Annotated in this window: 51 protein-coding genes and 1 pseudogene (1 of these 52 only partly in view); 30 read left to right on the top strand and 22 right to left on the bottom strand. The window is 66.5% G+C overall.

Features of this window, described 5'->3' with window-relative positions; translation table 11 throughout:
* The first annotated feature begins 378 nt into the window (after positions 1-378).
* From I5731_RS11265 to I5731_RS11250, 4 genes are all read left to right on the top strand, one after another.
* A complete protein-coding gene (locus I5731_RS11265) occupies positions 379-1032 on the top strand; it encodes a hydrolase (RefSeq protein ID WP_197311481.1) in 654 nt (217 codons plus the stop codon).
* Between the two features lie 83 nt (positions 1033-1115).
* The gene (locus tag I5731_RS11260; protein WP_197311480.1) at positions 1116-1478 is read left to right on the top strand and encodes a nuclear transport factor 2 family protein; all 363 of its coding nucleotides are present in this window, start codon (positions 1116-1118) and stop codon (positions 1476-1478) included.
* Positions 1479-1556: 78 nt separating this feature from the next.
* Positions 1557-2300 carry a nuclear transport factor 2 family protein gene (locus I5731_RS11255; protein ID WP_197311479.1) on the top strand — a complete coding sequence of 248 codons (744 nt, stop codon included), beginning with the start codon at positions 1557-1559 and terminating at the stop codon, positions 2298-2300.
* 60 nt (positions 2301-2360) lie between these two features.
* Entirely contained in the window at positions 2361-3437 is a 1077-nt protein-coding gene (locus tag I5731_RS11250; protein ID WP_197311478.1) for an LLM class flavin-dependent oxidoreductase, read from the top strand.
* A 95-nt stretch (positions 3438-3532) separates the two neighbouring features.
* On the opposite strand, the gene I5731_RS11245 is transcribed toward I5731_RS11250, so the two are convergent.
* Positions 3533-5092, bottom strand: a complete 1560-nt coding sequence (locus tag I5731_RS11245; RefSeq protein ID WP_197311477.1) for a VOC family protein — start codon at positions 5090-5092, stop codon at positions 3533-3535.
* Between the two features lie 173 nt (positions 5093-5265).
* A complete protein-coding gene (locus I5731_RS11240; protein ID WP_197311476.1) occupies positions 5266-5877 on the bottom strand; it encodes a TetR-like C-terminal domain-containing protein in 612 nt (203 codons plus the stop codon).
* Positions 5878-6114: 237 nt separating this feature from the next.
* On the opposite strand from I5731_RS11240, the gene I5731_RS11235 reads away from it, so the two are divergent.
* Positions 6115-7017, top strand: coding sequence for a helix-turn-helix domain-containing protein (locus I5731_RS11235; protein ID WP_197311475.1), 903 nt, complete (start codon positions 6115-6117; stop codon positions 7015-7017).
* A gap of 60 nt (positions 7018-7077) precedes the next feature.
* Here I5731_RS11235 and I5731_RS11230 read toward each other — a convergent pair whose 3' ends face one another.
* The 7 genes and pseudogenes from I5731_RS11230 to I5731_RS11205 form a co-directional block, all read right to left on the bottom strand.
* Positions 7078-7782 carry a glutamine amidotransferase gene (locus I5731_RS11230; RefSeq protein ID WP_197311474.1) on the bottom strand — a complete coding sequence of 235 codons (705 nt, stop codon included), beginning with the start codon at positions 7780-7782 and terminating at the stop codon, positions 7078-7080.
* A 17-nt stretch (positions 7783-7799) separates the two neighbouring features.
* Entirely contained in the window at positions 7800-8816 is a 1017-nt protein-coding gene (locus I5731_RS11225; protein ID WP_235981715.1) for a homoserine dehydrogenase, read from the bottom strand.
* 178 nt (positions 8817-8994) lie between these two features.
* Complete coding sequence (locus tag I5731_RS11220) at positions 8995-9825, bottom strand: alpha/beta fold hydrolase (protein ID WP_197311473.1); 831 nt, start codon at positions 9823-9825, stop codon at positions 8995-8997.
* Positions 9826-10179: 354 nt separating this feature from the next.
* Positions 10180-10380, bottom strand: a pseudogene (locus I5731_RS20080) (transposase); the annotation flags it as partial.
* A 41-nt stretch (positions 10381-10421) separates the two neighbouring features.
* Positions 10422-11450, bottom strand: a complete 1029-nt coding sequence (locus tag I5731_RS11215) for a LacI family DNA-binding transcriptional regulator (RefSeq protein ID WP_235981714.1) — start codon at positions 11448-11450, stop codon at positions 10422-10424.
* A 19-nt stretch (positions 11451-11469) separates the two neighbouring features.
* Complete coding sequence (locus I5731_RS11210) at positions 11470-12459, bottom strand: ABC transporter permease (protein ID WP_197311472.1); 990 nt, start codon at positions 12457-12459, stop codon at positions 11470-11472.
* A gap of 12 nt (positions 12460-12471) precedes the next feature.
* Positions 12472-13212, bottom strand: a complete 741-nt coding sequence (locus I5731_RS11205; RefSeq protein WP_328838644.1) for an ATP-binding cassette domain-containing protein — start codon at positions 13210-13212, stop codon at positions 12472-12474.
* A 152-nt stretch (positions 13213-13364) separates the two neighbouring features.
* Here I5731_RS11205 and I5731_RS11200 point away from each other — a divergent pair, with 152 nt between their 5' ends.
* From I5731_RS11200 to I5731_RS11180, 5 genes are all read left to right on the top strand, one after another.
* Entirely contained in the window at positions 13365-14348 is a 984-nt protein-coding gene (locus I5731_RS11200; protein ID WP_197311470.1) for an NAD-dependent epimerase/dehydratase family protein, read from the top strand.
* Positions 14349-14392: 44 nt separating this feature from the next.
* Positions 14393-15385 carry a sugar-binding protein gene (locus I5731_RS11195; RefSeq protein WP_210336293.1) on the top strand — a complete coding sequence of 331 codons (993 nt, stop codon included), beginning with the start codon at positions 14393-14395 and terminating at the stop codon, positions 15383-15385.
* Between the two features lie 145 nt (positions 15386-15530).
* Positions 15531-16478, top strand: coding sequence for a sugar-binding protein (locus tag I5731_RS11190; RefSeq protein WP_197311469.1), 948 nt, complete (start codon positions 15531-15533; stop codon positions 16476-16478).
* A 71-nt stretch (positions 16479-16549) separates the two neighbouring features.
* The gene (locus I5731_RS11185) at positions 16550-18052 is read left to right on the top strand and encodes a sugar ABC transporter ATP-binding protein (protein ID WP_197311468.1); all 1503 of its coding nucleotides are present in this window, start codon (positions 16550-16552) and stop codon (positions 18050-18052) included.
* 12 nt (positions 18053-18064) lie between these two features.
* On the top strand, positions 18065-19087 hold the full coding sequence (locus I5731_RS11180; protein WP_197311467.1) for an ABC transporter permease: 1023 nt from the start codon (positions 18065-18067) through the stop codon (positions 19085-19087).
* A 153-nt stretch (positions 19088-19240) separates the two neighbouring features.
* Here I5731_RS11180 and I5731_RS11175 read toward each other — a convergent pair whose 3' ends face one another.
* Both I5731_RS11175 and I5731_RS11170 read right to left on the bottom strand, forming a co-directional pair.
* Positions 19241-19912: a GntR family transcriptional regulator gene (locus I5731_RS11175; RefSeq protein WP_235981713.1), complete on the bottom strand. Its 672-nt coding sequence runs from the start codon at positions 19910-19912 to the stop codon at positions 19241-19243.
* Positions 19913-19995: 83 nt separating this feature from the next.
* A complete protein-coding gene (locus tag I5731_RS11170; protein WP_328838640.1) occupies positions 19996-20667 on the bottom strand; it encodes a GntR family transcriptional regulator in 672 nt (223 codons plus the stop codon).
* A gap of 217 nt (positions 20668-20884) precedes the next feature.
* Here I5731_RS11170 and I5731_RS11165 point away from each other — a divergent pair, with 217 nt between their 5' ends.
* The 5 genes from I5731_RS11165 (at position 20885) to I5731_RS11145 (ending at position 24951) form a co-directional block, all read left to right on the top strand.
* Positions 20885-21874, top strand: a complete 990-nt coding sequence (locus tag I5731_RS11165; protein WP_197311466.1) for a sialic acid TRAP transporter substrate-binding protein SiaP — start codon at positions 20885-20887, stop codon at positions 21872-21874.
* A 69-nt stretch (positions 21875-21943) separates the two neighbouring features.
* Positions 21944-22456 (top strand): TRAP transporter small permease, encoded by a 513-nt coding sequence (locus I5731_RS11160; RefSeq protein ID WP_197311465.1) that lies wholly within the window; start codon positions 21944-21946, stop codon positions 22454-22456.
* Positions 22453-23754 (top strand): TRAP transporter large permease, encoded by a 1302-nt coding sequence (locus I5731_RS11155; RefSeq protein ID WP_197311464.1) that lies wholly within the window; start codon positions 22453-22455, stop codon positions 23752-23754. The genes I5731_RS11160 and I5731_RS11155 overlap by 4 nt, the downstream gene beginning before the upstream one ends.
* 17 nt (positions 23755-23771) lie before the next feature.
* Entirely contained in the window at positions 23772-24221 is a 450-nt protein-coding gene (locus I5731_RS11150; protein ID WP_197311463.1) for a type II 3-dehydroquinate dehydratase, read from the top strand.
* A gap of 25 nt (positions 24222-24246) precedes the next feature.
* Positions 24247-24951: a hypothetical protein gene (locus I5731_RS11145; RefSeq protein WP_197311462.1), complete on the top strand. Its 705-nt coding sequence runs from the start codon at positions 24247-24249 to the stop codon at positions 24949-24951.
* Between the two features lie 82 nt (positions 24952-25033).
* Here the strand turns inward: I5731_RS11145 and I5731_RS11140 are convergent, their stop codons facing one another.
* Positions 25034-26362 (bottom strand): HAMP domain-containing sensor histidine kinase, encoded by a 1329-nt coding sequence (locus I5731_RS11140; protein ID WP_197311461.1) that lies wholly within the window; start codon positions 26360-26362, stop codon positions 25034-25036.
* On the bottom strand, positions 26359-27051 hold the full coding sequence (locus I5731_RS11135; RefSeq protein ID WP_197311460.1) for a response regulator transcription factor: 693 nt from the start codon (positions 27049-27051) through the stop codon (positions 26359-26361). Before I5731_RS11135 ends, I5731_RS11140 begins: the two co-directional genes overlap by 4 nt.
* A 148-nt stretch (positions 27052-27199) precedes the next feature.
* Here I5731_RS11135 and I5731_RS11130 point away from each other — a divergent pair, with 148 nt between their 5' ends.
* The 3 genes from I5731_RS11130 to I5731_RS11120 are packed head-to-tail and all read left to right on the top strand — an operon-like array spanning position 27200 to position 32801.
* Positions 27200-28642, top strand: a complete 1443-nt coding sequence (locus I5731_RS11130) for an efflux transporter outer membrane subunit (protein WP_197311459.1) — start codon at positions 27200-27202, stop codon at positions 28640-28642.
* Complete coding sequence (locus I5731_RS11125; RefSeq protein WP_197311458.1) at positions 28642-29718, top strand: efflux RND transporter periplasmic adaptor subunit; 1077 nt, start codon at positions 28642-28644, stop codon at positions 29716-29718. Before I5731_RS11130 ends, I5731_RS11125 begins: the two co-directional genes overlap by 1 nt.
* Positions 29715-32801, top strand: a complete 3087-nt coding sequence (locus I5731_RS11120; protein WP_197311457.1) for an efflux RND transporter permease subunit — start codon at positions 29715-29717, stop codon at positions 32799-32801. Before I5731_RS11125 ends, I5731_RS11120 begins: the two co-directional genes overlap by 4 nt.
* Before the next feature lie 109 nt (positions 32802-32910).
* Here I5731_RS11120 and I5731_RS11115 read toward each other — a convergent pair whose 3' ends face one another.
* Positions 32911-34035, bottom strand: a complete 1125-nt coding sequence (locus tag I5731_RS11115) for a YihY/virulence factor BrkB family protein (protein WP_197311456.1) — start codon at positions 34033-34035, stop codon at positions 32911-32913.
* A 348-nt stretch (positions 34036-34383) separates the two neighbouring features.
* Between I5731_RS11115 and I5731_RS11110 the strand changes: the two genes are divergently transcribed.
* Both I5731_RS11110 and ku (I5731_RS11105) read left to right on the top strand, forming a co-directional pair.
* Positions 34384-34626, top strand: coding sequence for a hypothetical protein (locus I5731_RS11110; protein ID WP_197311455.1), 243 nt, complete (start codon positions 34384-34386; stop codon positions 34624-34626).
* Positions 34626-35432, top strand: coding sequence for a non-homologous end joining protein Ku (gene ku / locus I5731_RS11105; protein WP_197311454.1), 807 nt, complete (start codon positions 34626-34628; stop codon positions 35430-35432). Before I5731_RS11110 ends, ku (I5731_RS11105) begins: the two co-directional genes overlap by 1 nt.
* 278 nt (positions 35433-35710) lie before the next feature.
* Here ku (I5731_RS11105) and ligD read toward each other — a convergent pair whose 3' ends face one another.
* Together ligD and ku (I5731_RS11095) are read right to left on the bottom strand one after the other, a co-directional pair.
* The gene (ligD, locus tag I5731_RS11100; protein WP_197311453.1) at positions 35711-38290 is read right to left on the bottom strand and encodes a DNA ligase D; all 2580 of its coding nucleotides are present in this window, start codon (positions 38288-38290) and stop codon (positions 35711-35713) included.
* 3 nt (positions 38291-38293) lie between these two features.
* On the bottom strand, positions 38294-39178 hold the full coding sequence (ku, locus tag I5731_RS11095; RefSeq protein ID WP_197311452.1) for a non-homologous end joining protein Ku: 885 nt from the start codon (positions 39176-39178) through the stop codon (positions 38294-38296).
* 292 nt (positions 39179-39470) lie between these two features.
* Here ku (I5731_RS11095) and I5731_RS11090 point away from each other — a divergent pair, with 292 nt between their 5' ends.
* The 6 genes from I5731_RS11090 to I5731_RS11065 are packed head-to-tail and all read left to right on the top strand — an operon-like array spanning position 39471 to position 44988.
* Positions 39471-40133 carry a gluconate 2-dehydrogenase subunit 3 family protein gene (locus tag I5731_RS11090; protein ID WP_197311451.1) on the top strand — a complete coding sequence of 221 codons (663 nt, stop codon included), beginning with the start codon at positions 39471-39473 and terminating at the stop codon, positions 40131-40133.
* A gap of 40 nt (positions 40134-40173) precedes the next feature.
* Complete coding sequence (locus I5731_RS11085) at positions 40174-41934, top strand: GMC family oxidoreductase (protein WP_197311450.1); 1761 nt, start codon at positions 40174-40176, stop codon at positions 41932-41934.
* A complete protein-coding gene (locus I5731_RS11080) occupies positions 41931-43166 on the top strand; it encodes a cytochrome c (RefSeq protein WP_197311449.1) in 1236 nt (411 codons plus the stop codon). Before I5731_RS11085 ends, I5731_RS11080 begins: the two co-directional genes overlap by 4 nt.
* Positions 43167-43195: 29 nt before the next feature.
* Positions 43196-43720, top strand: a complete 525-nt coding sequence (locus I5731_RS11075; protein ID WP_197311448.1) for a superoxide dismutase family protein — start codon at positions 43196-43198, stop codon at positions 43718-43720.
* A gap of 33 nt (positions 43721-43753) precedes the next feature.
* The gene (locus tag I5731_RS11070; protein ID WP_197311447.1) at positions 43754-44491 is read left to right on the top strand and encodes a cytochrome c oxidase assembly protein; all 738 of its coding nucleotides are present in this window, start codon (positions 43754-43756) and stop codon (positions 44489-44491) included.
* Positions 44479-44988, top strand: coding sequence for a CopD family protein (locus tag I5731_RS11065; protein WP_328838631.1), 510 nt, complete (start codon positions 44479-44481; stop codon positions 44986-44988). Before I5731_RS11070 ends, I5731_RS11065 begins: the two co-directional genes overlap by 13 nt.
* Here the strand turns inward: I5731_RS11065 and I5731_RS11060 are convergent.
* Positions 44966-45463, bottom strand: coding sequence for a DUF2231 domain-containing protein (locus I5731_RS11060; protein ID WP_197311446.1), 498 nt, complete (start codon positions 45461-45463; stop codon positions 44966-44968). The two genes, I5731_RS11065 and I5731_RS11060, sit on opposite strands and share 23 nt — an antisense overlap.
* A 12-nt stretch (positions 45464-45475) precedes the next feature.
* Between I5731_RS11060 and coxB the strand changes: the two genes are divergently transcribed.
* The 4 genes from coxB (at position 45476) to I5731_RS11040 (ending at position 50060) form a co-directional block, all read left to right on the top strand.
* Positions 45476-46192 carry a cytochrome c oxidase subunit II gene (coxB, locus tag I5731_RS11055; protein WP_197311445.1) on the top strand — a complete coding sequence of 239 codons (717 nt, stop codon included), beginning with the start codon at positions 45476-45478 and terminating at the stop codon, positions 46190-46192.
* Positions 46189-48705, top strand: coding sequence for a cytochrome c oxidase subunit I (gene ctaD, locus I5731_RS11050; protein ID WP_197311444.1), 2517 nt, complete (start codon positions 46189-46191; stop codon positions 48703-48705). Before coxB ends, ctaD begins: the two co-directional genes overlap by 4 nt.
* Positions 48705-49064 (top strand): hypothetical protein, encoded by a 360-nt coding sequence (locus I5731_RS11045; RefSeq protein ID WP_197311443.1) that lies wholly within the window; start codon positions 48705-48707, stop codon positions 49062-49064. The genes ctaD and I5731_RS11045 overlap by 1 nt, the downstream gene beginning before the upstream one ends.
* A gap of 102 nt (positions 49065-49166) precedes the next feature.
* The gene (locus I5731_RS11040) at positions 49167-50060 is read left to right on the top strand and encodes an SDR family oxidoreductase (RefSeq protein ID WP_197311442.1); all 894 of its coding nucleotides are present in this window, start codon (positions 49167-49169) and stop codon (positions 50058-50060) included.
* Positions 50061-50063: 3 nt separating this feature from the next.
* On the opposite strand, the gene I5731_RS11035 is transcribed toward I5731_RS11040, so the two are convergent.
* From I5731_RS11035 to I5731_RS11015, 5 genes are all read right to left on the bottom strand, one after another.
* Positions 50064-51371, bottom strand: coding sequence for an amidase (locus tag I5731_RS11035; protein ID WP_197311441.1), 1308 nt, complete (start codon positions 51369-51371; stop codon positions 50064-50066).
* Positions 51368-53020, bottom strand: coding sequence for an ATP-binding cassette domain-containing protein (locus I5731_RS11030; RefSeq protein ID WP_197311440.1), 1653 nt, complete (start codon positions 53018-53020; stop codon positions 51368-51370). The genes I5731_RS11035 and I5731_RS11030 overlap by 4 nt, the downstream gene beginning before the upstream one ends.
* A complete protein-coding gene (locus I5731_RS11025; RefSeq protein ID WP_197311439.1) occupies positions 53017-53865 on the bottom strand; it encodes an ABC transporter permease in 849 nt (282 codons plus the stop codon). Before I5731_RS11025 ends, I5731_RS11030 begins: the two co-directional genes overlap by 4 nt.
* Positions 53866-53870: 5 nt before the next feature.
* The gene (locus tag I5731_RS11020) at positions 53871-54911 is read right to left on the bottom strand and encodes an ABC transporter permease (RefSeq protein WP_197311438.1); all 1041 of its coding nucleotides are present in this window, start codon (positions 54909-54911) and stop codon (positions 53871-53873) included.
* Between the two features lie 113 nt (positions 54912-55024).
* On the bottom strand, positions 55025-56055 hold the 3' portion of the coding sequence (locus I5731_RS11015) for an ABC transporter substrate-binding protein (RefSeq protein ID WP_235981712.1). The gene runs 532 nt beyond the window's last position; 1031 of the gene's 1563 nt are visible here — the last part of the coding sequence; its start codon lies beyond the right edge, outside the window; the stop codon is at positions 55025-55027.

Below are 56055 nucleotides of genomic sequence, written 5' to 3'. Positions count from 1 at the left end.
GAGTGCTCGTCGGAGCCGGCGTCCGAAACGACCCGGCACCGGCCGTTTCCGCGAACATCAGCTCGTCTGCCCGTTCCACGCGGCGGCCCGCGTTTCGCCCGACGACGCGTCAGGAGCGGGACCTGCCGTAACGCCCTCGGAGACGTCGATTGGTGCGCTCGCCGCAGGGTCTGGCCGTCGCGCATCCTGCCGGGAGCACCATCCAAACTCGGCTGAACCCTTCCCGAAAAAGCGAGCGATCTCAAGGCTCCACGTCGCAGCGGGCCGGAAAGGGAGCAAGAAAGGCACCAGAGCGGCATGTCCTGCACCGCGCTGCGCCGGAGCGTTCGGTAGCTTCCAGCAGCCAATGAGTGCTCCCCCAAGACGCAGGAGACTTGAATGACTTTCCGCAACGGCCTTGCTTCGCTGCTTCGCCCCGAGGATTCCGTACTGGTCCTGATCGATCATCAGCCGTATCAGCTCGCGAACCTGAACAGCCACGATCCGCACATGGTGGTCAACAATTCGGCCGCGCTCGCAAAGGTTGCAAAGGTCTTCGGCGTGCCCACCATCCTGACCAGCGTCGTCGCGGATCGTGGCGGCCACATCTTCCCGCAGATCACCGACGTGTTTCCCGGCCAGGAGATCATCGACCGGACGCTGATCAACACCTGGGAGGATCCCAAGGTGGTCGACGTGGTCAAGGCGACCGGTCGCAAGCAGCTGGTGCTGGCCGGCCTGTGGACCGAGGTCTGCGTCGCGATGCCCGCGATCCAGGCGGCCGGCGAAGGCTGGGACGTCACCGTCGTCACCGATGCGTCCGGAGCCGTTTCGACGGAAGCGCACGAAGTCGCCATCCAGCGCATGATCGCGGCCGGCGTCAACATGATCACCTGGATGGCGCTGGCGGCGGAATGGCAGCGCGACTGGGCGCGGGCAAAGACCGCCATGCCGCTCAACGAGGTGGTGATCCAGCATGGCGCCGGCAGCGGCATCGCCTTCCTGTGGGAACAGCAGCTGCTCAACACGCCGGTGCCGGGCTCGGCGGGCTGAACTGAAGCAGGATGGCGAGGCATGCCTGCAATGGGCCCTCGTCATCCGTCGCGATGCTCAAACCTGCCGCGAAGGAGGCACGGATGGAATTCGAGAAACTCCTGCAGGCCAATCTCGATCGGGTGTTCGGCGAACGCGACCCCACGCGGCGCATCGCGGCGATCCGGACCATCTACCATGAGGACGCGGTGCTTCATGAACCTGAGCAGTCGGTGCGTGGGTACGAAGCGATCTCGGAGGCCGTGACGAACCTCCTGCGGCATCTGCCTCCGGACTTCGTATTCACCGCGTTGCGGCCGGCAACGGGCCACAACGGTGTCGGCCGCCTGCAGTGGGGGGCCGGTCCGGCGCAAGGTCCGTTTGCGGTCACGGGTACGGACGTCGCGCATGTCGAAGGCGGGCTCATCCGAACCCTGCACGTCTTCCTCGATCAAACCGAAGTTTGAACTGCGACGACGAACCGAGCGGCGCGCGCGCTGGCGACGTCCCCGAGGGTCTTCGTCCGTTTGAAGGAGTTGCTGTACATGACCGAACCCGGTTTTCCTGTGGGACTGGAGATGGACGTCTCCTATCCGAATTTCCAAGTCAGCCTGACGCTCCTGTCGACCGAGCAATTGCAGTTCGAGATCAAGGAAGGCCCGTTTGCCCGCACCGAGATCGTCGATATCGCAGTCATTCCGCTCGGAAACGCCACGTTCGCCGTGAGCTGGCAGGAGAAGGACGGCGCGACGGTCACCAACGTCCAGGATTACGACCGTGGCCTCGTCTTTTCGTTCGCGACGCTGCCAGGCGGGCAGTTCCTGCGAATGACCGGGCAAATGACCGTCACCCGGGCCGCTCATCGCAGCTTCGACGATCTGCCGCGGCGCAACAAGGAACTCGTCATCGAGGCGATGACCTCGCTTTTCCAGCGTCATGACGTGTCGGCCGTGGAAAGGCTCTACGCCCGGGACTACATCCAGCACAACCCGAACATTCCCCAGGGGCGCGACGCCTTGCAGGCGATCGTCGCCGGCCTGCCGGAGCATGTCTTCTACGAGCCCGGACTGATCGTCGCCGAAGACGATCTCGTCGCCATCCACGGACGCATCCGCGGCTGGGCCGACGAGCCGCAGATCGCGATCGACATCTTCCGGGTGGAGGACGGCAAGCTGGCCGAGCATTGGGACGTGTTGCAGAATGAGGTGACCGCGACTGCCGCCCATGGTGGCATCTCGATGTTCGACCCTCTGGAAGGCGCACGCCGTGCGCGCCCGGGACCGGCATAGCCGCGAGCCACCGACCCGGCACGTTCCATCAGCATCGGCAACAAACTGCGAGAACGCGTCATGGAAATCGGCATCGACAGTTTCGCAGCCATCCTTCCCGACCCGGCGACAGGGCGGCCTCCCTCGGCAACCGATCGCATGGCGGACCTTCTGGGGGAGATCGAGGCAGCTGACCGTGTCGGGCTCGATGTCTTCGGCATCGGTGAGCACCATCGCGCCGAATTTCTCGATTCCGCGCCCGCCGTCATTCTTGCCGCCGCTGCGGCCCGGACCAGCCGGATCCGGTTGACAAGCGCGGTCACGGTGCTGAGCGCCGCCGATCCCGTGCGGATCTTTCAGGAGTTCGCGACGCTCGATCTGATCTCCAGAGGACGCGCCGAGATCGTCGTCGGCAGAGGCTCTTTCGTCGAGGCCTTTCCGCTGTTCGGCCTCGACACCCGGGCCTATGACGACCTTTTCGCCGAGAAGCTCGACCTGTTTCTGAAACTCGGCGAGACGACCAACATCTCCTGGTCCGGGCGCTTTCGTCCGGCGCTCCACGGAGAGGGCGTCTTCCCGCGTCCTCACCAGCAACGGCTCCCGCTGTGGGTGGGCGTCGGCGGCACCCCGCGATCCTTCGAGCGCGCCGGCGAACTCGGCCTTCCGCTGATGATCGCCATCATCGGCGGCACGTTCGAGCGCTTCGCTCCGCTCGTCGATCTCTATCGCGAGGCCGGCCGGCGCGCCGGTCACGGTCCCGAGAAGCTTGTGGTGGGCGTGCACGCGATGGGCTTCGTCGGCGATACGGACGCCGAGGCGAAGGACAGGTTCTTTCCCGGTTGGGCGCATCTGACCGGCACCATCGGACGCGAGCGCGGGTGGCCTGCGCCGACGCGCCGGCAGTTCGAAGCGATGGCCAGTCCCGAAGGCGCTTTCCTGATCGGCGAGCCGGCGACGGTCGCGGCCAAGATGCTCAGGGCAAGCGCGGCGCTCGGCGGCATCTCGCGCATGACCTTCCAGATGAGCACCGCCTCGCTCGAAACCGCCGCGATGAAGCGTTCGATCGAACTGCTCGGCACGGAAGTCGCGCCGATTGTCCGGGCGGCCCGCGAGGCGGCGCGGACGGCGTCCGTTCCTCAAGCCGCGGATCTCGGCTGACGACCGCGATGGTCTTGAGCCGACGGTTCTGCCCTGCTCGGCCGCCGATGCGATACGATCGACGCTGAAGGGGTTCCCCCCACCGCGGTCGCAGTCTACCGCTCTCGCGATCTCGACGGGGCGATCGCCGACGCCGACGAGAGTTGTCGCTGAATCCACTCGGTTGACGCCGTGACGTCAGCCGCGGCGAGGTCATGACCGGCTGAGAGCTCCAGACTGTCGACATGCGCGCCTTGAGCCAGAAGGGCGCTCGTTGGCGCCGGCGCGTCGCGCGCAAAGGCATCATCACGTCCAGCAAGGACCAGAACGTTCGTGTCCGAGAGATCGAGGGCCGGTGGTTTCTCGAGGGGCTGGATACCGCGAAGCAGGACGGCGCGGCGCACGACGCCAGGCTGGAGCTGGATGACCGCCGCCAGCATGCTGGCGCCGTTGGAATAGCCGAGGAAGACGAGTTTGTCCGGGTCGAGGCCATAGCCGCTGACGGCGCCGTCGACGAACGCCGCGAAGGCCTCGGATTCGCCCCGGATATCCTGCTGATCGAACGTCGTTGCACCCGCGCGGCGGAACCAACGATTGGTGCCTTCCTCGGTCGCACGGCCACGGACGCCGAGCAGCGTCGCATGCGGGGCGATGCGCCGTGCGATCGGCATGAGATCGGCTTCGTTGCCGCCGGTGCCGTGCAGCAGCACCAGGGTCGTGCCGTCCGGATCCCGCGGCCGGTTGAACCGATGAATGAAAGGGAGGTCACGGGCCGGAAACCGCTCTTCGCCGGGCAGGGCAAACTGTGGCAGCATGGCCCTCAGGTCCTCGGCACGATCGGCATCGTGCGGCGGCAGAAACAGTGTCCGGCCAAGCTCGGCAGGCGCTTCGTCGATGGTCATGCCCGGCCCGTCGGTCGCGTATTCCATGAGGATGCCGGCGGGATCGCGAACGTAGAGCGACACGAAGTACTTCCGGTCATGCACCTCGGTGGGCCCGTGATCGATCAGCGAAAGCCGCATGGCGCGGAGGTCATCGATGTCGCGCGCGCGAAAGGCGACATGGTCGGGCACCCCGCCGCCGGACACGGTCGGCAAGAAACCGGACACTTCCCGGACATCGACGATGTCGGTGTCGGAGCTCATGCGCTGCGTAACGCCTGAGCGCCGTTCTTCGGCGTAGCCAAAACGGGTGAGAAAGCGTGCCGTCTCTGCCGCCTTGTCTGTCAGCAGCGTGACGCCCCGCAGCCGGATGGGTGCGTTCGGAAGTGGCGCCGGCGTTGCCATCTCCTTTCCGACCAGCTTCACGATGAGCCCGTCCGGATCCTTCAGCCGGAGCACCGGTTCCCCGAACTCGCGAGATGGGCCCTCGAGAGGAATGTTGGCGGCGAGCGCCTTGGCAATCCAGTCACCGAGCGAAACCGGCGACACCGCCAGCGCCACTTCCGAGACCTGGCCGATGCCCGTACGGCCGCGACCCGCCGCCTCCCAGACAAGGAACGTCAGCAACGAGCCGGGACTGCCGAGGCCGTCTCCATAGACGAGATGCAACTGCTCGGCGTCCGCGTAGCCTCCGGTGCGCTTCACGAGCCTCAGCCCGAGAAAGCCGATATAGAAGTCGACGTTGGCCTGCACATTGGAGGTGATGCCGGTGACGTGGTGGATGCCGCTGGTCATTCCCGTGATGTCTTCCGCACCTGGTTCCCCCTTCCGCCCGGCAGCGAAGGCCCCGGGCAGCGCAGAGGTGAGAACCCTGGAGAGAAACGGCTGGCGCCGCGTCGCGGCCCATGCGGTGAAGTTGCCGATCTTGCGCTTCGATCGCGAACATTCAATCCGCAGAAGGAAGCCCGTCAACAGGCCTTGATTGCGGCTTCGATCGCAATCGCCAGCCGGTGGATCTCAGCCATTGTCGTGTTTTTCGAATGAACGATCATCCGTATGTAGAGTGCAGAAATGAGCAGATCGAGCGCAAGTTCCTTGTCGAGCGCAGGTTGCAACTCATTGCGGCCAATGGCCCGCTCGAGCATGCGCTTTCCAAGCTGTCGACGTGCCGCGGTAAGGCTGTCCAGCATCTCCGCGACTTCCGGCGTTCTGATGCGCTCAGCGACAACATCTGGAATGATCTTGCGAATCAACGGATGTCGGAACGCCACCCGCGTTGTACGCAGATAGGCGCTGATGTCTGCTCCGAGCGAGCCGTGGTCACTGAAGTCAGACAGCGTGATGCCGACGCCCTGTATCGCTTGGCATACGAACTCGAGTTTCGACGGCCATCGCCGGTAGATGGCCGCCTTGCCGGCGCCCGCGCGCGCCGCCACACGCTCCAGGCTCAGCGCTGCATAGCCCGACTCTGCCCACTCTTCGAACAGCGCCCTGAACAGCGCGGTGGTCAGTTCAGGCCGGATGACCGCCGCCCCGCTCGGTTTCCGTCTTGCATTGCGGTCGGCACTCTTGCGTTCCATCCAAACACTCTCCACCATGGTCGAAACGGTAGCGTTTCGACCATTCCCTGAAAAGGAGTTGAATCGTCGTTCAACCGGTATTCCTGGAGCGTACCGGCTGGCGGGGCGCGGATCGCCTCACTGCACTCAGTGCATCCAAACTGCTTGCTTCGACCAATCGAGTGCGCCGATCGATCGGTGCGGATCGGCGTACGGCCGGCTCGGATTGGGGGGCGCTAAAAGCATGGGAGACACAGAATGACCGTGCCTGCCTATTCCTCCTTTGTTCAGTGGCACCGCCATGGCCGACATGCGTCCTACCTGCGCTCGCTGAAATCCCCCGGCGGAATTCTCAACCTTCTGAAAGTTCAGCGACCAGCCGGAGACATGTCCCGCCCGGCCCTGCCGGATATCGTCCTGGTGCAGGACATGTTCGGCTGCCGCCGTGTCAGGGGAGATCTCGGAGGAGGTCGCTTCGATGTGGCGACCGGGAAAGGCGCCCTTGCCCTCGCGGCGCCGAACTTCGCGACGACGGTGATCAATGAAGAAAGCCATTCGCTTCGCACCTTGGCGTTCCCTCTGGCGCAGTGGCAGGGCGTGCTCGACGAGGCCGCTGACGGCCGGTTCTCGTTCGAAACCTCCTGCATCTACGGCCGCGTGTTCGACTCTCCGGCGATCCAGTCGGCGTTCCGCAGCCTGTTGGCCATCTGTGAGGACGAGGGGGCGCCGTCGCTTCTGCTGGCGCGGGCCGCAGGCTGCGAAATCCTGGCCGAACTCTGCCGGTTGGGCGGGGCGCCGTTTGGGCCAGCCAAGGGGGGCCTCGCCCCGTGGGCGGAGAAGCGCTGCCTGGAGCTCATGCGGGAGCGGCTTTCGGAGGACATCAGCCTTGACGAACTGGCTGCCGAAGCGCGGCTTTCCACGTTCCACTTCGCGCGCATGTTCAAGCAGAGCATTGGCGTTCCGCCTCGGGTCCATCTGACCCGGCTGAGAGTGGAAAAAGCCAGCGAACTCCTCGAGACGACCGACCTTCCGGTGACTGAAATCGCGCAAGAGGTGGGATACTCGTCGAACCAAGTCCTGGCCCGGGTGTTCAGCAAGCATCGCCACATGAGCCCGTCCAGCTATCGTCGGGCGGTGCGCGACCCTCAGCACAAGACTTGAGCCCGACCGAATATCGCCGGGCGATGCGCGATCCGCTTCGTGTCATTGCGTTGCAGGGATCTACCGCGTCAGGCCTGTCAGCCAATCAGTGAAGAGGGCCGCGCCGGCTTGTTCAAGCCGGCGGGCATGCCGCCCGGCATCGCGGCGCAGCGTGACGGGGTCGATGCCTGCCGTGGCCAGTTCATTTGCGTGCCCCAGAAGCCAGTGCTCGAACCGTGCGCCAAGGACCTCCGGATGGAATTGCAGGCCGAGCACATTGGGTCCGCGAGAGAAGGCCTGGTTGGCGCAGTGCGGCGTCGATGCGAGCAGAGTGCTGCCTTCCGGCAGGTCGAACGTATCGCCATGCCAGTGAAGCACCGGCACGTCTTGCAGCATGGCGAGAGGATTGGGCGTCGCCGTATCCGACAGATCGAGGGCCGACCAGCCAATCTCCTTGGTTGGTCCCGGATAGACACGAGCACCGAGGGCTGCCGCCATCAGTTGCGCGCCGAGGCATATGCCGAGCGTCGGCCGATCGGCCGTCAGCCGCGCCCGCAGCAGGCTTATCTCGTGGGTGACGACCGGATAGGCATCGTGATCGTAGACGCCAATCGGACCGCCGAGGACCACGAGGAGATCGGCGCCGAGGGGGTCAAGCGTCGACGGATCGCGCTCGGCCACGTCGACGTATTCGATGTCGTAGCCGGCTTTTCTCAAGGGCTCCGTGAAGCTGCCGAGGTCCTCGAAGCCTATGTGGCGAATGGCCTGCACGATCCTGCCCATCATCCCGCTCCTCCTGAACATCAAGTGGCCCGTGCAGCTCTTGCCGTCAGGATATGTTCGAGATCCTTCAGCGCGGCGGCCGCCGTGGCGAGAGGCTCCGTGCCGGATCCGATCGCGATCGTCTCGCCCATCGCGTCCGTCGTGATCCGGATCGCCTTGTTCTTTCCCGACACATGCGCGAGCGGATCGCTCAGTGGGTAGGTCCGGACGCCGACGGCCGCCCGGGTCACGCCGTCTCTCCGGGAAAGGCTCCCGACGAGCTTGGGAACGAGACGGTGCTTTTGCCATGTCTCGAGATCGTGCGCCGCGATCGACCCAATGCCCTCGACGACCAGATCGTCCATCGTCAGGTCGGCATCCAGGCCGAAATTGGCGATGAGGATGAGCTTGCTGGCGGTATCCCAGCCCTCGGTATCGTTGCGCGGGTCGGCTTCTGCAAAACCGCCTGCCTGGGCACGCGCCAGCGCCTCGTCGAAGCCGAGGTTCTGATTCATCATCGCGTCGAGCAGATAGTTGGTGGTGGCGTTCAGAATACCTTCGATTTCGAGCACCTCGCAGCCTCTCAGGCTATGATCGAGGAGGTCGATCGTCGGCAGCGCGGCGGCGGCGGCGCCGCTGAGTTTCAGCATCGCGCCCGTGGAACGCGCAAGGGCCCGCAGATCCGGGCCGCTGTGGACCAGCGCGCCCTTGGAGATGACGATGGCGTCCCGCCCCGCCGAAAGGGTGGACCGGATATAGGCAAGGCCAGGACCGCCGGTGCGAAAATCGCTGGGACCCGCCTCGATGAGAATGTCGGCGCCGCTTGCATCGATGAATGCGGGGCCTGACATGCCCGGTTCGAGCGCGTCGAGGTGCCCCGCTTCGAGACCGTCCGGTTCGGCCAGGCCTGATCGCGAGCCGCAGACGGCGACAAGGCGGATTTCGGCTCCATGGACCTCTCGATATCGCTGGCGGCGGGACAGGAGGAGATGGGCCGTGGCGCGCCCCACGCTCCCGAAGCCGGCGATTGCGATTCTGACGACACTCATGGTTCCCATGCCTAGTCTTTGCGCCTCGAGCACCGATTGCCAACACGTCCGACGGCGCCGAACAAACTCCCGCTGAAAGCCACGTCTTGCCGGCAATGTCGCCCCGGCGACGGTGCGAAGAGACGCCCGGAGACGCTTTCGACGGTCGCGAGCGGCGCGACCGTCGTTCATCCACTGCGAAGACATGTCAGGCGCGGACGAAGGCCAGCATATCCGGGTTCACCACATCCGGATGCGTGGCGAACAGGCCGTGCGAGAGCCCGGGATAGGTTTTCAGCGTGCCGTCCCTGACGAGCTTGATCGCCTTTTGGGCCGAGTTCCCGATCGGCACGATCTGATCGTCTTCGCCGTGGATGATCAGCACAGGCATGGTGAGTGCCTTCAGATCCTCCGTGAAGTCTGTCTCCGAGAACACTTCGATGCAGTCGTGATGCGCCTTGGCGCCGCCGCTCATGCCCTGGCGCCACCAGTTGTCGATCAGGCCCTGGCTGACCTTCGCACCCTCGCGGTTGAAGCCGTAGAAGGGTCCGCTCGGCAGATCGCGGTAGAACTGCGCGCGGTTCGCTTCCAGGGCAGAGCGCAACCCGTCGAAGACCGCCATCGGAACGCCGTCCGGGTTGGCGTCCGACTGAGCCATCACCGGCGGGATCGCTGCGATCAGAATGGCCTTGGCCACACGGCCGCGCTCGGCGCGCGCGGCATAACGCGTGACTTCGCCGCCGCCGGTCGAATGGCCGATATGGACCGCGTCGCGCAGATCGAGCGCCCTGGCGATCGCATCGACGTCCGCGGCATAGGTGTCCATGTCGTTGCCGGTGTCGGTCTGGTCGGACCGGCCATGGCCACGGCGATCGTGCGCGATCACGCGGTAACCTTCGGCCAGGAAGAACAGCATCTGGTTGTCCCAGTCGTCGGCGCTGAGCGGCCAGCCATGGTGAAACACGATAGGCTGCGCGTCTTTCGGCCCCCAATCCTTGTAGAACAGGTTCGTGCCGTCGGTCATGGTGATGGTGGTCATGGCGTGTCTTCCTTTCGTCGGTTGCGAGTGGTTGCTGGGTGCCGCACGGCGTCGCGTACCGGGCGGCTGGTCGCCGACATGGAATGCCTGGAACAGTTGTTGATCGAGTTGGTCTACATGGGGCACGCGGGCGTGCTGGAGCGGGTGCTTGATCCAGCTCTCGGCGACGAAGCTTGTCCCGCCGGTTGTGGACAGGAAAAGCAGCATTGAGAGGTTTGATTTAGCGATCGTTTGAGTGCCGTGCGCCGCCGGGACTGCCGTCGAGGTGCCGATCTTGCGGGTTCTTCATCCGAACCGGAGGGCCAGATAGCTCCGGGGAGGAGCCCGCCCCAACTGGCGGTAGACGGAGGACTATTTGCCGAAGCGCTCGGGCAGGTCGCGCCACCGTGCACCGGTACGCGCGTTTCAAAAGACGCCGCCGGGACACACCGGTGATCCTGAGGCCGCCGGCCGCTGTGCGGCCCCGTCTCGCCCGGAAGGGTTCGAAGAAACCCATTCCTCGTCGCTCGTCAGGCCTCGAATCAAGCTCGCCTCCCTCGGAAAGCGATCTTGAATCACCGAATGGCGCTGATACGAATTCTGTTCGTCGACAGGACCTAGGCCGAAGCACGCTCGACCAGAGGACATTCGACCTTCAGCTGATCGTGAGCGCTGTTCAGCCCGCCCGTGATGTCCTCAAGCAGTTCCACCGCCATCGACCCCATCGTCAGCATCGGGAGATGAAACGTCGTGAGCGGCGGCATGGTGAATTGCGCGATGTCGCGATTGTCGAAACCGACGACGGCCACGTCGTCGGGGATCGATTTGCCAAGCTCCTTGAGCGCCTCGAGACAGCCGATCGCCATGAGGTCATTGGCGCAGAAGATGCCGTCCGGCGGATCGGGCAGCCTCATCAGCGCATGGGTCTTCTCATAGCCCGACGAAGGCTCCCAGTTGCCGTAGTGGACAAGCTTGGAATCATAGGCCAGATCGTTGCTCGCAAGGGCTTGCTTGTAGCCGCGCAAGCGGTCACGCGGGTTGTCCAGGCCCTCTTGTCCATTGATGAGCGCAATGCGCTTGCGGCCCCCCTTGATCAGGCGTTCCGTCGCGGCCCGGCCACCCGCCACGTCACCCGGCAGGATCGACGGCAGCCTGCGGTCCTGGTCGTAGCAGTTGACGAGAACCGAGGGCGCACCGAGCAGCGCCTTCGGTGGATCGATCTTGCGGGTCAGGATCGTGCCGAAGATGTAGCCCACCAGGGTCTGGCTTTCGCAGACGGAAAAGACCCTTTCATCGGGGTCCTCGCCCTGGCGAAAGACACCCAGTGTCACGAGGATGCCGAGTTCCAGAGCCTTCTCGCGCGCACCTTCAAAGGCAAGCGCCATCCATGGGTCGGTCGTCAGTTCATCGACAATGAAAAGGATGACCTTGGTGCCCGCGCTTCTGGCCGCCGCTGATCTGTTGGAAAGTTGATAACCCAGTTTTGCTGCCGCATCGAAGACGCGCTTGCGGGTGGCCTCGCTGAATCGTGCCCCGGAACTGCCGTTGAGAATGAGCGAGACAGTCGCCTGAGAGACGCCAGCCTGAGCAGCGACATCCATCATCGTCGATTTCAATGCGTTCTCCATGCGGGATGGCGCGGTCATCCGGCCTGCTTCCAGGCCGTCATGACCTGAAATGCCTGATTCTGTCGAATGCCACCGCAATAATGATGAAGGTACCTATGAACATTCCTTGCCAGAATGTCGAGATACCGAGAAGGATCAGGGAGTTGCGAATGACCTCGATCAGCAGTGCGCCAACGACGGCGCCGATGGCCGTGCCCTCGCCGCCGGCGAGTTTGGCGCCGCCGATCACGGCGGCGGCGATGACGGTCAGTTCCATCGACTGACCGAGGTTCGTCGTCACGCTGCCGAGCCATCCGGCCATCAAAATGCCCGCGACCCCGGCGCAAAAGGCCGAGAACATGTAGATGCTGACCTTCAGCCGCTTGACCGGAATGCCGGTCAGGAGTGCGGCGTGCTCATTGCCGCCGACTGCATAGACATGCTGCCCCCACCGCGTCCACTTGAAGACCAGCGACATCACGATCGCAACCACCGTCAGAACATACAGCGGGTGTGGGACGCCGAGCGTCGAGCCGCCACCAACCCAAAGGAGGAGACCGTGATCGGGACCGAACTCCCAGATCATCTTGTTGTCGGAAAGCACCATGGCAAGCGAGCGGACGGCAGAAAGCGTGCCGAGCGTGACCACGAAGGGGGGCATGCCGCCGTACGCAACCAGCACGCCGTTCAAGAGCCCGACCAGAAGCGCAGCGCCTAGTGCCATCGGGGCGGCCAGCCAGAACGCCATGCCGTCTGCCATCAGCACGCTGATCACCATGGCGGATAGGACGACGGAAGATCCCACCGACAGGTCGATTCCACCTGAAGCAATGACCGCCGTCATGCCGATCGCAATGATGCCGACGAAGGCGAAGTTGCGGGCGACGTTGAACAGGTTCCGTTCGCTGGCGAATGTATCGGTAATAAGGCTCAGCGTCAGGCAGGCGACGATTGCCGCGATGAAAATCCAGAAAAGCTGCTGGCTTGCGATCCTGGAAAGCCAGCTTCGATGCTGGCTTCTTGATATCGCGTCTTCGAGCGTCGTCATCGGTCCACCTTTCTATGCCGCGTCGATTGCACCGGTGATGAGACCGGTCACTTCTTCGGGAGAGGATTCGGCCGCAGGTTTGCTGGCGACGAGTTCACCGCGGCGGAGCACCGCAATCCTGTCGGCAACGGCGAAGATGTCCGGCATCCGGTGGCTGATGAGGATCACACTGATGCCGTGGTCCCTGAGCCGGCCGATCAGGTCGAGAACCTCCTTGACCTGCCGGACGGAGATGGCCGCCGTCGGCTCGTCCATCATCACGATCTTGGGCTGCGACAGGAGCGTGCGCGCGATGGCGACGGCCTGCCGCTGGCCGCCCGACATCTTCCTGACAAGGTCACGCGGGCGCGTCTCGGACTTGAGCTGACGGAAGAGATCGGCCGCGACCTCGTTCATCCGGCGATAGTTCAGGTATTTCAGGGGACCAAGGCTGCGCATGGCTTCGCGGCCCAGAAAGACGTTCGACGCGGCCGAGAGGTTGTCGCAGAGCGCAAGGTCCTGATACACGGCCTCGATCCCCTGTCGCTGTGCGTCTCGGGGCTTGTGAAAGACGACCGTTTCGCCATCGATGCGCATCTCGCCCGCAGAGGGCGGAAAGTTGCCGGCGATGATCTTCACGAGCGTGCTTTTCCCCGCGCCGTTGTCGCCCATCAGGCCCAGCACTTCGCCGGGCTGCAGAACGAGCGACACAGACGACAGCGCCTGAATGGCCCCGTAACTCTTCGATATTCCTGACAGAACCAGCCTTGTCACGGCTCTCCTCCCCTGTTGTTCCGCGCCCTTCTTTGGCCCGGCCGGCAAACTGACGCCGCTGGCGTCATCACTAAAATCAATAATATCTTGACATAATATTATTAGTAAATAACGATCTCGCATGGGCCGGGGAAGTGCGAGAGGCGTTGCGGATGAAGCTGCTGGTCACAGGAGCGGCCGGAAAAGTCGGTCAGGCCTTCCTTCCCGCCTTTCTGGACGAACAGCGCTTCGGCGGCTGGGAGGTGGTCGCGCTCTGCCACAACCGGGCGATCGAAACTGACGACCGAAGGGTCAGCGTGGTCCGTGGCTCGATGGCCGACGAGGAGACCGTCGCAAGCGCGCTTCGGGGTGTCAGTCATGTTCTTCATCTGGCGGCGGTGAAGGAATCGCCAGACCTCGCCATCGATGTGGCGCTCAAGGGTCTCTACCTGCTGCTGGAGCACTTCCGTCGTTCGCCGGGCGGCCGGCAGTTCCTGCTGCTCAGCGGCGACTGCGTCGTCGGCCACATCTTTCAGGACTACGCCGCCCCGATCACCGAGGCCTCTGAAAGGCGCGCCTATCCGGGCATTTACGCTCTGACGAAGGTTCTGGAAGAGGTGATGCTGGAACAGTTCGGCATCCAGCATGGGCTCAGGCACACGATCCTGCGGGCGCCGTGGATCATGGAAAAGGACGACTTCCGATACGCCTTCGAGATGGGGGGCGCCCAGTTCGGCGGTCCATCCTGGGAAACGCTCATCGACCCGGAAACGCTCGCGAAAATGCGCGACGTCGGCGGATTCCCCGCGATGCGCGACGCGAAGGGCAGCTTTTTGAAGCGGAATTTCATCCACGTCGACGATCTGGTCGAAGCCATCCTGCTGTCGATCGACAACCCGGATGCCTGCGGCGAACTGTTCAATATCGCGATGAACGAGCCGGCCGACTACGGACGGATTTCATCGCTCGTCGAAAAGAACGGCTGGGGCTCGCCGGAGGAGATCAAGACCCCGTTTCACAGCAACTGGCTCGACAACACCAAGGCTCGAAAGGTGCTGGGCTGGACGCCCGCGATCGACCTCGAAGGCCTCGTTGAACGGGCGTGGAACTACAGGCGCGAGGACAACGACCCGCGCATTGTCTGGTATCCCGGCTAAGGATCCAACCTTCGCCGGCGATTGCAAGGAGGGGAGAAACAACAATGAAAATCAAATATTTGACCGTCGCTGCCCTGTCAGCGGCCGTGCTTTTCGCCGGTCACGCGAGCGCGCAGGACAAGAAGACGCTCGCGATCGTCGTCAAGGGGCTCGACAACCCTTTCTTCGAGCAGATCAATCTGGGTTGCAAAAAGTGGCTGTCGGAAAACGCCGACAGCGAATACGAGTGTCTCTACACCGGTCCTGCCTCCTCGGCGGACGAAGCCGGCGAAGTTCAGATCGTCGACGACCTGCTCACCCGCGGCGTTGCGGCGATCGCCATCTCGCCATCCAACGCGCCGGCAATGGCCAACCGCATCCGTCAGATCGCGCCGTCCGTGCCTGTGATGACGATCGACGCCGACTTCCTTGAACAGGATCACGAGTTGCGGTCGACCTATCTTGGCACCGACAACTACCTGATGGGCGTCAAGATGGCCGAAGAGGCGATGAAGCTCCGGACGGACGGCGGCACGGTTTGCCTGCAGCTCGGCAATGTTGCGGCCGCCAACATCAATGCCCGCGCCCAGGGTTTCCGCGACATGATCGCGGGGGCCAAGGATATCGACAGGCTCAGCGGACAGAACGGCTGGACGGAAATCGAGGGTTGCCCGGTCTTCACCAACGATCAGGCGGACCTTGCCAACCAGCAGATGTCCGACGTCTTCACCGCCAATCCGGATCTTGACGCATTCATCCTGATCGGCGGCTGGGCCCAGTTCGCCCCGCAGGCCTACTCGCAGGTGACGGATCAGGTGATGGACAAGCTGAAGTCGAAGGACCTGATCATCATTGCCGGCGATACGCTGCCGCCGCAGACGCAAGCCTTCCGTGAAGGCCGCAGCCACGTGCAGGTCGGCCAGCGCCCCTTCGAAATGGGGTATCGGGCGCCGGACGTCATGATCCAGCTGATCAACGGAGAAAAGGTCGACGACCCGCTGTTTACCGGGCTCGACGTCTGCACCGGCGACGCCCCAGGCTTCTGCGAGAAGAACTGAGGCGCCGGGCAGGAGACTTGCCCCAAGGCGTGCTCCCGCCCGCGACCGCCGGATCGGCGTCCCGGAACGACCTGACTCTTTTCGGGACGCCCTCTGCAACCTGATGACGTGCGATCCTGAAGGAGAGGATCGCGGGGAGGATATCATGAGAAGAGCAACCACGATTCTGGCCGCTACATGGCTCGCCCTCAGCGCGACAACGGCCCTTGCCCAGGATAAGCCGGCACTCGCCTTCGTCGTCAACGCGGCGTCGGACTTCTGGAAACTCGCCGAAGCCGGCGTGACGGCGGCGCAGGCCGAACTGCCCGGATATGAACTGCAGTTCCGCTATCCCGCACAGGGCTCCGCCGCCCTGCAGAACGCCCTGATGGACGACCTCGTCGCCGCCGGCACGGACGCGATCATGATCTCGTCGGCGGATCCGAACAACTCGATCGACGCGTTCAACCGCATCGCGGCACAGGTTCCGCTGTTCACGACCGACAGCGATGCGCCGCAATCGAACCGCATCGCATATCTCGGTTCGTCGAATACGCTGGCCGGCAATCAGGCCGGGGAGATCGCTGTCGGTGCAATGCCGAACGGCGGCAAATGCATGGGCTTTGTCGGCTTTCTCGGGGCCGACAACGCCAAGGAACGCATCGCGGGCTTCCGCGAAGCCGTCGAAGGCAAGGGCATCGAACTGGTGGACGTGCGCGGCGACGACGTGGACTTTGCCAGGGCGCGCTCGAATGTCGACGACGTCCTTGCGGCCAATCCCGACATCACCTGCATGGTCGGCTTCTATTCCTATAATCCGCCGAAGATCTACGAAGCCCTCCAGGCGGCGGGAAAGCTGGGCGAGATCACGGTCATCGCCTTCGATGAAGACCCGATCACGCTCGGAGCCGTGCGGGAAGGCTCATTTGCGGGCACCGTCGTCCAGGATCCCTATCAGTGGGGCTATCAGGGCATGAAGCTGATGGCCGCCTATCTGGAAGGCGACAAGTCCGGAATCCCCGCGGACGGCCTGATCATCGTTCCGACGAAGATCATCGACAAGGCGAATGTCGACGCCTTCGAAGCCGAGCTCAAGAAGCGCATCGGCGGCTGACCGTCATCCGCGATTGCGGTCTGCGCGGGCCATTCGGTCCGCGCAGAACCGTCGGACAAGGCGAGGATGGAATGGCCCGGGTTGAACATCCCATTTCCCTGCAGCTCATCGGCATCACGAAGGTCTATCCCAGCGCCATCGCCCTCAACGACGTCTCGCTCAGCATTCGCGGCGGCGAGGTGGTCGGACTGATCGGCGAGAACGGCGCCGGAAAATCCACGCTCATGAAGGTTCTCGGCGGCACGATCAGGCCCGACGAAGGGCAGATTGTCATCGACGGCGTCAGCACTGCGGGCCTGACGGTGTCGCGCGCTCTCGATCACGGGATCGCCTTCGTGCATCAGGAGCTCAATCCGTTTTCAAATCTCGACGTGACCGACAATGTCCTGCTCGGACGCGAACTGCGCAAAGGCCTGTTCGGCTTCATCGATCGCAAGGCGATGGAAGACCGCGTGCGGCCGCTGCTCGACATGCTCGGCACGCGGTTCGGCCCGTCCGACCCCGTCTCGGAGCTCTCGCTGGCCGACCGGCAACTCCTCGAAATCGCACGGGCGCTGTCGACCAATGTCCGGCTGATCATCCTGGACGAGCCGACATCCAGCCTGACGCTTTCGGAAACGCAGCGACTGCTGGACGTCATCCGGCACTTGCGCGACGACGGCGTCGCCGTGCTGTTCATCACCCACCGCCTCAGCGAAGTGGAGATGGTCGCAGACCGTGTCGTGGGGTTGCGTGACGGCAGGAACGCCGGCGCGCTGGCGCGCGAGGACATCGACAAGGACGCCATGGTGCGCCTGATGATCGGCCGCCCTGTCTCGCAGTTCTATGAAAAGCCGGGCGAAACCAGCGGCAACATCGTGCTGGAAGCACGAGGTCTGCGCACCGCCGCCAACCCGCGGGAGACCGTCGACCTCACGCTCGGTGGCGGCGAGATCCTCGGGCTTGCGGGTCTTGTCGGCGCGGGGCGAACCGAGCTCGCACGGGCCATCTTCGGCATCGATCCCCGCGAAGACGGGGTGGTGACGGTGGAGGGAATTCCTGTGCCTGCCGGTTCGGTGACCGAAGCGATCCGGGCCGGCATCTGCCTCGTGCCCGAAGACCGCAAGTCCCAAGGGCTGTTTCTCGACTTCGCCATTTCCCAGAACATCGCCATGCCGAGTCTCGCAAAGCTGGCGCGCTACGGTTTCGTCGACACGCAGGCCGAACTCGCTCTGGCCGGCGACGCACGCGAAAAGCTTGGGATCAAGGCCCCGAGGCTTGATCGGCCGGCCGGCGAACTCTCGGGCGGCAACCAGCAGAAAATCGTGCTGGCGAAGTGGCTCGCCACCCGCCCGAAGGTGATCATTCTGGATGAGCCGACGCGCGGGATCGACGTCGGCGCCAAGGCCGAGGTCTACCGGCTGATGCGGGCGCTCGCGGGCGACGGAGCGGCGATCCTGATGATCTCGTCGGACATGGAGGAGGTGATCGGCGTGTCGAGCCGGGTCGCCGTCATGAGCCGGGGCCGCATCACGGGAATGCTGGAACATGAGGAGTTGTCGGAGGAGCGGATCCTGCGGCTGGCTGTCGAATAGAAGGTCAGGACGATGCACAGAAAGGATCTCGGGCTCGCGGTGCTGATTGTCTGCGTCGGGACGATCGTGGCGCTTGTCAATCCACGGTTTCTCTCGCCGATCAACCTTGCCAACACGGCAAACCTGATCGGGCTTTTCGGGCTTTTCTCGATTGCCCAGGCCTTCGTCATCGTCACCGGCGGGATCGAGCTTTCGATCGGTTCAGTGATCGCCCTGCTTGGCGTCATCTTCATCGATCTCATCTCCACCTTTGGCGTCGCATGGCCGCTTGCCCTTGCGATCGTTCTCGTCCTCGCGGTGCTGATCGGCCTGCTGCATGGCTGGCTCGTGACCCGGCTCGGGTTGCAGCCCTTCGTGGTGACCCTGTGCGGGCTGCTGATCTATCGCGGCGTCGCGCGCTTCTACACCCGGGACGGCACCGCCGGCTTCAGCTTCGGAGCAGACTTTCCGGCGCTCGAATATCTCGTCGCAGGGCGCACGGCGGGCGTTCCCCACTCGGTGATCGCCTTTGCGATCGTCGCGGTGATCGCCTGGCTCGTTCTGCATCGCACGGTGTTCGGCCGTCATCTCTTCGCCGTGGGCAAGAATGAGGAAGCCGCTCGCTATTCGGGGATCGACACGCGGCGCGTGATCATCGTCTCCTATGTGCTGTGCATGCTGCTGACCGGACTCTCCGCCGTCTTTTTCGCCATGTATACCCGGTCCGTGCAACCAGCCTCGCACGGGAATTTCTACGAACTTTACGGCATAGCGGCGGCCGTGCTAGGCGGCTTCTCGCTGCGCGGCGGCGAGGGATCGATCATCGGCGTCGTCCTTGGCGTGATCCTGCTTCAGGTTCTGCAGAATCTCGTCAATCTGCTGGGCATTCCTTCGTCCTTGAACTTTGCCGTCATGGGCAGCGTCATTCTCGTCGGCGTGATCGCCGATACGCAATTCATGGCCTATCGCGAAAAGCGCAGGCAGGCTGCTGCGATGTCCACTCTCGACATGCAGAACAGGACTCCGAAGAGATCAGAAGCGGCTCCAGAGCACTGAACGGGCAAGATAGGCACTGGTGACGGTCCCAAGTATTGCGAGCGAAGAAATCATCTGAACTGAACGCCTCATCGGAGATGAGCCAGAAACAGGCATCATGTATTCAGTCCGGGATATTCAAAGTTGAATCATCGGCCGTCGGACAGCTGATCACTATTTGATGGTTCCGGTCGCAAGTGCATGTTCCACTCCGCCACTGACATGCCGCTCCAGCGTCTGCTTGGCTGTGGCGGCGTCTCGTGCCAGGGCCGCATTGAGCATGACCTGATGCTCGCGCGCTGCGATGTCGCCGCGGAACGAAAGCGCGATCATCTGGTAGCGGAGATATTTGTCGAAGACCGCGGCATGGGTATCCGTCAGGACCTTCGAGCCGCAGGCCGAGATCAACGCCTGATGGAACTCCCAGTCGTACCGCTTCCACAATTCTGTTTGGCTCATGTCGCCGTCGCGCATCCGTTGTTCCAGCGCCGCCAGCTTGTGGTGGGCTGAAACCACGCGCCCTTCCCATTCGACGTCGCCCGCCGCAAAAGATTGCTCGAGGGCAAAGCCTTCGAGCAGCAGCCGTAGCGCGGCGATCTCACGCAGATTGTGGACCGACACCGGCGCCGCCTCGAAACCGCGCTGACCTTCCGCGACGACGAGGCCCTCGGACGTCAGCCGGTTGAGAATTTCTCGCAACGTGCTGACACTGGCGCCGTAGGTCTCTCTCAGGCGATCGAGCCGCAGCTTCTGGCTCGGAGCGATGCGTCCGAAGATGATGTCCGAACGTATCCGGCGATATGCATTATCTCCGATGGTTTCGGCTTGGGCCATCACATCCGCCATTTTGGCCCTCGTGTGGAAAAGATCGCAATGTCGGGCGACGCTGCCTGAGGTCGGAAGCGAATTCAACAGCGACAGGATGCGCTTCAGGTCAGCAGGCCATTGGCAACCGTGTAATCGACGCAGACCACGATGTGGCGGTCCAGGATTGCCAAGGCTGTCTGCGCGTCCCGAGCCAACGCGCATTCCAATAGCGTTTTGTGTTCGTCGGCCGCTTCCGCGCCACGAAACAGAACTGCCAGCACCTGATAGCGCAAGAACTTGTCGAAGATGGCGCCATGTGTCTCGAGAAGCGCGCGCGACCCACACGCCGAGATCAATGCGTGGTGGAATTCCCGGTCGTAGTGCTTCCAAGCCATCGTCTGGTCGGCATCGCCGGCCAGCATTCTCGATTCCATCCGCGACAGCTTGTGATAGGCGGCCACCACGCGCCCTTCCCACTCGATGTCGCCGGCGGCGAAGGAGCCTTTGAGCGCATGCCCTTCCAGAAGGCTCCGCATTGCTGCCACCTGTCGGAAGTTCTCGACCGAGATCGGCGCGACCTCAAATCCGCGCTGGCCTTCCGCCGTCACCAGGCCTTCCGAGGACAGCCTGCTGAGCACCTCACGCAAGGTGCTGACGCTCGTGTTGTATTCACCGCGTAGACGCTCCAGCCGCAGCCGCTCACCAGGCGCCAATCGCCCAAAGATGATGTCGGCGCGGATCCGGCGGAACGTGACTTCCCCAGCTGTTTCCTGTTCGTGATCCAGCGCGTCCACCCGTCTGTCTCCTGCCGCGGCGGCTCATCATCTGCCCGAGCCCGAACCAGTAGGCAAGATGCCGACAGCGCAGTCGATTTCTAAATTGAGAAAACCGAAAATCTCATATGAAATTGATGTCGCCTATTGAAAGGCGTTTTATCGAGTGGCATGAAATGCACAGGTCCCCGGCACGAGCTGAATGGCGGGGTAAAAAAAATTCATTGGGAGGATCTCCATGCTTGCTTCACTGACACGTCGCTCGATCCTGGCCGCCGGGGCTCTGCTGTTGTCGGCGGCGGTTAGCGTCCCGGCGCTCGCCCAGGATCCGGTGCAGCTCCGCTTCTCGGCCGTCTTCTCCGAACAGGACATTCGCGCCGAGATGATGAAGAAATTCGTCGAGGAGATCGGCGACGGATTCTCCTTCGAAGGCTATTACGGCGGAAACCTCTTCAAACAAGGCACCGAACTTGTCGCGCTTCAGCGTGGCAATCTCGAAATGGGCAATATCGCGCCGCAGGACATCTCCAACCAGATTCCGGCATGGTCGATCCTCACCTCGGCCTATCTCTTCCGCGACGCCGACCACCTGCGCAAGTTCTTCGCCAGCGAGGCAGGCGAAGAAATGAAAAAGCTGGTCGAGGATCAGCTGTCGGTCAAAATCCTGGGCCCCACCTATTTCGGGGCTCGGCAGGTTGGCTTGCGCACGGAGGGCAAGATCGAGACCCCCGCAGACATGTCCGGCATCAAGCTGCGCATGCCCGGCGGTGACGCATGGCAGTTCCTTGGCCAGGCGCTCGGCGCCAATCCGACCCCGATGGCCTATGCCGAGGTTTACACCGGCCTGCAGACCGGCGCGATCGACGGTCAGGACAACCCGCTTCCGAACGTCCAGAACATGAAGTTCTTCGAGGTGATGTCACAGATCGTGCTGACCTCCCACCTCGTCGGCTTCGATCTCCTGACGATCTCGCTCGACACCTGGAACGATCTGTCGCCTGAACAGCAGGAAGCGGTGCAGACCGCAGCCGACAATGCGATCGACTGGAGCCAGGCCGAGCATCTGAAGCGGGAAGCAGAACTCGTTGCGTCCTTCAAAGAACAGGGCCTCGAGGTCTACGAGCCGAACCTCGATGCCTTCCGAGAGTATGCGCAGAAGATGTATCTCGAATCCGCACTCGCCGAGAGCTGGCCCGAAGGCATGGTCGACACCATCAACGCCATGTGAGCCAGGCTGATCCTCGGAGGCGGCCTGCAACGGCAGGCCGCCTTCCTCCACCGAGCGGAGAGCATCGTCATGCGTCTGGCGCAGATCGGACACTGGCTCTACAGGCGTGCCGAGAACATCCTCGCCCTGATGCTGGCGGTCATGTTCCTCGCCTTCGTCGCGCAGATCGCCTTTCGTTATCTCCTGAACTTTCCGATCGGCTGGACCTCCGAGCTGACGGTCATCATGTGGCTGTGGCTCGTCCTTTGGGGCGCCGCCTTCGTGGTGCGCGAAGATGAGGAGATCCGCTTCGACCTCATCTATGGCGGCGTGTCAGTCGGCAGACGCCGCGTCCTGGCTGCAATCACGGCCATCATTCTGCTGGGCGTCTACCTGATGTCGCTGCCGGCCGTCTGGGACTATGTGACCTTCATGAAGGTGCAGTCGACCGCCTATCTCAAGATCCGCTTCGACTACCTGTTCTCGATCTACGTCATCTTCGCGGTCGCCGTGATCGTTCGTTACGCAATCATCTTGTGGAAAGCACTGTTCGGCCGAACACCGGAGCAGTTCGATCCGACCAAGGCGAGTTCGGGCGTATGAGCCTCACCGATCCGTTTACGCTCTGCATCGCGGCGATTGTCGGTCTCAGCCTGCTCGGGCTGCCGATCGGACACTCGATGATCGTCGCCTCGATCCTGTATCTCTACGCGGCCGGGCTGGACATGGGCACGGCGGCCGAACAGCTCCTCAACGGCATGTACACGAGCTACATTCTTCTGGCCGTGCCGCTCTTCATCCTTGCCGCCGAACTCATGAATTCGGGCTCCATGACGCAGCGCCTGCTCGGCTTCTGCAATGCGATCGTGGGTCGGTTTCGTGGCGGTCTCGCCCAGATCAACGTGGTGCAATCGATCATCTTCGCGGGCATGTCGGGTTCGGCCATCGCCGATGCCGCCGGCACCGGCAAGATGATGCAGACGATGATGACCGCGGGAAACAAATACCCGGCGAGCTTCGCGGGTGCATTGACGGCCGCGACCGCGGTTATCGGTCCGATTATTCCGCCCTCGATTCCGATGGTGCTCTACGCGCTCGTCTCGGATGCCTCGATCGGCTATCTTTTCCTGGCCGGCATGATCCCCGGGCTCATCATGGGCCTTGCGCAGATGAGCATCGTCGCCTGGATGGCGCGCCGACGAAACTTCCCCGTCGAGAAGCCGGTGCCGCTGCGTGAGATACCGCGCATCACCTGGGAGGCTTTTCCTGCGTTGATGCTCCCGGTGGTCCTCCTTGGCGGCATCTACTCAGGCATCATGACGCCAACCGAAGCCGCAGCCGTGGCAGCCGCGTACGCTTTCGTCGTTTCGATTGTGGTCTACAGATCGATCAGCTGGGCCGACACCTATCGCTCGGTTCTGCGGAGCGCACGCACGACCGCCTCGATCGGCATGCTGATCGCAGGCGCACTGGTCTTCAACTATGTGGTCACGGTTGAGAATATCCCTCGCACTCTCTCGGTATTCCTGCAGGGTTACGATCTGTCGCCGGTGATGTTCCTGATCATCGTCAATATATTACTGCTCATTCTCGGCTGCCTTCTGGAAGGCACCACGATCCTGCTCATCGTCATCCCGGTGCTCGTTCCGACGGCGCAGGCACTCGGCATCGATATGGTGCATTTCGGCATTGTCGTGGTCATCAACATCATGATCGGGCTGATAACGCCGCCCTACGGCCTTCTGCTGTTCATCATGACGAACATCGCCCAGGTATCGATGCGCGAGTTGGTGCGTGACGTGACGCCGTTCCTCCTTGCAATGCTGGCGGCTCTTGCGCTCTTCACCTTCGTGCCGGACATCGTCCTCTTCCTGCCGCGCCTGTTCGGCTATTCCGGCTAATCGCAAAGTTGACCGCGATGACACAACCGATCTACGTCCTGAACGGACCAAACCTCAATCGACTAGGCAAGCGCGAGCCGGAAATCTACGGCCACACGACGTTGGGTGAAGTCGAAGCCTTATGCCGCCAGACTGGCGGAGAGACTGAAATCGTTTTTCATCAATCCAATCGGGAATACGAGCTGATCGACTGGATCCACGATGCGATCGATCGGCCGGCCGCGGGCATCATCATCAATCCGGCGGGCCTGACATTCACCTCTGTGCCGATCATGGACGCACTGAAGATGTTTCCCGGTCCGATCATCGAGCTGCACATCTCCAATATCCACCGACGCGAGGCCGTCTACCACAACTCGCTGGTATCGAAAGTCGCAACAGCCGTCATTGCAGGGCTAGGACCGGATGGGTACCGCGTTGCGGTCGGCGCGTTGCAGCGCCTCATCAGCAAGAGAAGCGTAACCTAGTCGGCTAGGTGTCGCGCGCCCCCTAATGCTTGTCGGATTGCAGCAGCAATCGGCATTCAGAAGGCGGACGGCTTTATCCTCGTCCATCACGTTCTCTGGCGTGGCTCACCATCAGATCTCAACCGCTGACCGCATTTTTTTGCAGCAGGCCATGCTGAATCTCCTGCTGCAGCTCCTGCCGTTCGGTGAGTTGCTCTTGGACAAGCTGATCCTGCTCACCCTGATCACGTTGTCGCGCCGCCATGGCATCACCTGCTCTCCGGCCTCGACGATCCCGCCGGTGCGGATCTCCGCTGCCAGGTCATGGCCGGCGGCCGGTTTCGTCAGGTCATGGATCTGCTCGCCCTTGCCGGCGCCAGACTGTCGGTGGGCGCGCGGCCGGCCGAGTAGGCGGCCGGCGGCCTTTCCCTGTGGCGCACGGCCCGCTGGCGCCGAATTTCTGCAAGGCGATGCTGCGGCCGAGGCAACAAATGTTAATCTCGGTTGTCTTTCCAGAGTGAAGCGGCGGCTGCGGCAGGTCGCCTGCAGGAAACGGAACATGACAGCGACCATCTTCCTCGACGAGAGCGATCCCGGATCGGATGCGGCCGAGGTCCTCGAGCAGCGCGAGGCCGAGAAAATCCCCGTGGCCCTGTTCGATCTCGCGGAAAAGTTGCAGGTAGCCTTGCGCCGACAGCGGTCACTCTCCATCGCACCGAACCCCAGCGGGAACCAGAACATCCGCGCCTGACGCGGATCCGCGCGCGGGGGCACACCGTCGGCGAACCGCAACAGCTTTCAGCGGAACGCGACTGGGATCGCCGGCCTGCGCGTCATGCAACCGGACCCGAGCGATGCGACGCGGGCGTCGTCGGCCGGCTGCCGGGACGGCTGCCACGGGCAAGGCTGGGGATCGAGATCGAAACGACCAACCCGCCGCTCGCTGCCGCCGAGGCCGCGACCCGGCCACCGTGCCATTCGACCGCCTGCTTGGCGATCGCGAGCCCGAGGCCATAACCGCTGCCGGTGCCGGCGTTCTCGCCGCGCGAAAACGGCTGGAAGATCTGGTCGAGTTCCGAGGCCGCCACGCCCGGGCCCTGGTCGGCGACGAGGATATGCAGGGCGTCGTCCTCGATCAGGGAGCGAACCGAAACGTCCGAGCCGTCGGCCGTGTACTTGACGGCGTTGCGGATGACGTTCTCCAGCGCGCGGTAGATCAACTCGCCGTTGACGTCGGCGACGAAACTGGCGGTGCCTTCGTGCACCACACGGATCTTGCGCGCCTGCGCTTCGAACGCGGCGTCGGTGACGATGTCGTTCAGCAGGTCGATGACGTCGAGGGTCTGGACGTCCGGCCCGTCCTGCGACCGGTCGGTCAGGCGGGCGAGGGTCAGGATCTCGCCGACCAGCCCGTCGATGCGTTCGACCTCCCGCACCATGCGGTCCATCATGCCGCCGAGCCTGGCCGGGTTCTGCTGCAGCACGCCGATCGCGGCCTGCAGGCGAGAGAGCGGCGAACGCAGTTCGTGCGACACGTCGTGAAACAGCCGTTGCTGGGTCCGCTGCAGTTCGGCGAGGCGCGTCGCACTCGCGTCGAAATCATGCGCGAGCGCGGCGACCTCGTCCTTGCGCCCGTCCATCCGGTCGCCGATCCGGACATCGAAGCGCCCACTCGCAAGGGCCGCGAGGCCACCGCGCAGGTGGGCGACGGGCCGGATGAGATAGCGCGCCAGCCAGTAGGCCGCGGCGGCGGCGGCGAGCAGGACCGACAGCCCCGGCGCGATCATCGGCCAGATCGTCACGGCGAGGCTCGGCGCATCGTGATGCAGCGTGATGCGGAAGCAGGCGTCACCGGCTGCGATGGTCCTCTCGTCATCGCTCGTTCCGGCCGAGCATGCTTCGAACGGCTCGATCGGGGAAACCGAAAGATCGATCGGGACATCGCCCCGCGCGGCCTCCGCCACGAACGCCAGGGCAGCGTCGCGGCCGGCGTGCGCGAGCAGCCCCGCGGCTGTGTCGAGCGCGAAGTCCTGCCTGGCGCGCTCGACGTCACGCGTGTGCGGCGTGATCTGCAACATGGCCGATGCCGCAAACAGCACCCCGATCGACGTCGCCATCGTCAGCCAGATGATGAAGAAGAACTTCCAGAACAAACGCTTCATTCGCGGTCATGCAGGAGCTGGTAGCCCTGTCCTCGCACCGACTGGATCCAGGAATGGCCGTCCTCGCGCGTGCCGAGCTTCTGGCGGACGCTGCTGATGTGCACGTCGATGCGCCGGTCGAACGGCGCCAGCGACCTGCCGAAGGCCTGCCTGGAGATATCCTGCTTTGAGACGAGTTGGCCGACGTTGCGGGCGAGCACTTCGAGCAGGCTGAACTCGGTGCCGGTGAGCTCGAGCGGCTTGCCACCCCACTGCGCCGCCCGGCTGCCCGGGAACATCGTCAGCTTGCCGGCCTCGATCACGTCGGCAACGACGCCCCCGCCGATCCGGCCGACCCGGCGGAGGATCGCGCGCAGGCGGGCCGCGAGTTCGCCCGGCGAGCACGGCTTCGACACGTAGTCGTCGGCGCCGAGATTGAGGCCGGCGATCCGGTCGGCGTCGTCGCCCTTCGCGGTCAGCATCAGCACCGGCACGGTGCTCGAGCGCCGGATGCGCTGCAGCAGTTCGATCCCGTTCATCTGCGGCATCATGATGTCGAGCACGACGATGTCGACGGCGTTCGACGTCGCCAGTCCGATCGCGGTGCGGCCGTCGTCCGCGGTCGCCACGTCGAAGCCTTCCTCGACGAGGTACTCCTTCAGGAGTGTCGTGAGTTCGATGTCGTCATCGATCAGAAGCACCTTTTCCATGCGCAAAGCTCGTTCGTCGGGGTCCCGAGTGATACAAGACAAAATCGTCGCGGATCCAGAAATTTACCTATCTTAACGGTGGTTTGACGCCACTTAACGTTCGATCGGCTACTGCTCGCGGACATTCACCTGACCGTGCGGCGTATTGATGGAAAATGTCCGAACAAGAGTATCCGGAGCCGGACTGGTTTTCGCGCTCCTGCTTCTGCCGGGATGCGCGAGCTTTGCGGAACTGCGCTCGGCCGACGTCAAGGTCGCAAACGTCTGGCACGCGACGCTGCCGCACAAGGGCCAGACGGCCAGCCTCGTGTCGTGGTGGTCCAGCTTCGGCGACCCGTCGCTGACGTCGCTGATCGGCCATGCCCAGGCCGAGAACCCGAGCCTCGAGGCCGCGGCCGCCGACATCGAACGGGCCCGCGCCACCCTGGCCTCGGCGGATGCCGGTTCGTTCCCGGTGCTCGACGGATCCGGCGGCGTGTCCCGCTCGGGCACCGGCGGCGAGAGGGCAAACCGCATCGCGGCGTCGACCACAACCTATGGCGGGCTCGACGCCTCCTGGGAACTCGACCTGTTCGGCAAGAGCCGGCAGGAGCGCGCGGCGGCGCGCCTGAGGGTCGACCAGCAGATCGCCAACTGGCACGACGCCCGCGTGTCGCTCGCCGCGGAGGTCGCGGACTACTACGTCCAGTACCGGGCGTGCCGGCAGATCGAAGCCGCCTACCGGGGCGAACTCGCCTCGCAGCGCGAGACCATCCGGGCAACGGAAACGGCGACCGACTCCGGCCTGACCTCGACCGCCGACCTCGCGCTCGCGCGGGCCAGCGCCGCGGCGTCCTCGTCGACGCTGACCGCGCAGCAGGCCGAATGCGACGTACTGATCAAGTCGCTGGCCGAGCTCACCGGGGGTGACGAGCCGCGGGTCCGCGCGCTCCTTGGCAAGGGCAAGGGCGGCATCCCGGCGCCGAAGAACCTGCGCCTCGCCGCGGTGCCGGCCGAAGCCCTGCGACAGCGTCCTGATATCGGCGCCCTCGAACTCGACGTCGCGGCCGCCATCGCCGATGTCGGCGCAGCCAAAGCCGATCTCTATCCGAGCCTCAGCCTCGGCGGCTCGGTTTCGATCGATAGTTCGACGCTGACCGGCACGTCCGCCCCGTGGTCGTTCGGTCCGGCGCTGACGGTCCCCCTCTTCGACGGCGGATCGCGCCGGGCCTCGGTGAAGATCGCGATCGCCGACTACGACGCGGCCGTCGCCGGCTACAAGTCCGGCGTGCTCAGCGCCATCGCCGAGGTCGAGACCGCCCTGGTGCGGATCGACAGTTCGCGCCGGCGGATCGGCGACGCCGGCGTCGCCGCCCGCAACTATCGCTCCTACTTCACCTCCATCGACGCCAACTGGCGCGCCGGCGGTACCAGCCTGCTCGACCGCGAGGAAGCCCGCCGATCCGCGCAGTCGTCGGAGATCACGCTGATCGAGATCCGGCGCGACGCCGTCCGCTACTGGATCGCCCTCTACAAGGCGCTCGGCGGCGGCTGGGATGCGGCCATGCTGACCGCGACCGCGGACCAGACCAGACCCCAGGGACTCAATTGATGCGGCTCGCGCCTCTCCTCGTCGTCCTGCTCGCCGGGGCAGTCGTCCCGTTCGCCGGTCATCCCTCCCATGCGCAGCAGCAGACCGAGGCGGCCGCGCTCACCGTCGCCGTGGTTCGGCCGGTGGCGCGCCAGTGGGCCGAGACGGTGCCGGCCAGCGGCTGGCTGAAGCCCTGGCATGAGGCGGTCATCGCCTCGGAGATCGGCGGCCTGCGCATCACCGAGGTCCTCGTCGATGTCGGATCGGTGGTCTCGAAAGGCCAGCCCCTCGTCAGGCTGGCGCAGGAATCCGCGCTCGCGGAACTGCGCCAGCAGGAAGCGGCCGTCGAAACCGCCACGGCGGATCTCGCCAAGGCGCAGGCGAATGCCGCGCGGGCGCGAAAAGTCCAGGGCAGCGGCGCGCTGTCCGACGAGCAGGTCAACGACTACCTGATCGGCGAGCAGACGGCGACGGCGAGCCTCGCCTCGGCCGAAGCCGTGCTGGATGGCCAGCGGATCAAGGTCGACCAGACGATCATCACCGCGGTCGACGACGGGCTGATCACGTCACGGTCGGCGCAACTCGGCGCGGTTGTCTCGTCCGGCACCGAGCTGTTCCGTCTCGTGCGGCAGCAGCGCGTCGAATGGCAGGCCGAAGTCTCGGCCCGCTATCTGCGCGGCATGAAGGAGGGCCTCGTCGCCGCGATCGACGGACCGGACGGCACGCGCATCGAAGGCAAGGTCCGCCTGGTCGGACCCACCGTCAGCACCAGTACCGGGCGGGCGATCGTCTATGTCACGCTGCCGACAGGCCGGACACCCCCGAGCGGCCTCTACGCGACGGGGCGCATCGAGCTCCAGACAACGCCGGCGCTGACCGTGCCGGAGACGTCGCTCCTGTTCCGCGACGGCCTCAACTACGTATTCACGGTCAACGAGGAAAGCCGCGTCAGGCGCGTGCGGGTCGAGACCGGCCGGCGCAATGCCGGCGACGTCGAGATCCTGTCCGGCATCGACGAAGCGGCTCGCGTCGTCAGGTCGGGCGGCGCCTTCCTGTCGGACAACGCCCTCGTCAGGGTCGAAGGAGAAGCGCAGTGAACTTCTCCGCCTGGTCGATCCACAATCCCGTTCCGTCGATCCTGCTGTTCGTGCTCCTGACCATCGGCGGCCTGCTCGCCTTCGACAGGCTCGCGGTGCAGAACTTCATGGACATGGACCTTCCGACGATCACGGTCTCCGCCTCGCTCGAAGGCGCGGCCCCGACCCAGCTCGAAACGGAAGTCGCCCGCAAGATCGAGGACAGCCTCGCGTCCCTCAGTCTCCTCGACCACATCACGACGACGATCACCGACGGATCGGTGTCGATCCGCGTGTCCTTCCAGCTCGAGAAGGACAGCGAGGCGGCCCTGAACGAGGTCCGCAACGCCGTCGACAGCGTGGCGGGCGACCTGCCGTCCGCGATGCAGTCGCCGAACGTGACCAAGGTGACGGTGCAGGGCTCGCCGCTCCTGACCTATGCGGTGCGTTCGGTCCAGCTCAACGAGACGGAACTGTCCTGGTTCGTCGACAACGAGATGACCCGGGCCTTGCTGTCGGTCTCCGGCGTTGGCGAGGTCAGCCGTCTCGGCGGGATCGATCGCGAAATCCACGTCGATCTCAACCCGCAGATCATGGGATCGCTCGGCATCACGGCGGCGAGCGTTTCGTCGAGCCTGAGGGCGGTGCAGGCCGATACGTCGGGCGGCCGGGCGGAGATCGGCGACGGCCGGCAGACCATCCGTGTGCTCGGGTCCGTCGAGACGCTCGAGGAGCTGAAGGCGATCACGATCTCGCTCGCGAGCGGCGAACTGGTTCGCCTCGACGAGATCGGCGAGGTGACGGACAGCTTTTCCGACCGGTCGTCGCTCGCCTATTTCGATGGCCAGCCGGTGATCGGCGTCCAGGTCAAGCGGTCCAACGGCTTTTCCGACACCGGCGTGGCGGCCGATATCCAGTCGGCGATCGCAGCGTTCGCCGCCGAACACCCGGAAGTGGAGATCATCGAGGCCTATAACACGGTCGGGCCGATCATCGACAACTACGAAGGCTCGATGCACATGCTCTACGAAGGCGCAGCGCTTGCGATCTTCGTGGTCTGGCTGTTCCTGCGCGACTGGCGGGCGACCTTCCTCGCCGCGGTCGCGCTGCCCCTGTCGATCATCCCCACCTTCCTCGTCATGTACCTGATGGACTTCAGCCTCAACACGGTGACGCTGCTCGCGCTCTCCCTGGTCGTCGGCATTCTGGTCGATGACGCGATCGTCGAGGTCGAGAACATCGCCCGCCACCTGCAGATGGGAAAAACGCCGATCGACGCGGCGCTGGAGGCCGCCGACGAGATCGGGCTCGCCGTCATCGCCACGACCTTCACGCTGGTCGCGGTGTTCCTGCCGACCGCCTTCATGAGCGGCATCGCCGGGCTCGTCTTCCGCCAGTTTGGCGTCACCGCCGCGGTGGCGGTCGTCGCCTCGCTGCTGGTGGCGCGGCTGCTGACGCCGATGATGGCGGCCTACATGATGAAGGTGCATCCGGTCGAGCAGAAGGACGGCCGGCTGATGAAGGCCTACATGGCCGTCGTCAGGACCTGTCTGCGGTATCGCAAGCTGACCATTCTCGGGGTCTGCGTGTTCCTCGGCCTGTCGCTGTCGACGATCCCGTTCCTGAAGTCGGGCTTCCTCCCCGCGTCCGACAATTCCCAGACCCAGGTGACGCTGACGTTGCAGCCCGGCAGCACGATCGCGCAGACCGACGCGATCGCGCGGCGCGCCGCCGAGATCATCGCGGCTGTGCCCGACGTGACGAAGGTGTTCACGGCGGTCGGATCTGCGACCACGGGCGGCGGCATGGATTCGTCGACGGCGAGCGATCCGACGACGGCGACGCTCGTCGTCGATCTGACCAACATCAACGACCGCGACCGGAACCAGTCTCTCGTCGAAGGCGACATCCGGCAGGCGTTGGCAGAGCTGCCGGGCGCGCGGGTCGAAGTCGGGTCGGGAGGCAACGGGACGACGCTGGAGATCGTCCTGTCCGGCGACGATTCCGCCCTCCTCGAACAGGCGGCCTCCGCGCTCGAGGAGGAGTTGCGCTCGCTTTCCGGGATCGGCGCCGTCACGTCCAGTGCATCGCTGCAGGCGCCGGAAGTGCAGATCGCACCCGATTTCGCGCGCGCGGCGGCGCTGGGGGTCACGTCGGAGTCGATTGCCGAAGTGGCGCGCGTCGCGACGAACGGCGACTACTCCGCGTCGATGGCGAAGCTCAACCTGCCGCAGCGGCAGATCTCGATCCGCGTGCGGTTCGACCCGAAGAACCGGACCACGCTGGACGATATCGCCAACCTGCGCGTCGCCGGCACGAACGGCAGCGTCGATCTCGGCTCCGTCGCCGAAATCCGCTTCGGCAGCGGCCCATCGCAGATCGACCGCATCGATCGGTCGCGCAACGTGTCGCTCGCCGTCGAGCTGAACGGGCGCATCCTCAACGACGTCTACAGTGAAGCACAGGCCCTGCCGGCCTTCGAGAACCTGCCGGACGGCGTGCTGCTGGTCGAGCAGGGCGAGTTGCAGCGCAGTTCCGAACTGTTCGAGAGCTTCGGCCTCGCCATGGCGATCGGCGTCTTCTGCATCTACGCCGTGCTGGTGCTGCTCTTCCACGACTTCCTGCAGCCGGTGACGATCCTGATGGCGCTGCCGCTGGCGCTCGGCGGCGCCTTGCTGCCGCTCGTCCTGACCGACACCAGCTTCTCGATGTCGGCGGTGATCGGCCTGCTGATGCTGATGGGCATCGTGACGAAGAACTCGATCCTGCTGGTCGAGTACGCGATCGTGATGCGGCGCGAGGGCATGTCGCGCTTAGATGCCCTCGTCGACGCCTGCCACAAGCGCGCCCGCCCGATCATCATGACCACCATCGCGATGGGCGGCGGCATGCTGCCCGTGGCGATGGCGCTGACCGGCGGCGATTCCAGCTTCCGTCAGCCGATGGCGATCGTGGTGATCGGCGGCCTGATCACCTCCACCTTCCTCAGCCTGCTCGTCATCCCGGTGATCTTCACCTTCGTCGACGACTTTTTGGGAGTGCTGAAGCGCATTGTCGGCAAACGGGATGGCGGCGATTTGCAGCCCGGCGCAACGAAGGGCTAACCGAGCCATTCCTGCTCTTGTCGTGTCAACTTCAGCGGGAGAAGCGGCCCGGCGAGGTCGGGTCGTCAGTTTGGACGGCCGCAATCAACCTGGCTGCCGTTCCCGCCCCTCAACTCCGTCGCCGCCGTGTCGCCAGCATCAGCACCGCTGCCGCCGCCGGCAGCGCTACGGCGAGGGTATCGAGCACCGAGCCGAGTTGCGCGCGCGGCTGTGCTGCGGATGGCGCGGCAGCGACCACCTCGACTTCCTCCCGTGCCGGCGGCCAGACGCGGCCGACGCTGTCGGCCATGTGGGCGCCGCGGGCTCCGAGCGGCAGTTCGGGGCCGGTGGTGGAATCGCGGGCGGTCTGGTGCTCGATCTCGGAATTGAGCTCGGCGCCGACGATGACGAGGGTGACGGAGATCCACAGCCAGGTCATCAGGCCGATCGCCGCACCGAGCGAGCCGTAAGTGGCGTTGTTGTCGGTGAAATTGGCGACGTACCAGGAGAACAGCACCGAGGTTGCGCCGAGCAGCACGATGGCGAGGATGGCGCCGGGCGTGATCCAGCGCCACTGCGCCGTCTCGCGGCTCGGCCCCCAGCGGTAGAGCGCGGCGATGCCGAACGACAGCACCAGCAACATCGCGGCATAGGCGCCGAGCCGCACCGTCCATTCGACGCCCGGGCTGATCGGCAGCAGCGCGACGACGGTCGGCATCACCACGACCGCGGCGACCACCAGCAGCGACGCGAAGGCGCCGCCGAGCGTGAAGAGCAGTGCGGTGGCCGCGATGACGAAGAACGAGCGCTCTTCGCGCTCGTGATAGGCGACGTTCATCGCCTCGAACATCGCCTTGACGCCGGCGCTGGAGCTCCACAGCGCCACGGCGAGCGAGAAGATCAGCGTCAGGCCCAGCGTGTTGTTGCTCTCGCTGGTCAGCCGGTTGAGCTGCTCGCGGATGATGTCGAGCGCGCCCGGCGGCACGATCCCGGCGAGCAGTTCGACGTGCTGGATGACGCTCGCCCGGTCGTTGAACAGGCCGTAGATCGAGACGAAGGCGGCGAGCGTCGGGACGAGGGCAAGCATGATGTAGAACGTCACCCCCGCCGCGGTCAGCAGGATGCGGTCCTCGGAAATGGCGCGGTAGAGCCGCCAGAGGATGTCCTTCCAGCCGGCCACCGGAATTTCGCCCGGCGCCCTGGCGTCGCGGCCGCGTCCCGGCTGCAAGGCATTGCGTTCGTCGGTCAGGCCCATGCTGGAGCTCCGGTTGGCAAGGCGCGTCCGCCGCGCGTCGAGTGGGCGATGCGTCGACAGGGCCGCGCGTCGAGAGGGGAAGGGTGCCGCGGTCGTCCCGGTTTCCGTGGAGGAAGCCGATCGGGGCGAGTGCCCTCGGGGGAGAATGCCCTGCGGCAGGTGAGGTTCCGTCCGCGAGCGCGCCGGCCCTGAAAAGCCGCCGGACCGCACGCCTCCCCGACGATCCCTTTCACCGATCGTCCCGCGGGAACGCGCGGGCTCGCGCCGCGTTGAACGGCTGGAGCGAAGGGCCGGCCTTCGCGGGGGGAGAGGGTGCGCGCGATGTCGGATCGAGGTCGAAGCGGTGAAATGACCGACGGCGACGCGGGCTTCGACGCGCGGGACCGCCTGATCCTCGCACTCGCCGCCCTGCTGCGCGCCGAGCGCGAAACCCGCGGCGCGCTCGCCGCGGCGCTGGAGGACGGCCGCATCTCGCGCGAGACGCTGCTCGCGATGATCAGCGACCCCGTTCCGGTCGTGACGACCGAGGATCTCGCCGTCGCCGAAGACTTCGTCCGGTCGCGGCGGCTTGCCGCCGGGAGGACCGCCTGATGGCGCCGCGCACCTTCTGGAAGGGCTATCTGAAGCTGTCGCTGGTGACGTGCCCGGTGGCGATGCTGCCGGCAACCAGCGAGAGCGAGAAGGTCCGCTTCCGGACGCTGAACGAGAAGACCGGCAATCCGGTCGCCGCCCGCTATGTCGACGCCGTCACCGGCGAACCGGTGGAGGAGGGCGACGAAGTCAAGGGCTACCCGCGCGGCGAGGACGACCACGTCATCCTCGAGGACGACGAGCTCGAGGCCGTCGCGCTCGAAAGCACCCGCACCATCGACATCGACAAGTTCGTGCCGGCCTCCAGCATCGGCTGGATCTGGTACGACAAGCCGCACTATCTCGTGCCCACCGACAAGGTTGGCGAGGAGGCGTTCTCGGTGATCCGCGAAGCGATGGCGGCGACCGCGACGGTCGGCATCGCCCGCCTCGTGCTCTATCGCCGCGAGCGCGCCGTGATGCTGAAACCGAGCGGCAAGGGTATCGTGGTCTGGACGCTGCGCTACGGCGACGAGGTGCGCGACGCGGACGCCTATTTTGCCAATGTCGGCAAGGAGAAGCCGGAGGCGCCGCTGATGAGGCTCGTCACCCGGCTGATCGACGAGCGCACCACGCCGTGGTCCCCCGACTTGGTCGGCGACCCGGTGCAGGCGCGGCTGCTCGAAATCATCGCGGCGAAGAAGAAGGGCCGCAAACGCCCGGCGAAGGCGAAGCCAGAGCCCGCCCCGTCCGGCGGCAACGTCGTCAGCATCATGGACGCGCTGAAGAAGAGCATCGCGGGCGAGCGGAAGGGGAAGTCTGGCTGAGGTCCGGTGCGGGGATGATACCGGGCAGGGGTGACCGCTGGCCTGTTCTGTAACGCGTTGAGTCATTCGCGCTCGACCTCGCCCTTCGAGACGGCCCGTTCCGGACCTCCTCAGGATGAGGTCTACGAGAGTTTCTCTTTTTACTGCAGGAGTTTATCCTTTTCCCTCATCCTGAGGAAGGCGCGAAGCGCCTGTCTCGAAGGGCGAGGGAAAAGCCGAGGGGGCGGCGCGCTGGGTCCTCTGGGCCTGGTCAGAAGCCGGCCGCTTCGCAACCGCGGTTACCTGGATTTCCCGCGCGAAACCTTCACCTCTCCCAGCACCGCCGCCGCCCCGCGAAACCCCTCCCACGGGTCGGCATCCAGCGCCGCGAGGCGCTTCGGCATGTTCTCGACCGTGAAGTAGGCGGGGCCGATGGCTGGAGAGAGTTCGTCCCAGCTCAGCGGCGCCGAGACGGCGGCGCCCGGCCGGGCGCGGGTGGAGAAGGCGGCGACGGCGGTGGAGCCGCGCTGGTTGCGCAGGTAGTCGATCAGGATGCGGCCGCGGCGCTTCGCCTTCGCGATCGTCGCGACATACCGGTCTGGATCGTCGGCGGCCATCGCCTCGGCCATGCCCTTGGTGAACGCCTTCACTGCGGTCCAGTCGGCCTTCGGCTTCAGCGGCGCGACGACGTGCAGCCCCTTGCCGCCGGACGTCTTGACGAAGGCGGCGAGACCCGCGTCCTCCAGCCGGCGCCGCACCTCGAGCGCCGCGTCGATCACCGCCTGCCAGGGCACGTCTTCGCCGGGGTCGAGGTCCATGACGATGGTGTCCGGGTGCTCCCAGTCGGCGGTGGTCGCGCCCCACGGGTGGATTTCCAGCGCCGCCGACTGCACGAGCCCGAGCAACCCGTCGAGGTCGCTGATGCTGATCAACGGCTCGCCCGCGTCGTCCTTCGGATCCTTCACGAGGTCGATGCTCGGATTGAGGCCCTTCCAGGCGTGCTTCTGGAAGAAGGATTCGCCGGCAATGCCGTTCGGGCAGCGCAGCAGGGCGAGCGGCCGGCCGGTGACGTGCGGCGCGATGTGGCGCCAGATCTCGGTGTAGTAGTCGGCGAGGCCTTCCTTGGTGATGCCCTGCTCGGGCCAGTAGACGCGGTCGGGGTGGGTCAGCCGCACCCGCCGTTTCGCCGCCTTCGGCGCCGCGCCCGCCTTGGCCTTCGTCTTCGGCACTTCGCGCACGATCTCCTCCGCCGCCTTGTCCTCGCGCAGGCCCCGGAACGAGGCGTGACGGAGGTGGCCCTCGCCGGTCCAGGCGCGGAACTCGACTTCCGCGACGAGCTCCGGGCGAACGTGTTTCACCTGCCGCGCCTCGTCGGCCGTCAGCGGGGCGGCGAAGGCGCTCGCCGGTGCGCGCAGCCGCTCCAGCCGGCGGAACAGGTCCTCGGCGACCGCCTTGCTGAACCCCGTGCCGACCCGGCCGACGTGCTGCAGCGCGCCATCCTCGTAGACGCCGAGCACCAGCGAGCCGATCGCCTTGCGCGACACCGACGAGGGCACGAAGCCGCCGACGACGAACTCCTGCCGCGCCGAGCACTTCGACTTCACCCACGCCTTGCCGCGGCCGCTGCGATAGGGCGCGTCGCGCAGCTTCGAGACGATGCCTTCGAGGCTGAGCCGGCAGGCATGGCGCAGCACCATCGCGCCGCTCTCGTCAAAATGGCTGCTGTAGCGGATCGTCGGCTCGCCGCCCGCCACCAGCTGTTCGAGCAGCTGCTTGCGCGCGGTCAGGGGCAGGGCCCTGAGGTCGTAGCCGTCGAGATAGAGGAGATCGAAGACGTAGAGCGCGAAGCGGTCGCTGCGTCCTTCGCTGAGATCGGCCTGCAGCGCCGAGAAATCCGAAGCCCCCGACGACGTTTCGACGACGAGTTCGCCGTCGAGGATCGCGGTGCCGACTGCAAGGTCCGCCAGCGCCGCGACCACCTCCTTGCCGAATTTCTTCGTCCAGTCGAGCCCGCTGCGCGTCAAGAGCTTCACCCGGCCGGCCTCGATCCGCGCCTGCAGCCGGTAGCCGTCGAACTTGATCTCGTGCAGCCAGCGCTCGCCCGACGGCGCCGTGGCGACCAGCGTCGCAAGCACCGGCTCGACGAACGCCGGCATCTTCGCCTTCTTGGCGCCTGCGATCATGGCGGCGTCGATGGCGGCGGGAGCAGGCTCCGGCGGCGCCTCGGGCTCGGCCGCCCCGGCTTTCTTCGCCGCCGATTTCCGGGGCTTTGCGGGTTTCGTGATCCGGCCGGTCTTCGACGACCAGCCCGGTTCCTCGCCGGCGACCTCGGCGACGTCGCGGCCGGTCTTCACCGACAGCGGCTGTTCCTCCAAGACGTCGGCCTCGCCGTCCGGCCGCGCGAAGTCGTCGTCGCCCTTGATCAGCAGCCAGTTCTCGCGCTTCTCGCCCGGCTTGCCCTGCATGCGGACGAGATGCCAGCGGCCGGCGAGCTTCTCGCCGGTGAGCTCGAAGTCGAGGTGCCCCTTGGCATAGCCCTTGGCCGCGTCGCCGATCGGCGCCCAGGTGCCGCGGTCCCAGACGATGACGGTGCCGCCGCCGTATTCGCCCTTCGGGATCGTCCCCTCGAAGTCGCCGTAGTCGAGCGGATGGTCCTCGACGTGCACGGCGAGCCGCTTCTCGCCGGCGACGAGGCTCGGTCCGCGGGTGACGGCCCAGCTCTTCAGCACGCCGTCCATCTCGAGCCGGAAATCATAGTGCAGCCGGCGGGCGTCGTGCTTCTGGATGACGAAGCTGTTGCCGCGGCCACGCGGCTTGCCGCCCTGCGGCTCCGGCGTCGTCTTGAAGTCGCGCTTCTTGCGATAGGTGTCGAGCGCCATGGCTCACCCCGCCTTCCGCCGCGGCGCGGCTTTCGGGGCCGTCTTCGACTTGGCAGTGGTCTTCGATTTTGCCGCCGCTTCCTTCTTCGGCGCGGATTTGCCGCTCGCCTTGCCGCCCATGCCGGCGCTTTCGCGCAACGCCGCCATCAGGTCCACCACCTTGTCCGGCGGCGCGGGCTTGCGGATCTCGATCGGCTTGCCCTCGATCTTCGCCTTCACGAGATCGGCGAGGGCATCGTCGTAGCGGTCCTCGAAGGTCGAGGGATCGAACTTGCCGGTCTTCGTCTTGATGATGTGCTGCGCGAGCTCGAGCATCTCGCCTTCGAGCTTCATCGCCGGGATGTCGTCGAAGGCCTCGGCGGCGGCGTTCACCTCGTAGTCGTAGTTGAGCGTCGTCGCGACCAGGCCGTCGCCGTGCGGCCGGATCAGCAGGGTGCGCGCGCGCTTGAACAGGATCGCCTGGCCGATCGCCGCGACGTTCTTCTTCCGCATGCCCTCGCGGATCAGCGCGAAGGCGTCGTGCGCCGACTTGTCGGCCGGGCCGAGGTAGTAGGGCTTGTCGAAATAGACCTCGTCGATGTCGTCGCAGCCGATGAAGGCCGAGATCGCCAGCGTCTTGTCGCTCTCGGGCACCGCCGCCGCGACCTCCTCGGGCGTCAGCACCACGAAGTCGCCGGACGCGACCTCGTAGCCCTTGACCTGGTCGTCCTTCTCGACCGGCTTGCCGGTCTCGCTGTCGACGAACTCGCGGTGGACGCGGTTGCCGGTGGCGCGGTTGATGGTGTGGAAGGCGATGCGCTCGGAGGTTGACGCGGCGGTGTAGAGCGCGACCGGGCACGACACCTCGGCGACCTTCAGAAAGCCCTTCCAGTTTGCCCTCGGCGCCACGGCGTTCTCCCCCACGCTCCACGCGACAGGTCCGTGACCTGCGCCCGATCACCGGCCCGCGGCGATCCGGCTGAGAACGTGAAGCGACCGGCGATGTTCCCGGCGCTCACCCGTCGCGCGACCCCCACGGCAGGCTCGCGGCCGAAAGCGGAGATTGGAAGGGAACCAAACTGGCGCTGTGCGGTTTGCAAACTTGTCGGACATCGAACAAGCGGGAGGGCGAGCGGTGGCGGGGCGCAGTTTATCAAGGCGGCATTTCCTGGCCGGGCTCATGGTCGGGACAGCCACCTTCATGGCCCCCGGTGCGACCGCGCGTGTCGTCTCCCGCGAAATCCCCTGGCTCCCCGGGCGCACCGACATGCCGCCCGCCTATCCGGCGCAGCGCTTTTTCACGCCCGCCGAACGGCGCTGCGTCGATGCGATCACCGCCCGGCTGATCCCCTCCGACGACGGCCCCGGCGCGCGTGACGCCGGTGTCACCGACTTCATCGACAGCCAGCTCGCCGGCTTCTATGGCCGCGGCGATCGCTGGTACATGCGCGGCCCGTTCGCCGATGGTCTCGAGACGCAGGGCTACCAGTCGGAGCATCCGCCCGCCGGGCTCTACCGCCACGCCATCGAGGCGCTCGACGCCCATTGCCAGGGCACCCTCGGCGCCAACTTCGCCGACCTTCAGCCCGCGCAGCAGGACGAGTTGCTGACCCGGCTCGAAGAGGGTGACCTCGAACTCGACGGCGTCTCCGCCGCGGCCTTCTTCAGCCTCGTGTTGGAAAACGCGATCGAGGGCTTCTTCTGCGATCCGATCTACGGCGGCAACCGCGACATGGTCGGCTGGAAGCTCGTGGGCTTTCCCGGCGCCCGTTACGACTACCGCGACTATCTCGACCACGACGGAGCCCGCATCGACATCGAGCCGGTGGGGCTGCAGGGCCGCCCCGCCTGGGACCCCGCCTGATCGACCCGAAGAGGGCAGGCAAGACGGAGGACGAGACGACATGGCGCGCAAGCTGCCCCCGGTCGACGTGGTGCTGGTCGGATTCGGCTGGACAGGCGCGATACTTGCTCAAGAACTGACCGACGAGGGCCTCGAGGTCCTCGCGATCGAACGTGGCGCCTGGCGCGACACGCCGACCGATTTTCCGACCACCACTGCACCCGACGAGCTGCGCTGGTACTGGCGCAAGGAGATGTTTCAGAACAACTCCCGCGAAACGCTGACGTTCCGCAACAATCGCGGCCAGACGGCGCTGCCGATGCGGCGCTGGGGATCGTTTCTGGTCGGCGAAGGCGTCGGCGGAAGCGGCGTGCACTGGAACGGCCAGACCTGGCGCTTCCTGCCGAGCGATTTCGTCGCCGCGAGCCACAACATCGACCGCTACGGCCCGCTGCCCGAAGGCATGACCGTGCAGGACTACGGCGTCACCTACGACGAACTCGAGCCGCATTTCGACCGCTTCGAGAAGCTCTGCGGCATCGGCGGCAAGGCCGGCAACCTCAACGGCCGGATCGAGGCGGGCGGCAACCCGTTCGAAGGCTGGCGCAGCGCGGAATATCCCAATCCGCCGATGCACATGACGTTTTCCCAGAACCAGTTCGCGCGGGCCACCGCGGAGCTCGGGCTGAAGGCGTTTCCCGGACCGTCGGCGAACATGTCGCGCGCCTATACCAACCCGCTCGGCTGCCAGCTCGCGCCCTGCACCTATTGCGGCTTCTGCGAGAAATTCGGCTGCGGCAACTATTCGAAGGCGTCCGCGCAGACGACCATCCTGCCCGTGCTGATGAAGAAGCCGAACTTCACGCTGAAGACCCACAACGAGGTGCTCACCATCACGCTCGACAAGTCCGGCCAGCGCGCCACCGGCGTGCGCCACGTCGACCTCGAGGGCAATGAATACGAGCAGCCCGCCGACCTCGTCATCGTCTGTGCCTATGCGCTCGGCAGCACCCGGCTGATGATGCTGTCGGGCATCGGCGAGATCTACAATCCGGCCACCGGCGAGGGGCTGGTCGGCAAGAACTATTGCTACCAGGTGATGTCGTCGGCCGAGGTGTTCTACGAGGACAAGTACACCAACGGCTTCGTCGGCGCCGGCGCGCTCGGCATGGCGGTCGACGAGTACAACGGCGACAACTTCGACCACACCGGCCTCGGCTTCATCGGCGGCGGCTACATCGCCAACTGGACGACCAACGCCCGACCGATCGAGACGCACCGCACGCCGGAAGGTACCCCGACCTGGGGCTCGGCCTGGAAGAAGGCCGTGGCGGACAATTTCCTGAAATCGACCAGCGTCGGCGCCCACGGCGCCTCGATGGCCTACGCCAACAACTACCTCGACCTCGATCCGACCTACACCGACGTCTACGGCCGGCCGCTGATGCGGATGACCTATGACTTCACGCCGAACGACATGGCGATGAGCGGATTCCTCACCGAGCGCGTGCGCGAGATCGCCGAACTGATGGGCGGGCGCGAGATCAAGCTCAACCCGCGCGAGGGGCCGTATGACTCGATGCCTTATCAGACGACCCACAACACCGGTGGGACGATCATGGGCACCAATCCGACCAACAGCGTCGTCAACCGCTACCTGCAGAGCTGGGACGTGCCGAACGTCTTCGTGATGGGCGCCTGCGTCTTCCCGCAGAACGCCGGCTACAATCCGACCGGCGCCGTCGCGGCGCTCGCCTATCACGCCGCCGAGGCGATCCGCACCCAGTACCTGCGCAGCCCCGGCCCGCTGGTGCAGGCATGAGCGCGCCGCTGCACGCCTCCGCCGCGCTCGCCGCGCTCGTCCTCGTCGCCGCGCCTCTCACGGCCACGGCGCAGGTCAACTCCTTCGCACAGGTCGAGCGCGGCCGCTATGCGGTCGCGACCGGCAACTGCGAGGGCTGCCACACCGCCCCCGGCGAGCCGAGCTATGCCGGCGGTCGCGGTCTCGAGACGCCGTTCGGCACGATCTACGCCCCGAACATCACCTTCGAGCCCGAGACCGGGCTCGGGCGCTGGAGCAAGGACGACTTCTGGCGGGCGATGCACGAAGGCAAGGGACCGGACGGGTCGAACTATTACCCCGCCTTCCCCTATCCGCATTTCACGAAGATGCCGCGCGAAGAGGTCGACGCGATCTACGACTATCTCGCGACGCTGGAGCCGGTGCGCAAGGAAAAACCCGAGAACGAGCTGCCGTTTCCGATGAACCAGCGCCTGTCGCTGTCGGTGTGGAACTGGATGTTCTTCGAGCCCGGCGTCTACCAGCCCGATCCGGAGAAATCCGCGGCCTGGAACCGCGGCGCCTATCTCGTGGAGGGCCCCGGCCACTGCGCCGCCTGCCACACCGAGAAGAACATCGCCGGCGGCGACAAGGCGAGTGAGCACCTGAAGGGCGGCCAGCTCGACAACTGGTCCGCCCCCGATATCCGCGGCGGGGAGGGCGGCGGCATCGCTCACTGGAGCGAAGATCAGATCGTCGAATATCTGAAGACCGGCCGCAACGAGCACACCGCCGCCTTCTCGTCGATGGCCGAGGTGATCGAGTACTCGACCCAGCTCATGCTCGAGGACGACCTGCGGGCCATCGCGGTCTATCTGAAGGACCTCGACAGTGACGCCCGGCAACCGGCCGACCGGCCGGGCGAGCCGGTGATGACCGCCGGTGCGGCTGTCTACTTCGACAACTGCAGCGCCTGCCATGTCGCGGACGGCTCCGGCGTCCCGCGCATCTTCGCCCCGCTGTCGGGCTCCGGCAAGGTCAACGACCCCGATGCGACGACGGTGATCCGCGTGATCCTCGAAGGCGCCCGGGCCGTGCCGACGAAGGCGCATCCGTCGCCGCTGTCGATGCCGGCGTTCGACTGGAAACTCTCCGACGAACAGGTCGCGGCGGTCGCGAGTTACGTCCGGGCGAGCTGGGGCAACGCCGCCGCTCCGGTGACGGCGGACGAGGTCGCCGCGCTGCGCGAGGCGCTGCAGCCGACCGTCCAGTGAACCAGAAACGACAGGGAAGGATTCGATCGATGACCCGCACCGCACTCACTTTCTTCGCCGCCGTGCTGCTCTCCGGCAGCGCGCTGGCACAGGACGCCGAAGAGACCCAGGCGACCCGCAGCGCGAGCTTCGTCGATGCGGGGGGCCAGGCCAACGGCACCGCGGAGATCACTGCCGCCGCCGCCGGCGGCGTGCTGATCAAGCTCGAGGTCACCGGCCTGCCGGCCGGGCAGTGGGTCGCCTTCCATGTCCACGAGACCGGCCAGTGCGACCACGCCACCGGACATGAATCCGCCGGCGGCCACTTCAATCCGGGCGGCGCCGAGCACGGCTACCAGTCGGCCAACGGCCCGCATGCCGGCGACATGCCGAACCAGTACGTCGGGGCCGACGGCGCACTGCGGGCGGAAGTCCACAACGCCGCCGTCACCCTCGACGACGGCGAGACCGCCATCGCGGGCCGGGCGCTGATGATCCACGCCAAGCCCGACGACTATTCGAGCCAGCCCTCGGGCGATGCCGGCGACCGCCTCGCCTGCGGCGTCATCGAGTGATCCGCAAGCGGGCAGGGACATGACGGAGGGGGCATGAACGAGATCTATTGCGGGCCGGCGCCGACGCCGTCCATCCTGGCGTCGGCCTGGAATCTCGATTTCGCGGCGCTGTCGCTCTGCGCCGCGATCGTCGGCGCATGGGCGGTGCTCCGCCGCGGCCAGGGCGGCGACGTGCCGCTGGCCGGCGGCATCGCCGTGCTGCTGATCCTGTTCCTGACGCCGCTCTGCGCGCTGACCGCGGCGCTGTTCTCCGCCCGGGCCCTGCACCATGTGCTGCTGGTCGCGCTCGCCGCGCCGCTGCTCGCGCTCGCGTTCCCGGCCTCGGTGCGGGGCAGCCGCATCGGGCTCGGCTGGGTCGCCGCGATCCACGCCCTCGTCTTCTGGGTCTGGCACGCGCCCTCCGTCTACGCCGTCGCCGTGACCGATCCTCTCGGCTACTGGGCGATGCAGCTCAGCCTGCTCGGCACGGCGGTCTGGTTCTGGCGCCGGGTGTTCCGGGCGGCCGAGCCCGCCATCGGCGTCGTGCTCGCCCTGCTCGGCACCACGGCGCAGATGGGCCTGCTCGGCGCGCTCCTCACCTTCGCGGCGACGCCGCTCTACGCCCTGCACGCCGTCACGACGCTGCCCTTCGGCCTCTCCGCGCTGGAGGATCAGCAACTCGGCGGGATCCTGATGTGGGTGCCGGCGGCGCTGCCCTACCTCGCGGCGGCGCTCTACCGCGCCTGGCCGCTGCTCGGCCCCTCCCGCGGGGGTGCGCCGTGGTCTGGCTGAAGTTCGTCCACATCGTGGGCATCATGATCTGGAGTGCCGGGCTGGTCTGCCTGCCCGGGCTCTACGTGCAGCGCGCCCATGTCGCGAGCGGCCCGTCGCTGCACCGGCTGCAGGGGCTGGTGCGGTTTCTCTACGTCGCGGCGATGTCGCCGGCGGCCTTCGTCGCCATCGGCAGCGGCACGGCGCTGATCTTCCTGCGCGAAACCTGGGCGCCGTGGTTCGGCGCCAAGCTGTTCTTCGTCGGGCTGATGGCGACCATCCACATCATGACCGGCCTCGTCATCATCCGCCTGTTCGACGATGGCCAGATCTATCCCGTCTGGCGCTTTCTCGCCGTCACCGTCGTCACGGTCGTGATCATCGCGGCGATCCTGTTCCTGGTGCTGGCCAAGCCCGACCTCGCCGCGATGCTGCCCGCCGCGCTGCCGGACTGGATGGCCGAGCCCGGCGGGCTCGGCCGCTGGCTCGGCGAGCTCAGTCCTTTTCCGAGATCATGAGGCCGACACCGTGATCGAAGACGAGCTTGCCGCCATGCCAGCCCGCGAGCCCCGTGAACACGGACGCGAGCACCGACAGCAGCAGCCCATAGGGCAGCACCGCGCCGTCGTCGGTGAGCCGCAGCCCCCAGTTCAGGCCGCAGATCGCGATCAGGGTCATCGCGGCGACCGCATGCGTCCAACTCGCGACGCGGGCGCGAATGCCGGGCACGAGCAGCAGTTCGGCGGTGCCGATCAGGCCCGCGCCGACGCCGGCGAAGAAGGCGATGCCCGACGTCCACAGGCCGGCGCGCAGCCAGAACGGGTCGCCGATCAGCCAGAAGAACACGTCGCAACCGAGCGTCCCGACAACGAAGGCAATCGGAAAATGCACCGTCATCGCATGCAGCGGATGTCCGGCGACGGCGACGGCGGAACTGACGTCCTGTGCGGCCACCGCCTCGATGACGGGATTGGTTCCGGTGGTCTCGCTCATGCTGCTCTCTCCATGCCGGGGGCGCGCCGTGCGGCGGCGCTCGCTGTTTCACTGCTCTTCGCCGGTTGCGCCGGCGACCATTCCACGCTCGATCCCGCCGGCCCGTCGGCCCGGGCGGTCGCCACCCTCTGGTGGATCATGCTCGGCGGCAGCGCCGTGATCTTCGCCGCCACCACCGCCGCCCTCGTGCTCGCCTGGACCCGGCCGCGCATCTTCGGCGGCGACCCGTCGCGCCCGCTGGTGCTCTGGGGTGGGCTGATCCTGCCGTCGGTCATTCTCGTCGCCCTCGTCTTTGCCGCGTTCGCCCTTGGCGAACGAATGATCGGGCGATCGGGTTCCACCGACCTGTTGCGCATCGAGGCGGAAGGGCGGCGCTGGCAGTGGGAGTTCCGCTATCCGGGCGCCGGCGGCCTTGCCACCATCGACACGCTGCACGTCCCGGCCGGGCGCGAGATCGAGTTCTCCGTCACCAGCACCGACGTGATCCACAGCTTCTGGGTACCGCGGCTCGGCGGCAAGATCGACGCCATCCCGGGCCACCGCAACACCATCCGCCTGCTCGCCGATACGCCGGGCCGCTACGGCGGCGTCTGCGCCGAGTTCTGCGGCACCGGCCACACGGTGATGCGCTTCGAGGTCATCGCGCACGCGGCGGAGGACTATGACGCGGTGCTCGCCCGCCTTGCGGCCGGAGAGGCGCCGGAAGAAATGCCGGGAGACAGGCCATGAGCGCGAACCCGGACATGATCTCGCCGATCAAGCTGCACAAGGAACTGGCGCGTCTCTGGGACACGCCGCCGGGCTGGGGCCGGTTTTCCGCCGTCAACCACACAGTGCTCGGCAAGCGCTTCATCATCGCCGCCTTCGTGTTCTTCTCGATCGGCGGCGTACTCGCCATGCTGATCCGCGCCCAGCTCGCGACCTCGGGCAGCGCCTTCGTCGGCCCGGAGATCTACGGCCAGATCTTCACGATGCACGGCTCGATCATGATGTTCCTGTTCGCGATCCCGATGTTCGAGGGCTTCGCGATCTACCTGTTGCCGAAGCTGCTCGGCGCGCGCGACATGGCCTTCCCGCGCCTCACCGCCTTCGGCTTCTGGTGCTACATCTTCGGCGGCTCGATCCTGATCGTCGCGATGCTCGCCGGCGTCGCCCCCGACGGCGGCTGGTTCATGTACACGCCGCTGAATTCGGGCGTCTATTCGCCCGGCATCAACGCCGACGTCTGGCTGCTCGGCATCACCTTCGTCGAGATCTCGGCGCTGTCGGCGGCGGTGGAGATCATCGTCAGCGTGCTGAAGCTGCGCGCGCCGGGCATGTCGATCGACCGCATGCCGATCATGGCGTGGTACCTCTTGATCACCGCCTTCATGATGCTGTTCGGCTTTCCGCCGCTGATCCTCGGCTCGGTGCTGCTCGAACTCGAGCGCGCCTTCGACCTGCCGTTCTTCGATCCCACCCGCGGCGGCGATTCCCTGCTCTGGCAGCACCTGTTCTGGCTGTTCGGCCACCCGGAGGTCTACATCATCTTCCTGCCGGCGGCCGGCGCGATCTCGATGATGATCCCGACCTTCGCCCGCCACGAACTGGTCGGCTATCGCACCATCATCGTCGCGGTGATCGCGGTCGCCTTCCTCTCCTTCGGCCTCTGGGTGCACCACATGTTCACGGTGGGCATCCCGCATCTCGCGCTGTCGTTCTTCTCGGCGGCGAGCGGCCTCGTCGCGATCCCGACCGCGATCCAGATTTTCGCCTGGATCGCCACCATCGCCCACGGCCGCCCGCGCTTCGACGTGCCGATGCTCTATCTCGGCGGCTTCTTCGTCGTGTTCATCATCGGCGGCCTCACCGGGGTGATGCTCGCCATGGTGCCGTTCAATTTCCAGGCGCACGACACCCATTTCGTCGTCGCGCACATGCACTACGTGCTGGTCGGCGGCTTCGTGTTCCCGATGCTCGCCGCCGCCTACTACTGGCTGCCGCACTTCACTGGCAGGACCTCGGACCACCGGCTGTCGGTGCCGGCCTTCTGGATGATCTTCGGCGGCTTCAACCTCACCTTCTTCCTGATGCACCTCACCGGCCTGCTCGGCATGCCGCGCCGGGTCGAAACCTATCCGATGGAGGCGAAGTGGGACTGGCTCAACCTCGTCTCCTCGATCGGCGGCTTCATCATGGCGATCGGCTTCGCCCTCTTCGTGCTCGACATCGTGGTGCAGGCCCGCTTCGGCATGCCGGCCCGCCGCAATCCCTGGCAGGCGCGCACGCTGGAGTGGGCGACCGCGACGCCGCCGACCTCCTACGGCTTCGCCTCGCTGCCGCTGATCGAGGACCGCGCCGACCGGCTCGATCCGGAAAAGCTCGGCCCGGCGCTCGCCCGCGGCGACGGCTATCTCGGCTTCACCCGCAACGGCTGGATGGAAACACTCGGCGTCGACATGGTGACGGCCCGGCCGACCGAGGTTGTCGTGCTGCCGCGCTCGACCTTCCTGCCGTTGTGGACCGCGCTCGCGATCGGCAGCTTCGTGCTCTGCCTGCTGTTCAAGTTCTACTGGCTGTCGCTGCTGCCCGTCGCCGTGGTCGTCGTGCTGTTCCTGATGTGGGCCGCGGCGACCGGCAACCGGGAGGATACGCCGCCGCTCGACATCGGCCACGGCCAGTCCGCCGAGGTGCATTGGCAGGTCGAGCGGCCGCCGTCCTGGTGGGCGATGACCTTCACCCTGGCGGCCGACGGCGTCGTCGTCACCTCGCTGATCTTCAGCGCCCTGTTCCTGCGCGTCGTCGCGCCGGACTGGCCCCCGGCCACGGCGGCCGCCGCGCCGACTGCGGCGCTGGCGCTGGCGGTGATCGCGTCCATCGCGGCGGCGGCGGCCGGCCGCTTCGGCGTCGGCCGGCTGAAGGCGGGCGCTTCGCCGATCGCGGCGCAGGCCGCGTGCCTGCTGCTGCATGTCGTGGCGCTCGCTGCCCTCGCGGCCGGGCTCGCCGGCATCGACGATGCGACCCGCCATGCCCAGGCCGCGATGCTGGCCGCCGTGCTCGGCCTTGCCGCGCTGCATGTGGCGATCGGCATCATCTTCGCCGGCTTCGGCCTGTGGCGGGCCGCGAACGGCTACGTCTCGCCGCGGCGCAGCCTCGACCTGCGCATCGGCGGTCTATGGCATGACGCCACCGCGGTGATCGTCCTCGTGTGTGTCGTCTCCGGCGTGCTGCTCGCGCTCGCCGCCGGCGGGGAGGTGTGGTGATGCGCGCGCACCGATCGATCGACCTGCCGCTGGTCGCCGCCGGGTTCACGATCTGGAGCATCGGCTTCGTCGCAGTCTACGGCGTGCTGTCGCTCGGCTGCGCGGCGGGCTGGGACACCGTCCCGGTGCTCGGCCCGGTCACGCTGCAGCGGGCGATCCTCGTCGCGCTCAGCCTCGGCACGGCGGCCGCGACCGCCGCCGTCACGTTGCTGCTCGCCCGGCGCCGGCCGGCCGCGACCGGGCAGGGCGGTCCCACGGATTTCCTGCGGATTGTGGCGTTCTACACGGCGGTGGCCGCGACGGCCTCGGTGCTCTTCACTTTCTCCGGCGTCGCCGTGCTGTCGTCCTGCGTGCCCTGAGTCAGCCGCGCGGACGCGGCTGGTGAACCATGTCGCCCGTCGATTGTTGGACCCACAGCGCCGGCCACGGCCGGTGGAGTGTCTCCGACGACGGAATGAAACATGACCAGCAAGCCCGACCTTCGCGATCCCCGCAGCAAATATCCGCAGCCGCCGTTCCCGGTGCAGCCGCAGCCGGCCCCCGGCCTCGCCCGCGAGATGGACCCGCGGCCCGACCACGGCGAGGCGAGCTACCGCGGCGCCGGCCGCCTCGCCGGCCGCCGGGCGCTGATCACCGGCGGCGATTCCGGCATCGGCCGCGCGGTCGCGATCGCCTATGCCCGGGAAGGCGCCGACGTCGCGATCTCCTACCTGCCCGACGAGGAGCCCGATGCCCGCGAGGTGATCGCCCTGATCGAGGCCGAGGGCCGCCGCGCGCTCGCGCTGCCCGGCGACATCACCGACGAGGCCTGGTGCCGCCGCATGGTCGAGCAGACCGCCGACGAATTCGGCGGGCTCGACATCCTCGTCGTCAACGCCGCCCGTCAGCAGTTCCGCGAGACGGTGGAGGAATTCACCACCGACGACTTCGACAAGACGATGAAGACCAACCTCTATGCGCTGCACTGGATCGTGCAGGCGGCGCTGCCGCTGCTTCCGGCGGGCGCGGCGATCATCACCACGGCCTCGGTGCAGGCCTACGACCCGTCGCCGATCCTGCTCGACTATGCGACGACCAAGGCCGGCATCGTCGCCTACACCAAGGCGCTGGCGCAGCAGGTGATCGAGAAGGGCATCCGCGCCAATGTCGTGGCGCCCGGCCCGTTCTGGACCGTGCTGCAGCCGAGCGGCGGCCAGCCCGACGAGAAGGTCGCGCATTTCGGCGAGAACAGCGACTTCGGCCGCCCCGGTCAGCCGGTGGAACTCGGCCCCGTCTACGTGTTGCTCGCCTCGCCGGAAGCGAGCTTCATCAACGGCGAAGTCTACGGCGTCACCGGCGGCAAGGGCATCGCCTGACGGTCACGGCCGGTCGACCGTCTCCTGCAGGATGCGATCGACCTCGGCCGCGACCGCGACGAGGTCGAGATCTTCGGCAAAGCGGCCGACGAGCTGGCAGCCGATCGGCAGCCCGTGCGCGCCGCTGCCGGCCGGCAGGGCAAGGAGCGGCACCTGCAGCGCCGACCACATCCGGTTCATCATCGGCGAGCCGGCGCCGGTGCCGTCATGCAGCGGCGCCTCGCCGGTGGTGGCCGGCGCGAGGATCGCGTCGAACCCGGCGGCGCGCGCCGCGTGGGCGAGGCGGCATTGGCCGGCGACGAGCCGCGCCGCCGCGAGCTCCGCCGCCGCAGCGGCCGGGTCGCCCGCGTAGAGCGCCGCGAGATCGGGATGCAGCCGGTCGCCGAACGCGGCGTGCCAGCGCCGGAACGAGGCCCGTCCCTCGCCGCACATGATCGCGAAGTGGGCGTCGGACAGCTGGTCGAAGGGGGTGGGCAGCACGAGATCTTCCACCGCCACGCCCGCCGCCGCCAGCGCCGCGACCGCCGCCTCGAACACCCGCTGCCCGTCGGCCTCGACCCGGTGCCACTCCGGCGTCCGGCACACGGCGATGCGGAGCTCGCGCGGCCGGATGGGCGCCGGGCGCTGCGCCGGGGGCAGGTGGAACACTGCGCCGAGCAGCCCGAGATCGGCGACCGAGCGGGCGAGCCAGCCGACGCAATCGACCGACGGCGCATTGGGATGGACGCCGTCGCAGGAGACGAGCCCGTGGCTCGGCTTCAGCGCATAGATGCCCGTGAACGACGCCGGCCGCACCAGCGAGCCGCCGGTCTGCGTGCCGAGCGAGACCGGCACCATGCCGGCCGCGACCGCCGCCGCCGACCCCGACGAGGAGCCGCCGGGTGTCCGGGAGAGATCCCGCGGATTGCGCGTCGGCGGGATCCGGCCGTTCGCGGCAAATTCCACCGTCTCGGCCTTGCCGAGTGGAATGCCGCCGGCCTTGCGCAGCAGCGCCACGGCCGCGGCGTCCGTCGCCGCCATGCGGCCGATCGGCAGATCGGAGCCGAACGCCGTCGGCTGCCCGGCGACGTCGATCACGTCCTTGACCGCGAAGGGCAGGCCGCACAGCGGCCCGGCCGGCGCGGTGCCGGCGTCCACGGCGCGGGCGCGCGCCAGCGCCCCGTCCGCATCCACCGCCACGAACGCCCGCACGGCCCCGTCGTCGCGCGCGATCCGCGCGAGGCAGGCCTCGACGAGATCGACGGCAGATATCTCGCGCCGTTCCAGGAGGGCGACCGCCGCCGTGGCGTCGAGGTCGCAGAGGTCGGTCACGGCGCGGCCGCGGCGGGTTCCGCGTCGACGGGCAACTCGGCGGCGAGCAGCTTGCGCGTATAGGGATGCTCGGCGCGCTCGAAGATCGCCTCGGTATCGCCCTGCTCGACGATCTTGCCGAGGTGCATCACGGCGACGCGGTGGGCGAGCGAGCGCACCGAGTTGAGGTCGTGGGTGATGAACAGCGCCGACAGATTCATGCTCGACTGCAGCCCGCGGATCAGGTCGATGATCTGCGCCCTGACGCGGATGTCGAGCGCCGTGGTCGGCTCGTCGAACACGATGAAGCGCGGCCGGGTCGCGAGCGCCCGGGCGATGCCGACGCGCTTCTGCTCGCCGGCGGTGAGCGCATGCGGCCGGACGTCGGCGAGGCGCGGATCGAGGTGGACGAGGGCGAGCAGCTCCGCCACCCGGCGCGCCCGCTCCGCCGCCGTCATCGGCTCGACGAGGGCGAGCGGTTCGGCGAGCAGGTCGGCGACGCGCCAGCGCGGATTGAGCGCGACGTAGGGCTCCTGGAACACCATCTGCATGTGCCGGCGCAGCGGCCGGAACGCGCGATCCTTCAGGTCGGTGACGTCGCGGCCGTCGAAGAAGATGCGCCCGTCGGTGTTGTCGATCAGCCGCATCAGGCATTGCCCGGCGGTGGTCTTGCCCGAGCCGCTCTCGCCGACGAGGGCGAGCGTTTCCCCCGGCGCGATCGCGAAGCTGATGCCGTCGACCGCCTTGATCGGCAGCACGGAACCCGGCACCGCGAAATGCATGGTGAGGTCGCGCACGTCGACCAGCGGCGGCCGGTCGCCGGCCGCGAGCGGCGCCTGCAGGGCCGGGCGCGCGCGGGCCGCGTCGAGCAGGTCGCGGCTGTAGCCGGTGGCGGGGGCGGCCATGAAGTCGCCCACCGGGCCTTCCTCGACCAGCCGGCCGTCGCGGATCACCGCGACGCGGTCGCAGTAGTGGCGGACGATGCCGAGGTCGTGCGTGATCAGCAGCACCGACAGGCCGCGGTCGCGCGACCGCTCGACGAGGCTTTCCAGCACCTGCGCCTGCACCGTGGCGTCGAGGCCGAGCGTCGCGTCGTCGGCGAGCAGCACCTCCGGATTGCCGGCGAGCGCCATCGCGATGACGATGCGCTGCGCCATGCCGCCCGACAGCTCGTGCGGATAGGCGCGGGCGCGCCGCTCCGGCTCGACGATGCCGACCTCGCGCATCAGGTCGATCGCGCGGGTGCGGGCGGCGCGAGCGTCCATCGGGGTGTGGGCGCGCACGACCCGGGCAATCTGGTCGCCGACGCGGGCGACCGGGTCGAGCAACGCCTTGGCGTTGGTGCCGATCAGCGCCACCTTGCCGCCGCGATAGCTGCCCGCTTCGGCTGGCGAAAAGGCGTCGAGCGGCCGGCCGCGATAGCGCACCGCCCCGCCCGTCACGTCGCCGCCGGGCGGCAACAGGCCGATGATGGCGCGTGCGAGCACCGACTTGCCGGCCCCGGTCTCGCCGACGATGCCGAAGATCTCGCGCGGGCGCAGCGCGAGGTCGATGCCGTTCAGCACCGTCCGGTCGCCGAAGCCGACGCTGAGCTTGTCGAGGACAACGATGGCGCCCTCGCCGGACGGACCGGTGGGGGCGGCGGCGGGGTCGGCGACCGGTGCGTTCATCGCGCGCGCCCTCCGCGGCCGGTATCGACATAGCGCTTCGCCTCGTCGGAGAGCAGGGCGAAGGACAGCACCGAGAGCACGATGGCGAGGCCCGGGAACAGCGCGATCCACCAGATGCCGAGGATCATCTGCTGCGCGCCGGAGCTCACCATCAGCCCCCATTCCGGCGACGGCAGCCGCACGCCGGCGCCGATGAAGGAGAGGCCGGCGGTGAGCAGGATCGCCATGCCGATCGACACCGAGACCTGCACGATCACCGGCGTCATCGCATTGGGCAGGATGTGGCGGAACATGATGGCGAAGTCGCCGGCGCCGCTGCAGCGGGCGGCGGCGATGAACGGCCGCTCGCGCAGCGACAGCACCTCGGCGCGGACGATGCGGGCGAACATCGGCACGAACAGCATGCAGAGCACGATGACGACGCTCCAGATTTCCTGTCCGAGCACGGCGACCAGCGCCATGCCGAGCACGAACACCGGAAACGACTGGATGAAGTCGAAGAAGCGCATCACGAGGGCGCTCGGCAGGCCGCGGTAGTAGCCGACGAGCAGGCCGACCGGCACACCGACGCCGAGCGACAGGGCGACCGCGGCAAAGCCGATCAGCAGGTTCACCCGGGTGGCGAACACGATGCGCGAGAAGATGTCCATGCCGATCTCGTCGGTGCCGAGCCAGTGCACGGCGTTCGGCGGCTGCAGCGAATCGAGCGGGTTGGCCTCGGTCGGCGGAAACGGCGCGATCCACGGCGCGAAGACGATGGCGATGAACTGCAGCGCCAGCAGCCCGAGGCCGATGACGAGGCCGGGGCGGGCGAACACGGATCGGGAGGAGCGGGCGCTTGCCATGGTCGTCACGTCCTGATCCGCGGGTCGACGACTTCGTAGAGGATGTCGGCGACCGAGTAGACGACGAGGATGAAGGCGGAGGCGACGAGCACGAAGCCCTGCAGCGCGGCGTAGTCGCTGTTGATCACCGCCTGCACCGCGTATTGCCCGAGCCCGCCCCAGGAGAAGATCGTCTCCACCAGCACCGCGGCGCCGAGCAGGAAGCCGAGGATGAAGCTCGACACCGAGATGATCGGCGGCAGGCTGTTGCGCAGCGCCGCGCGCACGATCTGCTGCTCCGGCACGCCGCAGGCCCGCATGTGGCCGACGATCGGGCTGTCCCAGATCTCCGAGAACACGCTGTGCGCCATCTTGGTGACCGCGCCGGCGTTGACGATGGTGATGGTCAGCACCGGCAGGATCAGTCGGCCGGCGGCGGAGCGGAACGCCTCGAAGTCGCCGGCGATCAGGCTGTCGATGGTGAGGAAGCCGGTGACCTGCGGCGGCGTGTTCAGCATCAGGTCGAGCCGCCCGAACGGTGCCGGTGCCCAGCCGAGCAGGTAGAAGAAGACGAAGACGAGCAGCAGCGCGACGAGGAAGTCCGGCAGCGCCCCGGCGGCGAAACCATAGATGCGCGCGCCCCAGTCGAACGGGCTGCCGCGCTTCACCACCGAGACGACGGCGATGGTGACGCCGAGGCCGACGGTGCAGATGACGGCGTAGAGGATGAGTTCCAGCGTCGCCGGCGCCCGGTCGGCGAGGTCCTCGAGGATCGGGCGCGAGGTGAACGGCGAGGTGCCGAAGTCGCCCTTCAGGATGTTGCCGACGTAGATCGCGAACTGGGTCCAGACGTCCTTGTCGAGGCCGAGTTTCTCGCGGTAGAGCGCGATCGACTCGTCGGTCGCGAAATTGCCGAGGATCAGGCGGGCGGGGTCGCCCGGCAGCAGGCGGATCAGCAGGAAGGCGACGAGCGTGACGCCGAACATCTGCGGCACGATCAGCGCGAGCCGGATCAGCACGATGCGCAGCAGCCGCGGCTGTCGGCGCCAGATGTCCCGGGTCCTCATGCGCGCTGGCCCTCTTTCATGTTGCGGCATAGCGGACCGGCGCGCGAGGCGTCGCCCGCCGGTCCGGATGAGGGACGGCGGCCCGGGGGTGCCGGGCCGCCGCAGGGTCTTGGTCACTCCTTGGAGTAGTCGAACCAGGCGTTGCCGTTCGGCGTGTACCAGGAGGTGCCCTTGATGTTGGCGCGGGTCGCGAGCTGGTAGCCGGGGTTGAACAGGAACACCCAAGGGGCGTCCTCGACCACCATCTGCTGCACCTGCTTCATGTCGGCGATGCGCTCGGCCTCGACCGTCGCGGTCAGGTTCTTGTCGATCAGCGCGTCGACGTCGGTGTTCTTGTAGCGGGAGAAGTCCACCATCGACTGGCTGTTGAGCCAGAGGTTGGTGACGTAGGCCGCGTCCGGCACGATCGCCATGTCGCGCAGGAAGTATGCAGGGATCGTACCGCCGGTGTAGCGCTCGACGAGGGTCGAGCTCGGCAACTTGCTGAGCTGCAGGTCGACGCCGGCGCGGGCAAACGAGGTCTTCAGGATGATCGCGATCTGCTCCTCGATCTCGTCACCGGTGCGGTAGCCGAGCTCGGTCTTGAAGCCGTCGGCATAGCCCGCCTCGGCGAGCAGCGCCTTCGCCTTCTCCACGTCCTCGGAGTAGGTGAAGAACTCGTCCGTATAGGCCGGGTAGATTTCCGAGACCGGGCTCTTGGTCGGGCGGGCGGTGTCGAAGTAGACGCTCTTGCCGATCTGGTCGCGCGGCACCAGGTAGTTCAGCGCCTGGCGGACGCGCTTGTCGGTGAACGGCTCGATCGTGTTGGTGAGGTCGACGCGGTGGATGTAGTTGCCGTAGACCTTCCAGATCTTCACCGCCTCGGACTTCGACAGCAAGTCGAGTTCGCGCGGCAGCAGCCATTCGGCGACGTCGATCGAGCCGGCCTGCAGCGCCGCGACACGGTTGGCCGAGGTCGGGATCTCGCGGAAGATGATCTTCTTCAGCTTCGGCTCGCCGCGGTAGTAGTCGAGGTTCGCCTCATAGACGATCTCGCGGCCGGGCGTGAACGTCGTCACCTTGTAGGGCGAGAACGACGCCGTGTTGGTCGAGAGCCACTTGGTGCCCCAGGTGTCTTCCGCCGTGAGGTGCTTCTTCACCTCGG

The sequence above is a fragment of the Methylobrevis albus genome (genome assembly GCF_015904235.1).
GTDB classification, from domain to species: Bacteria; Pseudomonadota; Alphaproteobacteria; order Rhizobiales; family Pleomorphomonadaceae; genus Methylobrevis_A; species Methylobrevis_A albus.
The sequence above is the reverse complement of the archived record's forward strand: the minus strand, read 5'-3'. Positions and strand labels throughout refer to the sequence as shown.

Excerpts from the sequence above, each read along its gene's own strand:
- I5731_RS11145 (WP_197311462.1), top strand. The coding sequence starts at position 24,247 with ATGCTTGTCGGATTGCAGCAGCAATCGGCATTCAGAAGGCGGACGGCT.
- I5731_RS11030 (WP_197311440.1), bottom strand. The coding sequence starts at position 53,020 with ATGAACGCACCGGTCGCCGACCCCGCCGCCGCCCCCACCGGTCCGTCC.
- ligD (WP_197311453.1), bottom strand. The coding sequence starts at position 38,290 with ATGGCGCTCGACACCTATCGCAAGAAGCGCGACTTCAAGACGACGCCG.
- I5731_RS11060 (WP_197311446.1), bottom strand. The coding sequence starts at position 45,463 with ATGAGCGAGACCACCGGAACCAATCCCGTCATCGAGGCGGTGGCCGCA.
- I5731_RS11255 (WP_197311479.1), top strand. The coding sequence starts at position 1,557 with ATGACCGAACCCGGTTTTCCTGTGGGACTGGAGATGGACGTCTCCTAT.
- I5731_RS11130 (WP_197311459.1), top strand. The coding sequence starts at position 27,200 with ATGGAAAATGTCCGAACAAGAGTATCCGGAGCCGGACTGGTTTTCGCG.
- I5731_RS11020 (WP_197311438.1), bottom strand. The coding sequence starts at position 54,911 with ATGAGGACCCGGGACATCTGGCGCCGACAGCCGCGGCTGCTGCGCATC.
- I5731_RS11185 (WP_197311468.1), top strand. The coding sequence starts at position 16,550 with ATGGCCCGGGTTGAACATCCCATTTCCCTGCAGCTCATCGGCATCACG.
- I5731_RS11155 (WP_197311464.1), top strand. The coding sequence starts at position 22,453 with ATGAGCCTCACCGATCCGTTTACGCTCTGCATCGCGGCGATTGTCGGT.
- I5731_RS11265 (WP_197311481.1), top strand. The coding sequence starts at position 379 with ATGACTTTCCGCAACGGCCTTGCTTCGCTGCTTCGCCCCGAGGATTCC.
- I5731_RS11045 (WP_197311443.1), top strand. The coding sequence starts at position 48,705 with ATGCGCGCGCACCGATCGATCGACCTGCCGCTGGTCGCCGCCGGGTTC.
- I5731_RS11115 (WP_197311456.1), bottom strand. The coding sequence starts at position 34,035 with ATGGGCCTGACCGACGAACGCAATGCCTTGCAGCCGGGACGCGGCCGC.
- I5731_RS11260 (WP_197311480.1), top strand. The coding sequence starts at position 1,116 with ATGGAATTCGAGAAACTCCTGCAGGCCAATCTCGATCGGGTGTTCGGC.
- I5731_RS11215 (WP_235981714.1), bottom strand. The coding sequence starts at position 11,450 with ATGACCGCGCCATCCCGCATGGAGAACGCATTGAAATCGACGATGATG.
- I5731_RS11180 (WP_197311467.1), top strand. The coding sequence starts at position 18,065 with ATGCACAGAAAGGATCTCGGGCTCGCGGTGCTGATTGTCTGCGTCGGG.
- I5731_RS11135 (WP_197311460.1), bottom strand. The coding sequence starts at position 27,051 with ATGGAAAAGGTGCTTCTGATCGATGACGACATCGAACTCACGACACTC.
- I5731_RS11245 (WP_197311477.1), bottom strand. The coding sequence starts at position 5,092 with ATGACCAGCGGCATCCACCACGTCACCGGCATCACCTCCAATGTGCAG.
- I5731_RS11150 (WP_197311463.1), top strand. The coding sequence starts at position 23,772 with ATGACACAACCGATCTACGTCCTGAACGGACCAAACCTCAATCGACTA.
- coxB (WP_197311445.1), top strand. The coding sequence starts at position 45,476 with ATGCCGGGGGCGCGCCGTGCGGCGGCGCTCGCTGTTTCACTGCTCTTC.
- I5731_RS11080 (WP_197311449.1), top strand. The coding sequence starts at position 41,931 with ATGAGCGCGCCGCTGCACGCCTCCGCCGCGCTCGCCGCGCTCGTCCTC.
- I5731_RS11200 (WP_197311470.1), top strand. The coding sequence starts at position 13,365 with ATGAAGCTGCTGGTCACAGGAGCGGCCGGAAAAGTCGGTCAGGCCTTC.
- I5731_RS11085 (WP_197311450.1), top strand. The coding sequence starts at position 40,174 with ATGGCGCGCAAGCTGCCCCCGGTCGACGTGGTGCTGGTCGGATTCGGC.
- I5731_RS11070 (WP_197311447.1), top strand. The coding sequence starts at position 43,754 with ATGAACGAGATCTATTGCGGGCCGGCGCCGACGCCGTCCATCCTGGCG.
- I5731_RS11140 (WP_197311461.1), bottom strand. The coding sequence starts at position 26,362 with ATGAAGCGTTTGTTCTGGAAGTTCTTCTTCATCATCTGGCTGACGATG.
- I5731_RS11220 (WP_197311473.1), bottom strand. The coding sequence starts at position 9,825 with ATGACCACCATCACCATGACCGACGGCACGAACCTGTTCTACAAGGAT.
- I5731_RS11235 (WP_197311475.1), top strand. The coding sequence starts at position 6,115 with ATGACCGTGCCTGCCTATTCCTCCTTTGTTCAGTGGCACCGCCATGGC.
- I5731_RS11240 (WP_197311476.1), bottom strand. The coding sequence starts at position 5,877 with ATGGAACGCAAGAGTGCCGACCGCAATGCAAGACGGAAACCGAGCGGG.
- I5731_RS11250 (WP_197311478.1), top strand. The coding sequence starts at position 2,361 with ATGGAAATCGGCATCGACAGTTTCGCAGCCATCCTTCCCGACCCGGCG.
- I5731_RS11175 (WP_235981713.1), bottom strand. The coding sequence starts at position 19,912 with ATGGCGGATGTGATGGCCCAAGCCGAAACCATCGGAGATAATGCATAT.
- I5731_RS11210 (WP_197311472.1), bottom strand. The coding sequence starts at position 12,459 with ATGACGACGCTCGAAGACGCGATATCAAGAAGCCAGCATCGAAGCTGG.
- I5731_RS11075 (WP_197311448.1), top strand. The coding sequence starts at position 43,196 with ATGACCCGCACCGCACTCACTTTCTTCGCCGCCGTGCTGCTCTCCGGC.
- I5731_RS11165 (WP_197311466.1), top strand. The coding sequence starts at position 20,885 with ATGCTTGCTTCACTGACACGTCGCTCGATCCTGGCCGCCGGGGCTCTG.
- I5731_RS11230 (WP_197311474.1), bottom strand. The coding sequence starts at position 7,782 with ATGATGGGCAGGATCGTGCAGGCCATTCGCCACATAGGCTTCGAGGAC.
- I5731_RS11195 (WP_210336293.1), top strand. The coding sequence starts at position 14,393 with ATGAAAATCAAATATTTGACCGTCGCTGCCCTGTCAGCGGCCGTGCTT.
- I5731_RS11090 (WP_197311451.1), top strand. The coding sequence starts at position 39,471 with ATGGCCCCCGGTGCGACCGCGCGTGTCGTCTCCCGCGAAATCCCCTGG.
- I5731_RS11040 (WP_197311442.1), top strand. The coding sequence starts at position 49,167 with ATGACCAGCAAGCCCGACCTTCGCGATCCCCGCAGCAAATATCCGCAG.
- I5731_RS11025 (WP_197311439.1), bottom strand. The coding sequence starts at position 53,865 with ATGGCAAGCGCCCGCTCCTCCCGATCCGTGTTCGCCCGCCCCGGCCTC.
- ku (WP_197311454.1), top strand. The coding sequence starts at position 34,626 with ATGGCGCCGCGCACCTTCTGGAAGGGCTATCTGAAGCTGTCGCTGGTG.
- I5731_RS11190 (WP_197311469.1), top strand. The coding sequence starts at position 15,531 with ATGAGAAGAGCAACCACGATTCTGGCCGCTACATGGCTCGCCCTCAGC.
- I5731_RS11110 (WP_197311455.1), top strand. The coding sequence starts at position 34,384 with ATGACCGACGGCGACGCGGGCTTCGACGCGCGGGACCGCCTGATCCTC.
- I5731_RS11225 (WP_235981715.1), bottom strand. The coding sequence starts at position 8,816 with ATGGGAACCATGAGTGTCGTCAGAATCGCAATCGCCGGCTTCGGGAGC.
- I5731_RS11125 (WP_197311458.1), top strand. The coding sequence starts at position 28,642 with ATGCGGCTCGCGCCTCTCCTCGTCGTCCTGCTCGCCGGGGCAGTCGTC.
- ctaD (WP_197311444.1), top strand. The coding sequence starts at position 46,189 with ATGAGCGCGAACCCGGACATGATCTCGCCGATCAAGCTGCACAAGGAA.
- I5731_RS11160 (WP_197311465.1), top strand. The coding sequence starts at position 21,944 with ATGCGTCTGGCGCAGATCGGACACTGGCTCTACAGGCGTGCCGAGAAC.